This window comes from Stenotrophomonas sp. MYb57 (genome assembly GCF_002966815.1).
Lineage (GTDB): Bacteria > Pseudomonadota > Gammaproteobacteria > Xanthomonadales > Xanthomonadaceae > Stenotrophomonas > Stenotrophomonas indicatrix.
In genome coordinates, this window is record NZ_CP023271.1 from 57672 (window position 1) to 114864 (window position 57193).

Genomic DNA, 57193 nt, shown 5'->3' on the forward strand with positions numbered 1-57193 from the left:
GCCGGTGGCCGCGCCCAGCACTTCATTGAGCTGGTCGAAGCGCGGGATCATGTGCGCGCTCATGCCCATCTCGTCCTGCGCATCCAGGAATTCCTGGCAGGCGCGGCCGACCAGCAGTTCGCGCTGGCGCTGGTACAGCGTGCTCCAGGTGGCGTGGTCGTCGGCGGTATAGGTGTCCCACGGCTGCTCGACGAGCGCGGTGGTGTACACCGGCACGTAGCCCTTGTCGGTCTGCTGGTGTTCGACGCGGCGGGGCTGGGCGAGGTCCATGGAAGACTCCTTGACGGGATACCCACGATGCTAGGGCAGGGGGCGCGCAACAGGGTTGCAAAAGTTGCGCGGATTGACCTTGTTGGCGCAATATCCTTGCGTACTCACCATGTTGCGGGGCAACAATGGCCGGAGAAGTCCAGTTCGATCGCACGGATATACGTCTGCTGGCTGAAATCCAGCGTGATGGTCGCGCCACCAACGCGGAGCTGGCGACGCGGGTGAACCTGTCGCCGTCGGCCTGCCTGCGCCGCCTGCAGCGGCTGGAAAGCGAAGGGGTGATCGTCGGCTATGGCGCGCGCCTGGAGCCCCGCCGGCTCGGTCTGGGGCTGCAGGCGTTCGTGCGCGTCCAGCTGGAAAAGCATGACCAGTCCGCGATCGGGCACTTCGTCGACAGCGTGCAGGCCTGGGATGAAGTGGTGGCCTGCCACGCCCTGACCGGCGACATGGACTATCTGCTGCATGTGTATGTGCGCGATCTGGAGCACTTTTCACGTTTCCTGCTGGACAGGCTGCTCAACGCCGGTGGCGTGGCCGATGCCAATTCCAGCTTCGTGCTGCGCACGGTGAAGGGTTTCCAGGCGTTGCCGTTGTCGCAGCTGGAATGAACCGGCGGCCGCGGTGATGTTTGACGGCGCGCGCGGGCTGGCCGAGCATCGTGGCCCGCGGCGGCCGTGCACACGCAGGCCGCGCAGTGATTCCCTCTGGCTCCGGCATGTCTGATACCCCATCCCCGACGTCTTCCCCGTTGTTCCTTCCGCTGCGCGAGCAGAGCCTGCTGCGGCACCTGAGCGACGGCACGCCGCCGGACACACCGCTGGAGCAGGCCGGCCTGCTGGTGGCCATGCTGTGCCGCCGGCAGAGGCCACCGGCCACCCAGCTGCAGCGGTTGCTGCACGACGCCTGTGCGCTGTTCGCCGCCGATGATGGCCCTGCTGCGCAGGCGCAGCTGGCGGCCAGCGCTGGACAGGACGCGCGGGCGCTGGAGGCGTGGCTGGGCGTGCTGGCCGCGCAGGACGTGCTGCTGGCACCGGACGAGGTGATGGAGGCGGTGCTGGCTGCATCGCCGGATGCGTATCCCGGCGCGGACTTCCAGACGGCGTGCAGGATCACCCTGGAAGAGCACACGATCCACTTTCCGGCGACATCGCTGGCCGAAGGCGATGACGAAGACGCCGGCGATGACGAACAGACAACGCATGCAACCCAGCACAACGGCCTGTTCACTTCCGAACAGGCACGCGTGCTGCGTGCGATCGCGGCCAATCCCGATGAATTGATCGACCTGCAGGCCTATGCCGGCACCGGCAAGGGCCATCTGGTGCTGGCGCTGCTGCAGGCTCGCCCGGGCCGTTATACCTACGTGGCGCCCACGCGTGGCCAGGTCGAGGCATTCCGCGCGCGGCTGCCGGCCGACGCCGGCACGCGCCTGCTGACCCAGATCGAGTTCGCCAACGCGATCGCCCGCCATGCCGCCGCCAACGGCCTGACTGGCGGTTTCGTACCGACCTACCGGCAGAGCACGCTGACCCTGCGCGAGGCGGCCACCCGCCTCGGCCTGCCGGCCATCGGTGCGCGCCGGCCGGACCAGATCCTGATGATCGCCCTGGACGCCATCAACCGGTGGTGCGCGTCGTCAGCGCCGAGCCTGCAGGCCTGGCATTTCCAGCGCTCGCTGGGCGCAGCGCAGCTGGAAGCCACGCCGTTCATCGCGGCCGCGGAGTTCGTCTGGCGTTGCATGTTCGATCCGGTGGTGCAGAAGGGCGGCTGCCTGCGCCTGGATGCCGGACACATCGGCAAATGGCTGGCCCTGCGTGCTGTGCCGCTGCCGGTGTCGCTGGGCATGGTGCTGGTCGATGAGGCGCACGATCTCAGCCCTGCATGGAAACAGCTGCTGGCCACCCACGCGCCCGGCGTGGTCAGCCTGGGCGATCCGCATCAGCGGCTGAGCGGACGCGTACAGCGCTGGTCATCGGCGAAAACGCTGGAGATGCACCAGTCGGTGCGGCAGGGGCGGCAGGTCGATGCGCTGGTCAACCAGTCACTGGCGTTGGACGATCTCGGTGAGCCGGCGCCTTTCGTGGGGGCCAGCGACCGCGCCACCGGCCTGCGCCGCTATGACGACTGGTCGGCGGTGCCCAGCACCGGCGCCCGCTTGTACGGCAGCCTGTGGCGGATGCTGCTGGAAGCCAACGAGCTGGTCGCGCGCGGCGCGCGCGTGCATCTGCATCCTGCGTCGCGGCAGGCGCTGTTGAAAGAGGTGGACGGTCCGATCGACGCCTGGCGCAGCGCCGCCGCTGGCGGCCCCGGACAACGCTGGGAAAGCTTCGTGCAGGTCTGTGCCAAGCGTGGACAGGCGGACATCCCTGCGCTGTTTGCCGGTGGCTTCGATGCTGCGGCGTTGCAGCGCCTGCTCGGGCAACTGGTCGATGCGGACGAGGCCAGCGTCGTGCTGTGCCTGGCCCAGCACGCCAAGAACCTGCAGTTCGCCACGGTGTCCATGGCGCCGTGCTGCTTCGACAGCGGCCATGATGCGCGCGCGCTGCACAGCCCGGTGCGCGCGGCCTACGTGGCGATCACCCGTGCCCAGCAACAGCTGTGGCTGCCGGGGGATGCGATGGAGCAGTTGCAGCTGAGCGCACAGCGGCATGACCGGGCGGTGGATGAGCGGCGCCGGCAGCGACGCCTGGCCAGTGGTTACCCACCACCGCGGCGCTGAGCGCGGCGGCCGTTCAAGCGCCGCGCGTCAGCACTTTTCCTTGCGGCCCATCAGCTTGCCCAGGCGCGAAGGCTCGTCGCACTTGGGCGCAGCCACCGGTGCCGGTGCCAATGCGGCGGCGCGGGCCTTCTGCAGCTGCTGGATCTTGGCGCGGATCTGCGGCATCGCCGCCATCGCGGCCTTCTCGCCTTCCAGGATGGCCGTGCCACGCTGGCTGAAATCGGCAGCACCGATGTCCAGCACCTTCGGCCGGATCACGATGTCGGCGCGCGCCAGTTCCTGCTCGCCCAGGCGCTGGCCCATGATCGAGATGGACTGGTTGACGATGCCGAGCATGCCGGTCGGTGCCTTGCCGCTGGCCTTGCTGGAGATGTCCACGGCGATCACGAACTCGGCACCGAGCTGTCGTGCGGCATCCACCGGCACCGGGCTGACCACGCCGCCGTCGATGTAGTTGCGGCCACCGATCTTCACCGGCTCGAACACGCCGGGGATGCTGCTGGAAGCACGCACCGCCTGGCCGACGTTGCCGCGCACGAAGATCGAACGCTCGCCGGTTTCCAGCTGGGTGGCGACGGCGGCGAACGGCTTCTTCAGGCGCTCGGCCGGGCGGTTGGCCACCTGTTCGTTGACGTAGTCCTGCAGCTTCTGGCCCTGCACCAGGCCACCGGAGAACAGGCGTACGTCGCGGATGCTGGCTTCATCCAGCGCCACCGCCTTGCTCTGCATCTGGAAGGCGTCCATGCCGCTGGCATACAGCGCGCCGACCACGCTGCCGGCACTGGTGCCGGACACCACCACCGGTTCGAAGCCGTTGGCCTCGAGCATCTTGATCACGCCGATGTGCGCAAAGCCCTTGGCCGCGCCGCCGCCGAGCGCGATGCCGATCTTCACCGGCTTGGCCTGCGGAACCACGGTGGGCTGCGCGGGCGGGGTGGGGCGGACCTCTTCACCACCGCAACCGGCCAGCAGGCCGAGCAGGGCGACGGACAGCAGCACGCGGGGGCGGAACAGGCTCATCGGCAGTGCGCTCGCGGCGCCGGATTCAGGAAAGGGCGCCAGCATACCGAAGGCGTGGCAGGCCGGGCAGGGTGGGCCGGCTCCCCATTCATGAAATCGCCTGCCGCCGACTGGGTAGTGCCGGCCGCTGGCCGGCAATCGCTGGGACGCATGGGTTGCCGGGGTTGCCGGCCAGCGGCCGGCACTACCAGCCGTACTGCCGGCCCGATCAGCCCAGCAGCGAACTCTCGCCGCGGCTCTTGCCGCCGCCCTGCGGCGCGGCCATCCACATGCGGCCGGCCAGGCGCGAGAACGGCAGCGACTGCAGCCAGACCTTGCCTGGCCCGGTCAGGGTGGCCAGGAACACGCCCTCGCCACCGAACAGCACGCTTCGGATGCCTTTGACCCGGCGCACGTCCATGTCCACGGTCGGGTGGTAGGCGACGATGCAGCCGGTATCGACGTCCAGGCGTTCGCCGGCGGCCAGCTCACGCTCGACCACGCAGCCGCCGGCATGGATGAACACCCAGCCATCGCCTTCAAGCTTCTGCATGATGAAGCCCTCGCCGCCGAACAGGCCGGTCATGATCTTGCGCTGGAACTGCACGCCGATCTGCACGCCGCGCGCGCCGGCCAGGAAGCTGTCCTTCTGGCAGATCAGGCGCCCGCCGTGCTGGTCCAGCTTCATCGCCAGCACGGTGCCGGGATAGGGCGCGGCGAAAGCGACCTTGCCGCGGCCCTGGCCGGTCTGCGTGTAGACGGTGGCAAACAGGCTTTCACCGGTCAGCACGCGCTTGCCGGCCGCCATCACCTTGTCCATGAAACCGCCACTCTGGCCACTGCGCGCGCCGCCGCCGAAGACGGTGTCCATCTGCACCGAGGCATCCTTGAACATCAGCGCGCCGGCCTCGGCCACCGCACCTTCGCCGGGATCCAGCTCGATTTCCACGAACTGCATTTCATGGCCGACGATGCGGAAGTCGATGCGGTCGGCGCGGCCACCGGTTGACGCTGCTGCGGCTGCAGGGGTGACTGCAGGCATCGGCGGCGGAGGCGCGGTGCCGGTGCCGGCCTGCTGCATCGCGGCGATTTCGGACACCGGTGTCCACCCTGTCATGCCCTGGCACCAGGCCAGCGCGCGCGGATTGGCCTGGGCGAAGCGGCGCGCGGCCTCCTCGTCGAACGGACCGACACGGTCGGCCTGGCCGGGAGCATGGAAGTACCACTGGGTCATCGCAGCAGGTCCGTTGCGGGGGAAAACCCCGAGTCTAGCGGCAGCGTCCGGCGGCGCGCGAGGCGGCCATGAACGATCGGCATTTGCGAGGGAGGTGCTGTATTGCAACAATTATCTGGTAGCGCCGTTTTACCACCCCTCCAAACACAGCCTACCGCCATGTCTCCGACCCGTACTTCCCGTGGCCGCTCTCCGGTCGCGCGCCCGCTCGTTGTCGCTCTTTCCGCCCTGCTGCCGCTGGTAGCAGCCGCCCAGGAAACCCCCGCCGCCAAGGATCCGGTCGCCCTCGATGCGCTGCAGGTGACTGCACAGCGTCGTGTCGAGAACGCCAAGGACGTGCCGGTTGCGATCAGCGCGATCCAGGGCGAAAAGCTCGATGTGCTCGGTTCGGCGGGCGATGACATCCGCTTCCTTGCTGCGCGCGTGCCGAGCCTCAACATCGAGTCGTCCTACGGCCGTGCCTTCCCGCGCTTCTACATCCGCGGCCTGGGCAATACCGATTTCGACCTCAATGCATCGCAGCCGGTCTCGCTGGTGTACGACGATGTGGTGCAGGAAAGCCCGCTGCTGAAGGGCTTCCCGCTGTTCGACCTGGCCGGCGTGGAAGTGCTGCGCGGCCCGCAGGGCACCCTGTTCGGGCGCAACACCCCGGCTGGCGTGGTCAAGTTCGATTCGGCGCGGCCGTCGCAGGATGCCGATGGCTACGTGCGCGTGGGCTATGGCAGCTACAACAGCTGGAACGTGCAGGGCGCCTACGGCGGCCCGCTGACCGACCGCTGGTCCGCACGCGTGTCGGCCATCTACCAGCGTCGTGACGACTGGGTCGACAACACCCGTGCCGGTGCGCCCAACAGTGGTTTTGAAGGCTATGACGAAGCCGCCGGCCGCGTGCAGTTCCTGTACGAAGGCGATGACTTCGAAGCGCTGTTCAACCTGCACAAGCGCAAGCTCAACGGCACCGCGCGCCTGTTCCGCGCCAACATCATCGAGAAGGGCGGCAACGCGCTGGTCGAGAACTTCGACCGCGACAAGGTCGCCAACGACGGCGTCAATTTCTCCGACCTGGAAACCTGGGGCGGCAGCGCGCGCCTGCAGTGGAACCTCGGTTCGGTGACCCTGCATTCGATCACCGGCTATGAGACCGCCGAATCGCTCAACCGCGGCGACATCGACGGTGGCTACGGCGCCGCGTTCCTCGGCGCAGGCAACTCCGGCCCGGGCCTGATTCCGTTCTCGTCCGAGTCGGCCGACGGCCTGCCGCACCACCGCCAGTGGACCCAGGAATTCCGCGTGGAATCCAACGAATGGGGCCGCTTCGATTGGCAGGCCGGCGTCTTCTACTTCGATGAAGACGTCACCATCAACAACTTCAACTACGACTCGCTGACCCCGGGCAACCCGCAGACCGGCCACGTCGTGCAGCAGCAGCGCAACAAGGCGTGGGCGGTGTTCGCCTCGGGCGACTTCGATGTTACCGACCGCTTCAAGCTGCGTGCCGGCGTGCGCTATACGCAGGACAAGAAGGACTTCAGCGCCAGTGTGCTGCAGGCCGTGCCGTTCGGCACCCCGGTCAGCGGTCCGTACCTGGCCAACACCGACGTCAACGACGTCAGCTGGGATGTCAGCGGCGTGTACAAGCTGACCGACAACGTCAATGCCTATGCACGCGTGGCCAAGGGCTTCCGCGCACCGTCGATCCAGGGTCGCCTGGCGTTCGCACCGGGCCTGTCGCAGGCCGATTCGGAGAAGGTGATTTCGTACGAAGCCGGCATCAAGGCCGACCTGTTCGAACGTCGTGCGCGCCTGGGCTTCAGCGTGTTCCGCTATGACGTGGACGGCCAGCAGCTGATTGCCGTCGGTGGCACCAACAACACCGCCACCCTGCTCAACGCCGACAAGACCATCGGCCAGGGCGTGGAGCTGGACCTGGAAGCCTACCTGGCCGACAACGTGCTGCTGACCTTCGGCAGCAGCTACAACGACACCGAGATCAAGGACAAGAACCTGGCGGTGGCGGTCTGTGGCGGCGGCTGCACCATCACCGACCCGACCACGGTCATCAATGGCGGCACCTATGCGCTGGTCAACGGCAATCCGCTGCCGCAGGCACCGAAGTGGATCCACAACGCGACCCTGCGCGTGGGCTTCCCGCTCAGCGATGGCAGCGAGCTGTATGCCTACACCGACTGGGCCTACCGCAGTGCGGTCAACTTCTTCATCTACGAGTCGCCGGAATTCCGCGGCCGCAGTTCGCTGGAAGGTGGCCTGCGCCTGGGCTACAACTGGGATTACGGCCAGTACGACGTGGCCGTGTTCGGCCGCAACCTGACCAACCAGACCCGCGTGGTCGGCGCGATCGACTTCAACAACCTGACCGGCTTCCTCAACGAGCCGCGTACCTGGGGTGTGGAGTTCACCGCGAAGTTCTGATGCGGTTGCAGCAGTAATGCAATGACGAAGGGCCGGCGCAATGCCGGCCGTTCTGTTTTTCGCGTCCGCCGGGCCCGGCGCTACCCATGCGTCGCGCCCGGTAGCGCCGGGCCATGCCCGGCGAGCGCAGCGGCGATGGATTACAAGGCGCTCTGCGGGCGCACCTTCAGCACGGCGTTCTCGGTGGCGCAGTCGCGGCTGGAATGCAGGCCGGCCTTGCGCGCAGCAGCGATCTCCCTGCGCGCGGCAAGCAGGTCGCTGTTGAACGCCGCGTTGTCATGCAGGCGGGCCACGGCGGCGGCGCCCATGAAGCGGCCTTCGAGGATGTCGCTCTGCCAGTGCACGTTGCACACCAGGCGGCTCTCGCCGTAGTTGCGGCCGCGCGCCTGGATGGCATCGGCGCGGTCCGGTGCGATCTCCGACAGGATCAATGCCCATGCCCAGCCGATCGAGGTATGGCCGGACGGGTAGGAGCCGTTGCTGCGCAGCCCCTCCTCATCCTTCGGCGAGCAGGTCGGCTCGCCGTTGACCATGAACGGACGGGGGCGCTGGTACGTGTTCTTGGCGGCCTTGGTGGCAGCACTGGCGTCGATGCGGCTGCGCTCCAGCAGGCGGTACAGGGCCGGGGTCTTCACTGCATCCACGTCGATGTCGGCGGCACAGGAAAAATGGTTGGCACCTTCCGGAAAGCCGAGTTCGGCATCGACGCCGGCCTGGGCGAAACGCGGGCTGCCGCGCAGCGCACGTGCTTCACGGCTGACCTGCTCGTCCAGCGCAAAGGCCGCCGAGCCGGCGGCCGGTGGTGCCGGCACCAGATCGATGCTGGCCGGCACTGCGGTCTTGTCCAGGTAGCCCACGGCCTTGGTGGTGACATTGGCTTCGACGGCGGTCGGTTTGCTGGTGGTGGTGGCGGCACAGCCGGCCAGCGACAACGCGATGGCCAGGCCCAGCAGCGGCCGGGCAGGGGGGAGGATCGACGACATGGGCAGACTCGGGCAGGGAACTCGCCGGCCATGATCGCAGCCTCGATTGCCGGCCGCAGCGTCCATCGGTCATACGGCCAGACCCGGCATGGTCCCGCTGCACTGGATGAAAACGGTCATCAATTGTCGGCAATCTGCTGAATCCGGGCGCAGCGCACGGACTTTCACGCGCTGCCGCCATGAGCATCAGGTCACAGCCGGGCCGGGGGGATCCGCTGAAAGGGAGAGACGCGATGCGCAGCACCGCAACAGGAAGTACCGTTCTGGCCCTGCTCCTTGGGGTGTCGACCGTACCGGCGCAGGCCGCCGATGTGTACGGCGTCGCCTTCGTGCACGGCACCGGCGCGCAGACCAATGCCACGCAGGACTACTGGCAGCCGGCGATCATCGACACCGTCCGCCAGGGCCTGCCGAACAGCAGCAACTACGTGGTCATCAACTGCGACTTCACCCAGTACATGTGGAAGCCGGAAGCGGCCGGCTGCCTGGCCAACCAGCTCACCGGCTTCATCGACAGCCGGGGCATCACCCAGCTGGTGGTGATCACCCATTCCAACGGCGGCAACGTGATGCGCTGGATCCTGTCCAACCCCACCTACGACAGCCGCTACCCGAAGATCATCAACCGGCTGCGCAAGGTCACTGCGCTGGCGCCCTCCTCGGCAGGTACGCCGCTGGCCGACGCCGTGCTCAACGGCAACACCTTCGAGACCTCGCTGGGCTGGCTGCTGGGCTACAAGAACGATGCCGTGCGCATGCAGCAGGTGGGACACATGGCCACCTACAACGCGCAGAACCTGTACGGCACCGCCGGCCGTCCGGCCCTGCCCAAGCCGTTCCGCGCAGTGGTCGGCAGCGATGTCGAATCGGCGGTGTGGGACAGCAACAGCTACTGCGGCGGCTACTCCGCCAATGTCGGCCTGGAGTTCACCCAGAACTGGCTGTCGTCGTGCTCGGACGGTTTCCTGGAGTGCAGCAGCCAGAAGGCGGCCGGCACGCTGTGGTTCACCGACAAGGCGCGCACCCAGGGCGCCGAGCCGCTCAGCCACAACCAGAGCCGCCGTGAGTGCTTCGGCCTCGGCGGCATCCTGCGCAACGACCTGACCCAGTGAGGGAGATGACCATGACGATCCATTCCACCTTGCTGGCTGCCGCCGTGCTGGCGGTCCTTTCCACTGCATCGGCGCAGGCCGCGCAGCCGCTGCGTGTTGCCGCTGGCGACCAGATTCCCGCCGGCCTGGTTGCCGCGCCGCTGCCGGCCGATGAAAGCGAGCACGCGCCGCTGGCCTTCGCCTGGGCGCTGGACCCGGCGCAACCCCTGCAGGCTCCCGGTCCCCAGGCCGCCATCAGCCGCAGCTACTGGCAGCAGGTCGACGCTGCCGAACTGCAGCGCGGCCTGGAGCTGCCCCTGAGCGCACCGGATGCGGTGATCCAGCTCAGCCCGGCGCCGGGCGCCCGCGCGCTGCCGGCCAGCTCGCTGCAGGTACGTGATCCGGCGGGGCGCAGCAGCATCGCGCGCAGTGTGGACACACGCCAGCTGCAGGATGCGGGCATGCCGGTCGGTGATGGCAGCAGCATGCTGCGCACCGGTACCACCAGCGCGGCCGGTGTTTACCGCCTGCAGAGTGCGCAGGCGCAGGGCCGCTATGTGGTGCAGGTGCTGGAGCCCAACAGCCCGCTGCGGTTGGAAGTGCAGGCCAGCCAGACGCAGGTGCTGGCCGGAGGCAACGTGCAGCTGCAGGCGCGTCTGCTGGAAGATGGTGCCAGCGCGGCGGCGTTGCGCACACGGCGTGACAGCCTCGGCGGTGAAGCGCTGCTGGTCGCACCCGATGGCCGCAGCTGGCCGCAGCGGTTGCTGCGCACCACCGATGGCAGCCTGCGTGCCCAGGTGAGGATTCCGGCCGAGGCCAGCAACACGCAGGGCCTGTGGGAACTGCAGGTGTTCGCCCAGGCCGACGGCGTGCTGCGCGATGGCAAGGTCGCCTTCGCGGTGGCCAGGCCGACTGCCCGCTTCGTCGGCCAGGCCATGCCCGATCCCTCCAGCCGCCAGGTCAGTCTGCCGTTGCAGGTGGCCGCCGCTGGCCGCTACGAGGCGCGCGGCACCCTGTATGCCACCGCAGCCAACGGCCAGTTGCAGCCGGTGGCGCAGGCGCATGCCGCAGCGTGGTTCGATGGCCCGGGCCGCGGCGCGCTGGTACTGCCCTTCGACCAGGCCGCGTTGCCTGCCGGCTTCGGTGCGCCCTATGAACTGCGCGACCTGCAGCTGCAGGACCAGAGCCGGATGGCACCGATCGAGTCGCGCGCGCTGGCGTTGCGGTTCTGAAGCAGGGCGTGGCGGGCCGGACGTCCGGCCCGCCACAGACGCGGTGTCACCCCGCGTACGCGGTCAGCCGTCCTTCCTGTTCCACCACCGTGATCGCGCCGCCGAACACGGCCGACAGCGGTTCGTCGCGCAGCAGCTCGGCGCGCGCTCCATCGGCCACCACGCGGCCGTCGCGCAGCAGCACCACGCGCTCGATCTCGGGAATCACTTCCTCGATGTGGTGGGTGACCAGCACCAGGGTGATGCCCTGCTGCGCAAGCACGCGCATGGTGGCGATCAACTGCTGGCGGGCTACCAGGTCCAGCCCGGTGGAGGGTTCATCCAGCAGCAGCGCCTGCGGCCGGTTGACCAGCGCGCGGGCGATCAGCACGCGGCGGGTCTCGCCGGCCGACAGTTCGGCGTAGGCACGCTCACGCAGGCCCGACGCACCGGTCATCGCCAGGGTCTCGCCCACCCGCGAGCGCATATCGGCGGTGACCTCGCGGAAGGCCGGCACCATGTAGCTGGCGAAGAACCCCGACAGCACCGCCTGCTCCACCGTCAGCCCCGGCATGTCAGCCAGGTTGCTGCTGAGATCGCCAGTGACGATGCCAAGTTGGGAACGCAGCCGGTCGACCTGCCAGCGGTTCTGCCCCAGCACCTTCACCGCCACCGTGCCGTCGGCCTGCGCCAGCGGGTACAGCTCGCGGGTGATCAGCTTGATGAAGGTGGACTTGCCACAGCCATTGGGGCCGAGCAGGGCGGTGTGCTGGCCCTGCGCGATGCGCAGGCTCAGCCCGTGCAGGACCTTCACCTGGCCGCGCATCACGCTGGCGCGGTCCAGTTCGATCAAGGGCGGCAGGTCCCCGGCGGATGGGGCGGGGTCTACGGCGCGGATGCGCGGATCAAGGGTCGACAACACGGGTCCCCAACTGTGAACGAAGCCACGGAATGGCGCTGCCAATCCAGCGGTGCAAGGTGCAGTTTGCAACGCAAACGCCCATGATGTCTTCCATACCTGTGTCGCTCTGGAGAGTCGCCATGCCTGATGCCCTGATGTCCCTGCTGACCGGTGGCGTACTGGGCCTGGGCTGGTGGCAGCTGGCCCTGGTGCTGCTGGTCTTCACCCAGCTCACGATCTTCTCGGTCACGCTCTACCTGCACCGCAGCCAGGCGCACCGGGGCGTGGACTTCCACCCGGTGGTCGCGCACTTCTTCCGCTTCTGGACCTGGCTGACCACCTCGATGATCACCAAGGAGTGGGTGGCGATCCATCGCAAGCACCACGCCAAGGTGGAAACCGAGGACGACCCGCACAGCCCCGTTACCCGTGGCATCGGCCAGGTGTTCTGGCGCGGCGTGGAGCTGTACCGCGAAGCACGCGGCATGCGTGAGGACATCGAACAGTACGGTCGCGGCACTCCGGACGACGCGATCGAGCGCCGCCTGTACACCCCGTATGCAACCCTCGGCCCGGTGCTGCTGTTTGCCATCAACACGGTGCTGTTCGGCCTGCCGGGCGTCGCCCTGTGGGCGATCCAGATGGCGTGGATCCCGTTCTGGGCCGCCGGGGTGGTCAATGGCCTGGGCCACTGGTGGGGCTATCGCAACTACGAGTCGGCCGACACCTCCACCAACCTGACGCCGTGGGCGTTCTGGATTGGTGGCGAGGAACTGCACAACAACCACCATGCGTTCCCCAGCTCGGCGCGATTTGCGATGCGGCGCTGGGAATTCGACATCGGCTGGAGTGCGATCCGCCTGCTGCAGGCATTGCGCCTGGCCAAGGTCCTGCGTGTCGCGCCGGCCATGGACGTGCGCCCGAACATCGCCGTGCCCGACGCCGATACCCTGAAGGCACTGCTGTCGCATCGCTTCCAGGCGATGACCGACTACCAGCGCAACGTGTTCATGCCGGCATTGCGCGAAGAAGCGCGATACGCGGGTGCAAAGCTGCGCCGGTTGCTGCCGCGCCGGCTGCGCCGTGGCCTGGTCAACGACGGCCGCTGGTTGAAGCCGGACAGCCGCGCCCAGCTCAGCGAATGGGTCGCCCAGCGCCCGCGCATCCGCACCCTGGTGGAATATCGCGCGCGCCTGGCAACGCTGCTGGAAGCACGCGGCCACGATGCCGCCGAGCGCCTGCGTCAACTGCAGGCCTGGTGCCGCGAGGCCGAGGAAAGCGGCATCGCCGCGCTGCAGGCCTATGCCGCGCGACTGAAGGGCTACACCCTGGTGGGCGGATGAGGGCTGCGCTGACGGCATTGCTGCTGGCCGCCGTGTGCGCACCTGCCGTGCAGGCCCAGGTCAGCGACACTGCCAGCTACCTGCAGCGCATGGACAGCGATGGCGACGGCAAGGTCAGTGAAGGCGAGTACCTGCAGTGGATGCTGTATGCCTTCGATCGCATGGACCGCAACGGCGATGGCGTGCTGACCGCCGACGAACTGCCCGGCGGCAAGGGCAGGGTCATCACCCGCGAACAGCAGCGGCAGGTGATCGTGCAGCGCTTCCACAAGCAGGACGCCAACGGTGACGGATTCCTGGATGCACGGGAACTGGCTGCACCGCCGCGCTGAGCGGGCATAGAATCGTCCCATGCCCGAACTACCCGAAGTAGAAACCACCCGCCGTGGCCTGGCGCCACACCTGCAGGGCCGCCGCGTGCACGGGGTGATCCTGCGCCGTGCCGACCTGCGTTGGCCGATTCCACCGGAAGTGGCCGAGCTGCTGCCCGGCCAGCGCATCGAAGAGGTGCGCCGCCGCGCCAAGTACCTGCTGCTGGATACCGCCATCGGCAGCGCCGTGCTGCACCTGGGCATGTCCGGCAGCCTGCGCGTGCTGCCCGGCGACACCCCGTTGCGCGCGCACGACCATGTGGACATCAGCCTGGACAACGGATGCCTGCTGCGCTTCAACGACCCGCGCCGCTTCGGCAGCCTGCTCTGGCAGCCGGCCGGCGAGATCCATCCGCTGCTGCAGGGGCTGGGCCCGGAGCCGCTGGACGACGCCTTCGACGGCGACTACCTGTTTGCCCGCAGCCGCGGCCGCAGCGCGCCGGTGAAGACCTTCCTGATGGACCAGGCGGTGGTGGTCGGGGTGGGCAACATCTACGCCGCCGAGAGCCTGTACAAGGCGGGGATAAGCCCGCTGCGCGAGGCCGGCAAGGTCACCCGCGAGCGCTATCGGCGGCTGGCCACGGCAGTGAAGGAAACGCTGGACTACGCCATCACCCGCGGTGGCACCACCCTGCGCGATTTCATCAGCCCCGACGGCGCGCCGGGCTACTTCGAGCAGGAGCTGCTGGTCTATGGCCGCGATGGCCTGCCGTGCCCCGGCTGCGGCCGCCCGCTCAAGCACGCCATGATCGGCCAGCGGGCAAGCGTGTGGTGCAGCCGCTGCCAGCGCTGAACGTCTTCATGCGCTGCACACGTGCAGCGCTATAGTCCAGCCGACATCCGCTGCGGGGGAGCGTTGGCGATGGACGAAGGCCCGGATATCACCGTATGGCTGGATGCTGCGCGCGGTGGCGACCGCGCCGCGCTCGACCGTGTGCTGACCACCCTGTACCAGGAACTGCACAGCATGGCCCGGCGGCAGCTGGCCGGGCAGCAGGGACGCACCCTGGATGCGACCTCGCTGGTCCACGAGTCCTACCTGAAACTGCTGGGCAGCCGCGGTGCGGCGCGCTTCGAGGACCGTGCGCACTTCTTCGCCTATGCGGCGTCGGCGATGCGCAGCGTGGTCGTCGATTACGCGCGCAACCGGCTGGCGCGCAAGCGCGGTGGCGACCTCAAGCGGGTGGCCGAGATTCCCGAGAACAGCAGCAGCGGCGTGCGCCTGGACGAGGATCTGCTGGCCCTCGATGTTGCATTGGAACGCCTGCAGGCCGTCGATGCGCACCTGGCCAAGGTGGTGGAGCTGCGCTACTTCGCCGGCTTGTCCGAACTGGAGATCGCCGAACTGAGCCAGCGATCGGAGCGCAGCATCCGCCGCGACTGGCAGAAAGCGCGGCTGTTCCTGCTGGCCGCGATGCGCAGCGACTGAGTCGCCGCCACCCACACCATGGATACCGCCCGCTGGCAGCAATTGTCGTCCTGGCTGGACCAGCTGCTGGAGCTGGCACCCGCCGCCCGCCAGCTGCGCCTGCAGCGCGTGAGCGCGCAGGACCCGACGCTGGGCCGCGAACTGGAACGCCTGCTGCAGCAGGAAGCCGACAGCCACGAGTTCATGGCCCAGCCCTTGTGGACCGCTACACCGCCAGGCCGCGCCGGAAGCGAGGTCGGGCCGTATCGGCTGCTGCATCCGCTCGGCGAAGGCGGCATGGGCGAGGTCTGGCTGGCCGAGCGCTGCGATGGCCTGTACCAGCGCCAGGTCGCGCTGAAGCTGCTGCGCAGTGGCGTCGCCGATCCGGGCCTGCGCCAGCGCTTCGGCCGCGAGCGGCAGATCCTGGCCCGCCTGCAGCACCCGCACCTGGCACAACTGCTGGACGCCGGGGTGGACCAGCACGGGCAGCCCTATCTGGCGCTGGATTACGTGGAAGGCGAGCCGATCAGCGACTACTGCCGGCGCCTGCAACCGCCGCTGGAAACGCGGCTGCAGCTGATGCTGCAGGTCTGCGCGGTGGTCAGCCATGCGCATGCGAACCTGGTGGTGCACCGCGACCTGAAGCCCTCCAACATCCTGGTACGCGCCGATGGCACGGTGAAACTGCTCGACTTCGGCATCGCCAAGCTGCTCGACCACGACGATCCGAACGCGGCCCATCCGGCTACCGAAATCCGCGCGTTCACCCTGCACTACGCCGCGCCGGAGCAGGTGCGTGGCGAGGCGGTGACGACCCTGACCGATGTCTATTCGCTGGGCGTGGTGCTGTTCGAGGTGGTCACCGGGCACAAGCCCTATCGCCTGCGCCGGCACAGCGATGCGGAATGGGAGCGCTCGATCCTGGATGTGCAGGCACCGCGTGCCTCGGCGCTGCTGCAACGGCTGGCCGCCGAGCCGGGAGCACCGAGACGGGCGCTGCTGCGGCAGGCCAAGCGACTGCGTGGCGATCTGGACGTGCTGCTGGAAAAGGCCCTGCAGAAAGACCCGCAGCAGCGCTACAGCTCGGCCGAAGCACTGGCCGGCGACCTGCGCCGCTACCTGCAGGGGCAGCCGATCCAGGCGCGTCCGCCGGGCGTGGGTTACCGGGTGCGAAAGTACGTGGGCCGCCATCGCTGGGGCGTGGCGCTGGCCGGGCTGGCCGCGCTGGCCCTGCTGGGGACCACGTCCTTCGCCCTGTGGCAGTTGCGCCAGGCGCGGGCGGAAATGGCGCGTGCGCAGGCCATGCAGGATTTCACTGTTGGCCTGTTCGACAAGGCGGCCAGCCAGCGCCACGGCCATTTCGACGTGCCGCAGTTGCTGGCCACCGGCCAGCAACGGGGCGAAGCCGAACTGGCTGATCAGCCGCTGGCGCTGGCCGAGCTGCAAGGGGTAATCGGCCGCCTGCGCATCGGCCTGGGCGACTACCAGCTGGCGCTGCAGACCCTGGACCAGCAGCGCCGGCTGCTGCAGGAGGTGGGCGAGGTGCCGCCGGCGCTGCAGATCGAGGCGGTTACCCAGCGCGGGCGTGCACTGCGCATGCTCGGGCGCGGACGCGAGTGCCTGGCGCACCTGCAGCCACTGCAACCGCTGGCGGCCAGCCAGGCGGCGGCATTGCCGGCGGCGGTGGCCGAGTTCCACAGCCAGCTTGGGCGTTGCCAGGCCCAACTGGGTGACGCCGATGCGGCGCGACGTTCGTTCCAGCAGGCGCTGGCGCTGCGCCACCAGGGGATGGTCGAGCGCTTCGGGCGTGCTGAATCACTGGCCGATCTGGCCGCCCTGGACGCCACCGCCGGACGCCTGCCGGCCGCGCTGGCGGGGTACCGGCAGGCGCTGGCCCTGCTCGGCCAACGCGCCGACGCCAGCAGCCCGCAGGTGATCAGCCTGCATCGCCAGCTGGGCGATGTGCTGGCCCGGCAGGGCGACACGCAGGCGGCAGCGGCCGAGCTGGAGCTGGCCTGGCAGGCGGCACAGGAGGCATGGGGACCGCGCCACCCGGAGGCACTGGTGGTCCGCCGCGCACGCGCGCTGCTGGCCCTGCAGCGTGGCCAGCACGCGCTGGCCGGCCAGGAACTGCGGCAGGTGCAGGCACAGCTGCTCGGCGCCCTGGGCCCGGACCATCGCGAGATCGGCTACGGCGAGTTCGCCCTGGGGAAATGGGCCAGCGCCAGCGGCGACCCCTCGGCGGCGGCAGCGCACTATGCCCGCGCGGTGGCGATCTGGCGCCAACCGGATCACGTCGCCCTGCTGCCGCAGGCGCTGCTGGCACAGGGGCAGGTCCTGCAGCAGGCCGGCCAGATCGCGCAGGCCCGCACCGTGCTGGCCGAGGCACGACAGCTGCTGCTGGCCCAGCGCGGTCCGCAGGCACCGGCCCTGCACGAGCTTGATGCCCGCCTTGCGGCATTGGCGCAGGCTGAACAGGGTATCGAGTCCACCGCTGCCCGTTAACGTTTGTCTGCCTATGATGGCCGACCTTCCCTTTGCTCCCGCGCCTGCATGCAACGACGCGACTTCATCCGCAATGCCTCCCTGGCCCTGGCCGCCTTCGGCCTGCCGTCACTGCCGGCCTGTGCGGCCAGCAAGAGTGGCCAGCTTGGGCTGCGCCGGCTTGGCCAGCCGCAGCCGTTCGATTTCGCCACCCTGAAGGGCCAGGCGCGCGCGCTGGCACAGGCGCCCTACCAGAGCCACAAGCGGGTGCTGCCGGGCAAGCTGGAGGCGCTGGACTGGGATCAGTACCAGTCGATCGGCTATCGCCAGGACCACGCCCTGTGGGCCGACCAGCCGGGTAAGTTCCAGGCCAAGTTCTTCCACCTGGGTCTGTACTTCCATTCGCCCGTGCGCATGTACGACGTGGTCGACGGCAAGGCGCAGGAACTGGCCTATGACGGCGCCGCGTTCAACTACGGCAAGAGCGGGTTGAAGAATGGTGAGCTGCCGGCCGACCTCGGCTTTGCCGGGTTCCGGCTGAACACGCGCAAGGACACCGACCGCGATTTCGCCGCGTTCCTGGGTGCCAGCTACTTCCGCGCAGTGGGCAAGGAAGGCCAGTACGGCCAGTCCGCGCGTGGCCTGGCCATCGACACCGGCATGGGCAAGCCGGAGGAATTCCCCGACTTCATCGCCTATTACCTGGAACAGCCTGCGGCCGACTCGGACACCATCATCGTCTATGCGCTGCTGGATTCGCCCAGCGTGGCCGGTGCCTACCGCTTCGCCGTCACCAACGGCGACGTGCTGCTGATGGACATCGACAGCGCGTTGTACCCGCGCAAGACCATCGAGCGGCTGGGCATCGCCCCGTGCACCAGCATGTACCAGGTAGGCGAGAACGACCGCCGCATGGGATGGGACTGGCGCCCGGAAATCCACGATACCGACGGCCTGTCGCTGTGGACCGGCGCTGGTGAATGGATCTGGCGGCCGCTGGTCAACCCGCGCAACCTGCGCTTCAACATGTTCGTCGACCGCAACCCGCGTGGCTTTGGCCTGCTGCAGCGTGACCGCAACTTCGACCATTACCAGGACGACGGCGTGTTCTACGAGAAGCGTCCGTGCCTGTGGGTGGAGCCGAAGGGCGACTGGGGCGAGGGCTCGGTGCAGCTGGTGGAGATTCCCACCGTCGATGAAACCTTCGACAACATCGTGGCCTTCTGGAACCCGAAGGAAAAGCCGCAGCCGGGCCAGGAACTGCTGGTCGGCTACCGGCTGTACTGGGGCGCACAACCGCCGGCGCATACGCCGCTGGCCCATTGCGTTGCCAGCCGCACCGGCCTGGGCGGGGTGATCGGCAAGAAGCGCGAGTACTTCTCGTGGCGCTTTGCGGTCGACTTCGAAGGCGGCGAACTGGCCAGCCTGATCGACAAGGCCGACGTCGAAGCCGTTGTCGAAACCAGCCGTGGCCGGGTGGAGATCGTCTCGGCGCGGCCGCTGCGCGAGATCAAGGGTTACCGCGCGATGTTCGACCTGGTGCCGCCGGAGGGCAGCAGCGAGCAGATCGACATCCGCCTGTACCTGCGCAGTGGCGGCAAGACCCTCACCGAAACCTGGCTGTACCAGTACACCCCGCCGCCGGCTGGTGCGCCGGAGCGCACGTTGTACTGAGTGATGCAGGGTGCCGGCTTGCTGCCGGCACCTTGGGTTATGGCTTGCCCTCGGTTGCCGCTGGAGGTGGCGTCTGGGTCGGCAGGCCGACTTCCACGGTGCCGCGACGTATTTTCATCCAGTTCTCGTCCTGCCAGCGCTGATAGCGGTCTGGATCCCAGTACGTGGGATCGTAGAGGCGGTCGGCTTTGATGGTTCGGCTCACGCCTCCATCCATGTAGACGATGTCGACGTTGTTGGACAGTGAGCCGGTCCGGCTCCCGGTCATCGCACGCTTGCCTCGCTGCAGCTCCGCGGCCAGGCGTGGGCGAGCCGCTGCATCGCCGTACTCATCGCGCAGCCGCAGCGCCTGCGCTCGTGCGATATCGTGCTGTTCCAACGGCAGTGCTGCCCAGTACTTGTCGCGCAGCTCGAGCATCAACGGGTATCCGCGCTCGGCCGCGACATCCATCCACGCAAAGGCCATGACCGGGTCCGCAGCACGTTTGACACCGTACCAGTACATCTCGCCCAGCAGCCCCTGCGCAGGCTTGTCGGCGTAGCGGGCAGCCTTGCGGAAGTTGTCCATCGCCGCTTCGGCGTCGCCGCGTTGCAGCGCATCCATGCCCCACTGCCGGAACTTCATGTCTGGATGCCCGTCCAGGAATCCGGCGCCAAGCAGTGCCGCATCATCCAGCGGAGCGGCGGGCCCCTGGCCGGAGGCGACGGCAAGTACAGGCAGGAACAACAGGGGAATCAACAGCAGGGCGGAACGCATGGCGGACTTCCAGTTCGGCAGCAGACGTTGCCGCAGCCTAGGCAGGTAGCCGTCCACTTGTAAACGGCTGGATGCCATGCCCTACAGCGGCAGCGGTGCCTGCGCCGGATCGATCCGCCCCTCGCCACGGGTGATCTTCTTGAACTCGGCGCGGCTGACCGACACGTAGCGCTCGTTGCCGCCGATCTCCACCTGCGGGCCGTCCTGCACGGCATGGCCATGTTCGTCCACGCGCACGGTCATGGTCGCCTTCTTGCCGCTGTGGCAGATCGTCTTGATCTCCTGCATCTCGTCGGCCCAGGCCAGCAGGTACTGGCTGCCCTCGAACAGCTCGCCGCGGAAATCGGTGCGCAGGCCGTAGCACAGCACCGGGATGCGCAGCTGGTCGACCACTTCGCTGAGCTGCCAGACCTGGCTGCGGCTGAGGAACTGCGCCTCGTCCACCAGCACGCAGCCCAGCGGCCCGTTGGCCTGCAGATCCTGGCTGACCCACTGCTGCAGGTCGGTGTCGCGTTCGAAGGCCATGCCGTCGGCGCGCAGGCCGATCCGCGAGGCGACCACGCCCGCGCCGGCACGGTCGTCCAGGCGCGGGGTCAGGATCGCCACGCGCATGCCGCGCTCGCGGTAGTTGTGCGCGCTCTGCAGCAGGGTGGTGGTCTTGCCGGCGTTCATCGCCGAATAGTAGAAATAGAGCTTGGCCATCGGCCGATTGTACGACGCCACCCGGCGCCGGCCGAAGCCGTTCAGCAAGCCCACCGGCCGGCGGCTGTGGCCGCCACCAACGCCCGCTACAATCGCACCCCAATGCACGGTCTCAATCCCCCCCAAGCTGCCGCCGTCCTCCACATCGAAGGACCGCTGCTGGTGCTCGCCGGCGCCGGCAGCGGCAAGACGCGCGTGATCGTGGAAAAGATCGCCCACCTGATCGGCTGTGGCCGCTACCCGGCCAAGCGCATCGCCGCGATCACCTTCACCAACAAGTCGGCCAAGGAAATGCGCGAGCGCGTGGCCAAGCGCCTGCGCGAGCAGGATGCCGATGAAGTGACCATCTGCACCTTCCATGCGCTGGGCCTGAAGTTCCTGCAGATCGAGCATGCCGCCGTCGGGCTCAAGCGCGGTTTCTCTATTTTCGATGCCGATGACGCGGCCGCGCAGATCAAGGACCTGATGTACGGCGCCAAGCCGGACGACATCGAGGACATGAAGAACCTGGTGTCGCGCGCCAAGAACGCCGGCCTGTCGCCGGAGCAGGCGATGGCCGCTGCGCGCAGCAACCGCGAGAAGGAAGCGGCTGGCATCTACGAGCGCTACCAGTTGCGCCTGAGCGCGTTCAACGCAGTGGACTTCGACGACCTGATCCGGTTGCCGGTGCAGATCCTGGAAGAGAACCCGGAGATCGCGCTGGCCTGGCGCGAGCGCATCGGCTACCTGCTGGTCGACGAATGCCAGGACACCAACGATGCGCAGTACCGCCTGCTCAAGCAGCTGGCCGGTGACAAGGGCAACTTCACCTGCGTGGGCGATGACGACCAGTCGATCTACGCCTGGCGCGGTGCCAACCCGGAAAACCTGCAGCAGATGGGGCGCGATTACCCGGCGCTGGAAATCATCAAGCTGGAGCAGAACTACCGGTGTTCCAACCGCGTGCTGCGCGCGGCCAACGCGCTGATCGCCAACAATCCGCACGAACACCTGAAGAAGCTGTGGAGCGACCAGGCCGACGGCGAGCGCATCCGTGTGTGGGAGTGCCGCAACAGCGAACACGAGGCCGAGAAGGTCGCCGCCGAGATCGCGTTCGTAGCGCAGACGCGCAACGTGCCGTGGAGCGATTTCTGCATCCTGTTCCGCGGCAACTTCCAGTCGCGTCCGCTGGAAAAGGCCATGCAGCTCCTGCGCATCCCCTACCACCTGACCGGCGGCACCATGTTCCTGGAGCGCCAGGAAGTGAAGGACACGCTGGCCTGGCTGCGGCTGCTGGTGAACCCGGACGACGACACCGCGTTCCTGCGTGCCGTGCAGTCGCCCAAGCGCGAGGTCGGCGCCGGCACCCTGGCCAAGCTGGCCGAACTGGCCTCGGAAAAGGACATGCCGATGGCGCAGGCCGCCGAGGCGATCGGCGCGCTGCAGCAGCTGCCACCGCGCGCGGCCAACAGCCTGGCGCGCTTCACCGACATCCTGCGTGACCTGCGCGCGCAGACGCGGCAGATCAGCTCCGGCGACATGATCCGCAAGGTCGCCAAGGAATCGGGCCTGCTCAGCGAGCTGCGGCAGCAGGCCAAGGAAGAAGCCAGTTACCAGCGTCGCGCCAACAACATCGAAGAACTGGCGCAGTGGTTCGAGGGTGGCCCGCGTGGTGCCACCGCGGCCGATCTGGCCGGCCAGCTGGCGCTGTTGTCGCGCAGTGACAAGGACGAGGGCGGCAACCAGGTGCGGATGATGACCATGCACGCATCCAAGGGCCTGGAATTCCCCTACGTGTTCATCGTCGGCTGCGAGGATGGCGTGCTGCCGCACCAGGTCAGTCTGGACGAGGGCAATCTGCAGGAAGAGCGGCGCCTGCTGTATGTGGGCATCACCCGCGCCAAGATCCAGCTGTGGATGAGCTACAGCAAGCTGACCCGCAAGTTCGGCGAGCATGTGCGGCTGAAGCCGAGCCGCTTCTTCGAGGAGATCCCGGCCGAGGAGATCCAGCGCGATGGCGCTGATCCGGTTGCGGATGCGGCGCGCAAGAAGGAGCGGGCGACGGCGGGGTTGGCGGCGATCGAGGCGTTGTTCGACTGATCGACGAACGGCGCAGCCCCTCCGTGGTCGAGCGCGCGTTGGCTACGCGGTGTGGCCGGTCGGGGTGGGTTCGCGGGGGACGCCGTGAACCCGTCCCTGGGGGCTTAGCCGCGCCATCCATGGCGCGGATACCCCCGCGAACCCACCCCGACCGGCCACTGACAGATTCCGGGCGCGTCCTGCCACGGCAATGCAAAGAAAATCAAAATCAACAACCGGGGGCTGAGGCACAATCGGGGTCTCTGGCTGGAGACCTGTCCGTGCACCCGATTGAAACCGAACGCCTGCGCCTGCGGGCCATTGAACCGGACCGCGATGCGGCACCGATGCTGGCCCTGCTCAACGATCCGGGCTTCGTGCGATTCATTGGTGACCGCAACGTGCGCGACGAAGCGCAGGCGCGCGAGTACATCGCCCTGCGTGTGCTGCAGAGTTATGCGTTGAATGGCTTCGGCATGTATGCGATCGAGCGGCTGTCCGATGGTGCGTGGCTGGGCAACGCTGGGCTGGTGCGCCGCGAGGGGTTGCCGGCACCGGATATCGGCTACGCGGTGCTGTCCGCATACGTGGGACAGGGCTATGCCAGCGAGGCGGCACGGGCGGTGTTCAATCACGCGCGCACGGCGCTGGGCCTGCTGGATCTCTACGGCATCACCGATCTGGACAACGTCGCCTCGGCGAAGGTGCTGCTGGGCCTGGGCATGCACGAGCGCGGGGTCATCCAGCTGCCGGGCATCGAAACACCCAGCCGGCTGTTCGCTACCTTGGGTGCGGCCGACGTCGGGTAGTGCCGGCCGCTGGCCGGCAACCTGGCCATGCCTGGATGCCGGCCAGCGGCCGGCACTACCGGGTGCAGCTGCGATGGCGCCGGGCCATGCCCGGCGGGCTGTTTCAGCCGCGCAGCCCGGCCAGTTGGGCCTGCAGCTCGGCCACCGCCGCTTCCAGTTGCGCCACGCGCTCGGCCAGGCCGGGGTCGGCCGGCTCGGCGCCGCCGCCACTGCTGGCGTACTTCGCTGCCAATGCCGCGCCGTCCACTTCACCGCACAGCAGGTGCATGTAGCGGTCTTCGCGCTGGCCGCTGGCGCGCGGCAGCACCACCAGCAGGGCACGCTGCTGCAGGCGCTCGATGGCGTGGCGGGCTTCGTCGGCATCGGCGAAGCGGTGCAGGCGCTCGGCGCGGGTGACCAGTTCGCCCAGGGTCTGCGGCCCGCGCAGCAGCAGCAGGGCCAGCAGCACGGTCTGCTGCCGGGTCAGGTCCAGCGCGCTCTGCAGGCGGTGCTCGTAACGGTCGGCGCGCGAGGAGAAGTGCTGGCGCGCCAGGCCCAGTGTCTCCAGCTGGCGCAGCGCATGCTCCACGCTGCCGGCGCTCACGTTCATCACCGGCTCGCGGGCGGTCTTCTGGTTGGCTGCCGATTGCGCGGCGTTGACGGTCAGCGGGTAGGTGTCCGGGGTGGTGGCTTCCTTCTCCACCAGGCAGCCCAGCAGGCGCGCCTGTACGGCATCCAGCAGCGGAACGTCGGGGGTCTGGGCAGGGTCGGTCATGGCGGCTTCCGGAAGACAACGTGTCAACCGCCAAGCATAGCCGTCCCGGCGGCGCCTTTGCCGGTAAAATGGGCCGGTATATCTGATTGCCGGTGAATCCATGCGTCGTCCCGTTTCCTTGTCCCTGACCCTGCTCGCCACTGCGGTGCTGGGCCTGTCCGCCTGCAAGCGCGTGGAAGCGCCTGCCGAAGCCGCCACCCCGCAAGCCCCGGCCGCCGCCGCCAAGGCCGACGGCGCGCTGGACGCGACCGCCAACGACAACCTCAATGCCGTGCTGTGGATGCAGCGCGCGCAGGAATACAGGGCGATCACCGAGCAGACCTACCGTGCCGCCGCTGACCATCTGGACGTTGCGCTGAAGGAAGCCCACTGGGACGCGCTGGTGCCGGAAGAGCGCGGCAACGAGGCCAAGGGCCTGAAGCCGGCCGTGGTGCTGGACGTGGACGAGACCGTGCTGGACAACTCGCCTTACCAGGCGCGCCTGGTGCGTGACGGCAAGGAATACGACGAACTCAGCTGGGACCAGTGGGTGGCCGAAAAGAAGGCCAAGGCCATTCCCGGCGTGGTCGATTTCGCCAAGGCTGCCAATGCCAAGGGCGTGACCCTGCTGTACATCTCCAACCGCGCCGTGCACCTGAAGGACGCGACCCTGGCCAACCTGCGCGAGCAGGGCCTGCCGGTCGCCGATGACAGCGTGTTCCTCGGCCTGGGCACCGTGGTTGAAGGGTGCGAGCAGGCCGGCAGCGAGAAGAACTGCCGCCGCCGCCTGGCCGGGCAGAAGTACCGCGTGCTGATGCAGTTCGGCGACCAGCTGGGTGACTTCGTGGAAGTGACCGCCAACACCAACGATGGCCGCGACGCGCTGCTGCAGCAGTATCACGACTGGTTCGGCGAGCGCTGGTGGATGCTGCCGAACCCGACTTACGGCGGCTTCGAGCCGGCGCAGTTCAACAACGATTACGCGCAGTCGCGGCAGGCCCGTCATGACGCCAAGCGTGCCGCGCTGGACTACGCGCCGTGAGCCGCGCCCCGCTGCCGCTGCGTGACGACGAGCGCCTGATCTTCGCGCTGGACGTGCCCGACCGTGTGCAGGCGCTGGCGTGGGTCGACCGCCTTGGCGACAGCGTGGCGTTCTACAAGATCGGCATGGAACTGCTCGCCTCCGGTGAGTACTTCCAGGTGCTGGACGAACTGGCACGCCGCGACAAGCGCGTGTTCGTCGACCTGAAGTTCTTCGACATCCCGGCCACCGCTGCGGCGGTGATCAAGCGCCTGGCGCAGTGGCCGGTCAGCTACGCCACCATCCACGGCTGGCACCCGGCGATGATGGAGGCCTGCGCGGCCGCCAACAGCGGCGACATGCGCCTGCTGGCGGTGACGGTGCTGACCTCGATGGGCCGCCCGGACCTGGCGCAGATGGGCATCGACCGCGAGCCGGTGGAGGTCGTGGTCGAACGCGCGCTGGCCGCACAGGCCGCTGGCATCGACGGCGTGATCGCCTCCGGCCAGGAAGCCGGCCCGATCCGCGCCGCGACCGGCGCCGGTTTCTCGATCGTCTGCCCGGGCATCCGCCCCGGTGGCCCGGTCGGCGATGACCAGAAGCGCACGGTGGGTGTGGCGCAGGCGTTTGCCGATGGTGCCGATGCCATCGTGGTCGGTCGTCCGATCCGCCATGCGTCCGATCCGCAGGCTGCAGCACGGGCGATCCAGCAGGAAATCGCGACGGCTTTGGCCGCGCGCTGAGCCCCGCCCCCACGGCGGTCACGCCGGCACCACGAACGCCATCCCGTCGCATGCGGGATGGCGTTCGCATTTGTGCCTGTTGCCCTGACGCACCCGACCCCAGCCGGGAAAACTGTGCGCCGCATCGCGCTGTAAGCGTGGAGCGCCCTCTATCAATCGATGCACCAGCACGGACCGCGGCCGTGCCGGTACCAACCATCGACAGAGGAATACACGGATATGTATCGCAGCACCTCTTTGTTGTTCGGCGGCCTGTTGGCGGCGGCCATCGTCTTTCCCGCCACGGCTGCACCCCAACCCCGCGAAGCACCGCGCATCATCGGCGGCGAGGATGCCAAGCCGGGCGACTACCCGTTCATGGTCAGCCTGCAGGGCATCTCCTACGGCGACACCGATCACACCCGGCACTTCTGCGGCGGCACGCTCATCTCACCGTCCTGGGTGCTGACCGCCGCGCACTGCGTGCAGGGCAGTTCGCCCGCCTCGATCGCGGTACTCGGCAATGTCACCAGGCTGTCCACCGAACCGTCCGCGCATGCATCCAACGTCAAGGCCATCCACGTGCACCCGGCGTTCAACAGCGGCAACACGCTGGAACATGATGTTGCCCTGATCCAGCTCAGCGCACCGTTGGCCGATGCGCAGCCGGTCGCGCTGCGGTTGCGGCCCGATGCCAGCTATCTCAAGCCAGGCCGGGAGTTCACGGTGATCGGCTGGGGCGACACCGACATCAGTGAAGAACGGCTCTATCCCACCCAGCTGCAGACGGTGCAGACCCCGTTCGTGCCCTTCGCCGAATGCCAGCAGGCCTACGGAGGCGAGCTCGCACGCGGCAAGGTCATCTGCGCCGGCCGCGAAGGGATCGACAGCTGCCAGGGGGATTCCGGTGGTCCGCTGCTGCTGCGCCTGCGCGAGGGCTGGACCCAGTTCGGTGTTGTCAGCTGGGGCGAAGGCTGCGCGTTGGCCGGCCACCCCGGCGTTTATGCCCGAATCGCCGAAAAACATGCCGTAGATTTCATTGAAGCAGTCTGGCAACGCGATTGATTCAATAAAATCAATTAGTTGAATGACATTTCATCATGTGTTGCGTTAACTTTGCGGGCAGCGTAGGATCGCCGCCATCCGGTCTTCGGGCCGGACATGCGCCACAACACTGTCCACCGGCCTTGCGCCGGTTTGAAGAGCCTGCGATCCCTGTGGTCCGGGCTCTTTTTTTATCCGCCGGGTGCGGCAAGGGCCCATCGGCGCGGGGCGTGGATCCACCGCGCAGTGCGCGCCATGGCAGAAACCGTGACGCCCCGGCTTGCCGCTGTCACGTCGCAGGCCGCAAGATGCGGACCGGTCCGGGGAGTCCGATTGCATGAGCGTGGTAATGCGAGGAAGGTCTGCGCGGGGATGGGGGCTGGCGGCCATGCTGCTGCTGGCCATCGCCGCGTGCCGTGAATCCGGCAGTGATCCGGCCGCCGCGCCGGCTGAACCTGTCGCTGCGGTACAGGCGATGGCGCAACGACTGGCCGAGGACGACCTGGTCGGCTATGCAAAGCTGTCGGTGCCCCCCAGCCAGTACCAGCGCCTGCAGCAGGCCTGGGCCGACGGCCACAGCCAGTGGCCGCTGACCGGACTGCCGCTGGGCGACCAGCTGCTGCCGATGCTGGCGGCGCTGCGTGAGCCCGGTGCCAGCGTGCAGCTGCAGCGCAGTTTCGATCGCCAGCTGGCCGGCCAGGCCCGCGCCGTGCGCCAGGCCGCGCAGTCGATGGGCAACTTCGGTGTGCAGTACCTGCGGCACCAGAAGGGCTATACGCCCGGCCAGCAGGCGCACTACATCCAGCTGGTGCAGACCCTGGCCGCCTGGGCGCAGGATGCCCCGATCAGCGACCGCGCCAGAGCCCGCAGCAGCATCGCCGCCCTCGTCGGCGCCGCCGCCCAGGTGGGTTTCCAGGACGATGCCGGTCTGCAGGCCGCAGGCATGGAGGGCAGCCTGCAGCAGCTGGCGCCGTTCATCCACACGCTGAAGGCGGTGCTGGCCAGCTATGGCCTGGGGGTGGACGAGGCGCTGCGCAGCGTGCGCGGTGAGCTGCTGTCGGTGGAGGGCGACAATGCCCTGGTGCGCCTGCAGTACGAGCTCGCCGGCCGCGCGATGACCGTGCAGGTGCCGCTGAGCCGGCGCGAGGGCCACTGGTACCTGACCCGCACCCTGGCCGATACCGATGCCCTGTTGCGGCAGGCCGATGCGGCGCGCGCCGCCGCCGCTCCGGACCCTGTGCCCGCCCCGACAACCGATGGGGAAGCGGCAACGCCATCGGCTAAGCCATAATGACGTCGATGTCGAAACAGAACCCGCTGCCGTTCCCCGGCGAAGAATCCCAGCCGACGCCCGCCGACACGGCGCCGGCGTCCCCCTCGACCGACGCCGGCACGCCGCCGGCGGCGACGCCTGTGCACGCGCGTCCTGCCGGCCGCCGCCCGCTGTGGGCGCGCCTGCTCGGGCGCCTGGTGGAACCCTGGCTGTCGCTGAAGATCGAGCCGGAAGACCCGGGCCAGTACAACGATGGCCGCCCGGTCATGTACGTGCTGGAAGACTACGGCCTGTCCAACGCGCTGATCCTGGACAAGGCCTGCCGCCAGGCCGGCCTGCCCTCGCCGCTGGTACCGCTGGCCGGTGACCCCACCGGCCGCAAGCGCGCCTACCTGGCCCTGTCGCGGCGCAGCTCGAGCAACTCGCTGATTCCCGAGCAGCGCGGCGCCAAGACCCATTCCGATTCGCTGGCCAAGGTCCTGCAGGCCCATCGCGTGCGTGACGACCTGGATGTGCACCTGGTGCCGGTGTCGATCTTCGTCGGCCGCGCCCCGGACAAGCAGAGCGGCTGGTTCGCCGTGCTGTTCTCGGAAAACTGGGCGCTGGTCGGCCGCTTCCGCCGCCTGCTCGGCCTGCTGCTGAACGGCCGCAACACCATCGTCCGCTTCGCACCGCCGATCTCGCTGCGCAGCACGGTCGACGAGGGCCTGGAGCCCGAGCGTACGGTGCGCAAGCTGCAGCGCGTGCTGCGTACCCATTTCCGCCGCATCCGCGAGTCGGTGATCGGTCCTGACCTGTCGACCCGGCGCCTGCTGGTGGACCAGGTGCTGGCCGCCGAGACGGTGCGCGAGGCGATCGCCTCGCAGGCCAAGCGCGACAACAGCAAAACCAGCGATGCCTGGAAGAAGGCGCACGCCTACGCCTGGGAAATCGCCGCGGACTATTCCAGCCCGGTGGTGCGCTCGGCCAGCTTCATGCTCAGCCATGTGTGGAACCGCATCTACGCCGGCGTGCTGGTGCACCACCTGGACAAGTTCAAGGCCGCAGCGCCGGGCCACGAAGTGGTCTACGTGCCCAGCCACCGCAGCCACATGGACTACCTGCTGCTGTCCTACCTGCTGTACGACCGCGGCATCGTGCCGCCGCACATCGTGGCCGGCATCAACCTGAACCTGCCGGTGGTGGGCACCCTGCTGCGCAAGGGCGGTGCGTTCTTCATCCGTCGCTCGATCCGCGGCAACGCGCTGTATTCGGCGGTGCTGAGCGAGTACGTGGCGCAGCTGGTCGCCGGTGGCTATTCCATCGAGTACTTCGTCGAGGGCGGGCGCTCGCGTACCGGCCGGTTGCTGCAGCCCAAGGGCGGCATGATCTCGATGACCCTGCGCGCGTTCCTGCGCCAGCCGCGCAAGCCGGTGCTGTTCCAGCCCATCTACATCGGCTACGAGAAGCTGATGGAAGGCGGCAGCTACCTGGATGAACTGTCCGGGCGGCCCAAGGAGAAGGAATCGATCTGGCAGCTGCTGTGGGGCATCCCCAAGGTGCTCAAGCAGAACTACGGCCAGGTGGTGGTGAACTTCGGCGAACCCATCGCGCTGAACGATGTGCTGGCCGAGAAGGCTCCGGAGTGGGGTGGCGAGGCGGTGTCCGAGGACGAGAAGCCCTCGTGGCTGTCGACCACCGTCGACACCCTGGCCGAGCGCATCCAGGTGCGCATCAACGGCGCGGCCGACGTCAATCCGATCAACCTGCTGGCGCTGGCGCTGCTGTCCACGCCCAAGCATGCGATGGGCGAGGCCGACCTGATCGCGCAGATCGAGCTGTGCAAGACCCTGCTGGTGGAGATGCCGTATTCGGGCCGGGTGACGGTGACTCCGCATTCGCCGGAGCGGATCATCGCCCACGCCGAAGAGATCAACGTCCTCACCCGCATCAAGCACCCGCTGGGCGACGTGCTCAGCGTCAGCGGCGATACCGCGGTGTTGCTGAGCTACTTCCGCAACAACGTGGTGCACCTGTTCACCGCATCGTCGTGGGTGGCCTGCTGCTTCCAGAACAACCGCCGCATGAGCCGCACCGGCCTGGTGCAGCTGGGCCGCACGGTGTACCCGTTCCTGCAGGCCGAACTGTTCCTGCCGTGGACCGAGGACGAGTTCGCCCAGCGCATCGACCAGACCATCGACGTGTTCGTGCGTGAGGGCCTGCTGCAGAACGTCAACGAAGACGACGGCGGCATCCTTGCCCGCAACACCGGGCAGACCGACGAAGTGTTCCGCCTGCGCGCGATCGGCCACTCGCTGCAGCAGGCATTCGAGCGCTACTACATCGCCATTTCGGTGCTGGTGAAGAACGGTCCGGGCACGCTCGGCGCCGCCGAGCTGGAAAGCCTGTGCCAGCAGGCCGCACAGCGCCTGAGCCTGCTCTATGCACCGGCCGCGCCGGAGTTCTTCGACAAGTCGCTGTTCCGCGGCTTCATCCAGAAGCTGCGCGAGCTGCGCTTGGTGTGGCCGGACGAGAACAGCAAGCTGCTGTTCGACGAGCGCCTGGACGCTTGGGCCAAGGATGCCAAGTTCATCCTCGGCCGCGAACTGCGCCACACCATCGAACGGGTCAGCCCGGAAGCGGCGCGCCCGGACGAACCGGCACCGCAGGATTGAACCTGCGGCGACTGTCGGGCCTGGCCGCGTTGATCGCGGCCGGAGGCCTTGCGGCTACTTCGGCGCAGGCTGCAGAAGCCTGCGTGGACGACAACCTGCCCGGGCGCCTGGCCGATGCGCCGGTGCGCCTGTGTATCGAGGCCGGGCAACCGGTGCGCTACCGCCTGTGGTTGGCCGGCGAGGTGCGCATCAGCGGTGATGAATCCGCCGCTCGCCAGGGTCTTGCCGGTGACTGGTACGGGCACCCGCTGGGTCTGCGCTGTTCCGGTGCCGACAACGTGCGCCGCTGCGACCTGACCGTGGACGGTGAGGCGGCCTGGAGTGCGGAGCTGGCCCTGCCGCGTTGATGCAGAGCCCCATCCACGCATGGCGTGGATCCATAGGCTGCCGCTGTGCCATCGGTGTTCGGGGGCGGCGTAGGCCAGTAGATCCACGCCATGCGTGGATGGGCCACCGGTTACGCCGGTTCGTCCGGAATCTGCAGGCTTTCCAGCTTGGTGATGCAGTCCTTCAGCTGCAGCTTGCGCCGCTTCAGGCGCTTGAACTCCAGCTCATCTTCGCCGTTGGCGGCCATGCGCGCGATCTGTTCATCCAGCGACCGGTGCTCGGCGCGGAGGGCGACGAGGTGTTCGACGATTTCGGCGGGGTTGTAGGTGTCCACGGTCTCCGAGCATACACAGCGACGATGACTGCCGGGAGAGGGGAATCCCGACCCCGGGTCCGGGCTGCCACAAGCCGGTAGAATGGCGCCATGTCCGCCGTGATCTCCCTGCCCGATCCCCCGCAGCGCGTTCCGCGCGATCCGCGCGTGGACGGGCTCGGGGCGGACAAGCTGGGCAAGCGCCTGCGCCGCCAGGTCGGCCAGGCCATCGCCGACTTCGGCATGATCGAAGCGGGCGACAAGGTCATGGTCTGCCTGTCCGGCGGCAAGGACAGCTACACCCTGCTGGACCTGCTGCTGCAGCTGCAGAAAAAGGCGCCGGTGCCGTTCGAACTGGTGGCGGTGAACCTGGACCAGAAACAGCCGGGTTTCCCCGCGCACGTCCTGCCGGAGTACCTGGCCGGGCTGGGCGTGCCGTACCAGATCATCGAGCAGGACACGTATTCAGTGGTCAGCCGGGTCATCCCGGAAGGCCGCACGATGTGTTCGCTGTGCTCGCGCCTGCGCCGTGGCGCGCTGTACAACCATGCCAAGGCGCACGGCTTCAGCAAGATCGCACTGGGCCACCATTGCGATGATGTGGTGGCCACGTTCTTCCTGAACCTGTTCCACCACGCCAAGCTGGCCGCCATGCCACCGAAGCTGCTCAGCGACGATGGCCAGCACGTGGTGATCCGCCCGTTGGCGTACGTGCGCGAGCACGACATCGCCCAGTACGCGCAGGCGCGCCGTTTCCCGATCATTCCCTGCACCCTGTGTGGCAGCCAGGAAAACCTGCAGCGTCGGCAGGTCGGCCTGATGCTCAAGCAGTGGGACCAGGACCATCCGGGGCGCATTGAACAGATCGCACGTGCAATGGCCGACGTGCGACCTGCGCAGCTGGCCGATGCCGCCCTGTTCGATTTCATGGCCCTGGGCCGCCGTGGCGATGCGGCGCATGCCGATGCCTGGCCGGCCGACGCAGTTCCCGAGACGCCTGCCGTTTAAGGTCGGGCGCCCTTCTTCTTCAGACACCGGAATTCCATGTTCTTTCGCAACCTGACGTTCTTCCGCTTCCCGACTGCCACTGATTTTTCCGAAGTCGACACCCTGCTGCCGCACGCCCTGCTCAAGCCGGTGGGCGCACTGGAAATGAACTCGCGTGGTTTCATCTCGCCATTCGGCCGCGAAGAGAAGGAAGTGCTCTCGCACCGCATTGCCGAACACCTGTGGCTGACCGTCGGTGGCGAGGACAAGATCCTGCCCGGCGCGGTGGTCAACGACCTGCTCGAGCGCAAGCTGGAGGAGATCGAAGAGAAGGAAGGCCGCCGCCCCGGTGGCCGCGAGCGCAAGCGCATGAAGGACGACCTGCTGCATGAACTGCTGCCGCGCGCCTTCGTGAAGTCCTCGCGCAACGATGCCTTCATCGACCAGCTGCACGGCTATGTGGCGGTGGACACCTCCAGCCGCAAGACCGGCGAATACTTCATGTCCGATATCCGCGGCCTGCTTGGCAGCTTCCCGGCGATGCCGCTGAACGCCGAAGTCGCGCCGCGTTCGATCCTGACCGGCTGGATCGCCGGCGAGCCCCTGCCCACCGGCTTCAGCCTGGGCGAGGAGTGCGAGATGAAGGACCCGGTGGAAGGCGGCGCGGTGGTCAAGTGCCAGCACCAGGAACTGCGCTGCGACGAGATCGACAAGCACCTGGATGCCGGCAAGCAGGTCACCAAGCTGGCCCTGGTGTTCGAGGACAACCTGTCCTTCGTGCTGGGCGACGACCTGATCGTGCGCAAGCTGAAGTTCCTGGACGGCGCGCTGGACCAGCTGGAACATGCGGACGAAGACGGCCGCCGTGCCGAGTTCGACGCCCGCTTCGCCCTGCAGAGCGCGGAGATCCGTCGCCTGTTCCTGCTGCTTGAAGAAGCCTTCAAGCTCAGCAAGGCTGACTGAACAGGCAGACCGTCGGCCGCCGGTCATCCGGCGGCCTCGCACGGCGCTATGCTGGGACCATGAGCCGTCTGCTGCGCCGCCTGATCTCGCCGGTCCCACCCGCCACCGTGCAGCGCGACACCGTTCGCCTGCGCCTGGAGGATGTCGAGATCGAGATACTGCGCGTGCGTGATCCACGCGCGCGCCGGATCAAGCTCAGCGTCGATGAGCGCGGCGCACGACTGACGTTGCCGCCGCGTGCCAGCCTGGTGATGGGCGAGCGCTTCCTCGAACTGCATCGCGAATGGCTGGGGCTGCAGCTGCGCCACTACCAGGGGCATGGTCTGCCCGCCGCGTTGCAGCCCGGCGTTGAAGGGGTGCTGCCGCTGCGCGGCGAGTTGTTGCCACTGCGTTGGCAGGCAGGCCGCTACGCGCGGCTGGAAATCGACGGGCACGGTGCCTGTGTGCAATGGCCGAGCCGTGGCGGCGATGCGACCCTGCGCCGCCTGCTGCGCGAATTCTACGAAGCACAGACCCGCGCCGATGTCGGCCGCTGGTTGCCGAAGTACCTGCCCGGCCTGCCGCGCGCGCCCAGCCGCCTGCGGTTGAAGGTGATGTCCTCGCAATGGGGCTCGTTGGCCCCCGACGGCAGCATGGCGCTGGATCTGGCACTGGTACTGGGCCGTCCCGCCGCCTTCGAGTACGTGCTGGTGCACGAACTCTGCCACCTGATCCAGGCCAACCACTCGCCCGCGTTCTGGCACGAAGTGGAACAACGCTTCCCCGACTGGCGCGAGCAGCGCGACTACTTCCAGCTGGAAGGGCGACGCCTGAAAGCAATGCTTCGGCAGCTGCTGTAGCGCTGTGATTTTGTAGAGCCGAGCCATGCTCGGCTATCGCGCACGGCGTGGATATTCAGCCATCGCGACCAAGAGCAGTCGAGCAAAATCGGCTCTACTGAAGCGCGCACAGCGCGCGACCCGCTTCTGCTCCTGCTCTTCTTTTTCTCTTCCGTGGTGGCACGGAAACTGTCTGAGGTCGGGCGGGTGGGCCATGCAGGGGCGTTGGCGCCATGGATGGCGCCATCGAGCTTACATGGATGTACTTGCAGCGTCCCCTGCATGGCCCACCCGCCCGGCCAAGCGCGGCTTTTGATTGTGCCCCTGCGCCACGAGGGGCTCAGCCGTTGGCCGCAGACCTCATCGACCCGCGCGCAGGGCCGCCGCCTCCGCCCACCGCGCCGCCACGCGCGGCGCAGTGATGCACACCGCCTGATCGGTCACCGTGGTCACCGCCCGCTCCAGCAGCTGGATGTCCGCTTCGTGCTGGCGCGCCACGTGCGGATCCTCGAAGAAGATCGCGCGCTGGCAACGGCCTTCCAGCACGCGGTCGGCAATCTGCGCATCGCCGCCCATCGGGCCGCTCTGGTAGCGCGTCACCCACGCCGCATCCGCTGGCCAGCCACGGCTCCAGGCCAGCTCGTTCAAGCGCTGGCCGGTGGTGCCGGTGGCGACGCGTTCGCCGAAGCGCGCCAGTACGTCGAAGTGTTCATCGGCGAACGCCAGCATCGCCGGCTTCATCGCATCGTGCGCGATCAACGCCAGCGTCTGCCCTTCGAATGCATGCAGGTCGTTGGCGCCTGTATCGGCAGCCAGGCCTGCATGGATGCGCTCCACCTCGATCCAGTCGCGGGCGGTGGCCACGGTGGAAATGAAAGGCTTGCCGTGGATCACGCACTGGCGCTTGAGCGCGGTCGCCTCGGGGAAAACCGAGGAAGGGTCCACCGGATCCATCAGATAGACCGCACCGTCCAGCGTACGCTCGGCGCCCATGCCCACCACTTCGGCCACCAGTTTCATCAAGCCGCCTTCGCGACCGTACGGATAGCGCTGCAGGCCGTCGTAACCGGCAAGGAAGCCGTTGCGCTGGATCGCGTCGTGGGTACGGCCGACCGCACACAGTGTCACGCCCAGTTCGCGCAGCCCGGGTTCGCTGGCGCGCAGCCAGCGGAACAGTGCCGCGCGCGCGTCGTGGTGATGGAGACGGTTGGCGGCCAGGCCGATGCGCATCGAAAGCTCCGGGATCGGTAGAAGCGGCAGTGTATGTCGCTATTGGCGGTATCGGAGGGTTTTACAAATTTCCTCATTGTTGCTGGCAGGGGCGTCGCTAGCGTGGCAGGAGGCCGCACCGCGATGCGGCCATGCCCCTGCCTGCGACATGAGGATGTCCACCGTGAATGTCGCTGGCCCTTTGGCCCGCATCGCCGCCCTGTCGCTGTTGTCGGCGCAGGCCTGGGCCGGACAGTGTGAAGGCCCCATCCTGCTTGCCTATCCCGCTGACCGTGCGCCGTTGTCGTCCAGTCAGGACGACACGCCACAGGGGCTGGTGGCCGCCTACCTGGCGCTGCTGCAGGAGCAGGTGCCCACGCTGCGCGCCACACCGGTCGCGGCGACGGCGCTGGCCGCTGCCGCGCTGCCTGCAGGGACCCACGCCGTGCTCGGCTGGCCGCGCGCGCAGACGCCGAAAGGCTGGGTGGCCAGCGTGCCCTACCTGCAGGTGCCGCAGGTGATCGTGCGACGCCCCGACGCGCTGCCGATCCACGGCCTGGACGGACTGCACGGTCGCGGCGTGGCCAGCCTCGACACCGTGCCGCTTGCCAGGGTGCTGGAGGAGTCGGGCGCGCATGTGCCGCTACTGCAGGTGGCGGCATTGGACAAGGCGCTGCAGCTGCTGATCAGCGGCCAGATCGATGCAGTGGTGGGCAACCTGGTGGAAGTGGAAGCGGCGCTGCGCGATCAGCCTGGCGGCGCGCTGGACGTGGCGGCGCCGGCCGGCTTCAGCGACGCACTGGTATTGGCGGCGCTGCCGGCGTGCGCGCACCTGGTGGATCGCTTCAACCAACTGCAGGCAGCTATGACGGAGGAGCAGCGCGAGGCATTGCGGGCCCATTGGGTCTCGACATCCCCTCGCCGCGGCCAGGTGCCGCCGGTGTCGCCCCTGCGCGGCTTGATCGCGGTGCTGCTGATGCTGCTGACAATGGGCCTGGTGCACGCATTCGGTTACTGGCGACTGCACCGCGAAGGCCTGCGCAGGCAGGCGCTGGAGCAGCGGCTGCAGGAGGTCACCGCCAACCTGCCGGCGGTGGTGTACCAGGCGCGGCGCAGCAGCACCGGCGAGTACAGCGTTCCCCACATTGCCGGCGATGTGCATGCCCTGTTCGGGATCAGCGTAGATACCGCGCGGGTCGACCATGGAAGCCTGCTGGCAGCAGTCCATCCGCAGGACCGCCGCTCGGTGCTGGCCTGCGTTGATGCCGCCGCGCTGGTGCGCGGCCCCATCGACATCACCTTCCGCACGCGCGGCCCCAACGGCTGGCGCTGGGTACGTTCGCACGGGCGACCGATTGCCTGCAGCGACAGCGGCGTGGAATGGAGCGGATACTGGATGGATGTCACCGAGGCGCGGGCACGTACGCAGGCACTGAACGATGCCCGGCGTGATGCTGAGCAGGATGCTGCCGCCAAGAGCCATTTCCTGGCCACCATGAGCCACGAGATCCGCACGCCGATGAGCACCATGCTGGGAATGCTGGAGCGCTTCGGCAGCGGCGCGCTGGATGCGCGCCAGCGCCAGGTACTGGCGACCATCGATGATGCCGCGCAGATGCTGCGGCAGATCCTTGATGACGTCCTGCACAGCCAACGCCTGCAGTCCGGCCCACAGCCACCGCAGTGCCTGCCCACCGACCTGGCCGGGCTGCTGCGTGCGGTGCAGCGCCTGCTGGTGCCGGTGGCAGCAAGCAAAGGGCTGCATCTGCGCTGCGAGGTGGATCCTGCGCTGCAGCGTGGATCGTTGGCCGATGCGCTGCGCCTGCGCCAGATCCTGTTCAACCTGGCGGGCAATGCGCTGAAATTCACCCTGCACGGTGGGGTGGACCTGCAGGTGCGGGTGCTGCAGCAGCGCGAGCGTGGCCAGCAGCTGCGGCTGCAGGTGAGCGATACCGGCGTGGGCATCAGCCGTGAGCGCCAGCGGGCGGTATTTGCAGCATTTACCCAGGCCGACGCCTCCACCACCCGTCGCTTCGGTGGCAGCGGCCTGGGCCTGGCGATCTGCCGGGACCTGGCGGCATCGATGGGCGGGCGACTGCACCTGTGCAGTACGCCGGGCGTGGGCACCACGGTGTGGCTGGACCTGTACCTGCCGGCCTGCGAGGCGCCATCGGTGGAGCATCGTGATGATGCGGCTGGCCTGCACGAATTGCCGCCGGTACGGGTACTGGTTGCCGAAGACCATCCCACCAACCTGCAGCTGCTGGTGCGACAGCTGCGGGATCTGGGCCTGCAGGTGCATGCCGCAGCCAATGGCGAGCAGGCCTGGCAGGCGTGGCAGACGCAACGGTTCGCGCTGGTCATCACCGACTGCCACATGCCGGGCATGGACGGCTTTGCCCTGGCCCGCGCGATCCGCGCCGATTCCCGTGCCGACGCGGCAAGGGTGCCGATCATCGCGTTGACCGCCAGCGTGCTCGACAGTACCCGCCAGGCCTGCCTCGACGCTGGCATCGATCATTTCATCGCCAAGCCGGTCGACCGCCAGGCACTGCATGCCACCCTGGCCGCAGTGCTGATGCCGCTCGATCTGTCAGTGCGCCAGTAGCCGGGCGATGCTGGCGGCGGCGTCGCGACCTTCGGCCACGGCGGTCACCACCAGGTCGGCACCGCGCACTGCGTCACCACCTGCGAACAGCCGGGGATGTGCGGTCTGGAAGGGCAGCTTGCCCTTGCCTCCGGCGAGGATGCGGCCGTTTGCCTGGCCCTCCACGCCATGCTCGGCCAGCCACGACGGCACGCTGGGCGAGAAACCGAACGCGATGATCACCACGTCCGCTTCCAGCAGCGACTCGCTGCCCTCGATCTGCACCGCGTTCTGGCGGCCGTTGGCATCGGGTTCGCCCAGGCGCGTCTCGATCACCGTCACCCCGATCACTTCGTCATCGGCGCCGGCTTCGATCGACAGCGGCTGGCGGTTGAACAGGAAGCGCACGCCTTCCTCGCGCGCGTTGGCCACTTCGCGCGCGCTGCCCGGCATGTTGGCTTCGTCGCGGCGGTAGGCACAGGTGACCTTGGCCGCGCCCAGTCGCACCGCGCTGCGCACGCAGTCCATGCCAGTGTCGCCACCGCCGAGGACCACCACGCGCTTGCCGTTGAGGTCGGGCAGGGCGATCTGGTCTTCCCAGCCGGCGATCGGGCGGCCCTGCGGATCATCGCCGCCGACGATGCGGCTGTTCTGCACCAGGAACGGCAATGCCGGCAGCACGCCCTTCAGGTCCTGGCCGTCGAGGCCACCATCGGTGTAGCGATACGCGCCGGTACCGACGAACACCGCATCATGCGTGTCCAGCAGCTGCTGCAGGCTGATGTCGCGGCCGATCTCCACGCCGAGGCGGAACTGCACGCCCATGCCTTCAAGCACGTCGCGACGACGACGGATCACGTCCTTGTCCAGCTTGAAACTGGGGATGCCGAACTGCAGCAGGCCACCGACCTGTTCGTAACGGTCGTAGACCACCGCGGTGATGCCGGCATGCGCCAGGCGGTCGGCACAGGCCAGCCCCGCGGGGCCGGCACCGATCACCGCCACCGTGTGGCCGGTGGGCTGCACCGCCGTCATGTCCGGCCGCCAGCCGGTAGCCAGCGCGGTATCGACGATGTACTTCTCCACCGCACCGATGGTGACCGCACCAAACTCTTCCAGCGTGCAGCTGCCCTCGCACAGGCGATCCTGCGGGCATACCCGGCCGCACACTTCCGGCAACGGGTTGGTGCTGTGGCACAGCGTGGCTGCTTCGTGGATGCGGTTTTCCTGCACCAGCTGCAGCCATTGCGGAATGGCGTTGTGCACCGGGCACTTCCAGCTGCAGTACGGGTTGCCGCAGTCCAGGCAGCGGCCGGCCTGGTACTGCGCATCTTCCTTGCCGAACTTTCCGTACAGCTCACCCCAGTCGCCGGAGGTGCGCAGTTCAACCGGGATGCGCTGCGGCATGGTCCGGGGCAGGTCGAGGAACTGGAAGGCGTGCTTGCGGCTCATGGCGGACTCTGTGGATTTCCGGATGCCGGCCAGCGGCCGGCACTACAGCGGTGGGGAAGCCGGTGCGCCCAGTGCATGCGGCGCATCCGTCACGTGCGGTGTGTCACGCCGCGCGGCGCAGGGTTTCGGTCAGCGACTCGATGCTGGCGGCCTTGGGTTTGACCAGCCAGAACTTGCCGATGTAATCGCGGAACTCGTCCATGATCTGCTGCGCCCAGATGCTGCCGGTCAGTTCGCGATGACGGCCGATCAGGCGGTGCAGGTGCTGGCGGTAGTTCTCGAACCCTTCGGCGGAGACGCGATGGATGTCGATCAGCTCGTGGTTGTAGCGGTCGACGAAATCGCGGTCCACGTCCAGCACGTAGGCCAGGCCACCGGTAAAGCCGGCACCGAAGTTGAGGCCGACCTTGCCCAGCACCAGCACCACGCCGTCGGTCATGTACTCGCAGCAGTGATCGCCTGCACCTTCCACTACTGCCAGTGCGCCGGAGTTGCGCACGGCGAATCGTTCACCGGCACGGCCAGCGGCGAACAGCTCGCCACCGGTTGCGCCATACAGGCAGGTGTTGCCGATGATGGCGGTGCTGCGTGCCTCGAAGCGTGCGCCACGCGGCGGACGCACCACCAGGCGGCCACCGGCCATGCCCTTGCCGACGTAGTCGTTGGCTTCACCCTCCACTTCCAGGTGCAGGCCGCCGACGTTGAAGGCGCCGAAGCTCTGCCCGGCGCTGCCGCGGAAGCGCAGTTCCAGCGGCGATTCGGCCATGCCCTGGTTGCCGTGCGCGCGCGCCACGGCGCCGGCCAGGCGGGTGCCGATGCTGCGGTCGGTGTTGTGGATCAGGAAGCGATGCTCGCCACCGCGCTTGTGTTCGATGGCCTCGGCCAGCAGGCCGTCCATCTGCGTGGCCAGGCTGTCAGGTGATTCATACAGGCGCTGTGCGGCGCAGTGGCTGCCCGGGTAACTGGCGTCGGCCAGCAGCCGCGACAGGTCCACGCGCACGTCCTCGCGCGGCGAGACCTCAAGCTGGCGCAGCAGGTCGGTGCGGCCGACGATTTCCTGCAGCGAACGTGCGCCCAGCACCGACAGCCAGCCGCGTACTTCCTCGGCCAGCAGGCGGAAGAAGTTCTCCACGCGCTCGGGCTGGCCGGTGAAGTGGTTCTCGCGCAGGCGCTCGTCCTGGGTGGCGACGCCGGTGGCGCAGTTGTTGAGGTGGCAGATGCGCAGGTACTTGCAGCCCAGCACGATCATCGGCGCGGTGCCGAAGCCGAAGCTGTCCGCGCCCAGCAGCGCTGCCTTGACCACGTCCAGGCCGGTCTTCAGGCCGCCATCGGTCTGCAGCAGGGTGCGCCCACGCAGGTCGTTGGCCACCAGCGCCTGGTGCGCCTCGGCGATGCCCAGTTCCCACGGCACGCCGGCGTAGCGGATCGAGCTGACCGGCGAAGCACCGGTACCGCCGTCATGGCCGGAAATGGTGATCAGGTCAGCACCGGCCTTGACCACGCCCGCCGCGATCGTGCCGACGCCGGCATGGCTGACCAGCTTCACCGACACCAGCGCGGTCGGGTTGACCTGCTTGAGGTCGTAGATCAGCTGCGCCAGGTCTTCGATGGAGTAGATGTCGTGGTGCGGCGGCGGCGAGATCAGGCCGATGCCCGGCCTGGCATAGCGCAGGCGTGCGATCAGTTCATTGACCTTGTGCCCGGGCAGCTGGCCGCCTTCGCCGGGCTTGGCGCCCTGCGCAACCTTGATCTGCAGCACTTCAGCATTGACCAGGTATTCGGCGGTGACGCCGAAGCGGCCCGAGGCCACCTGCTTGATCTTGCTGCGCTTGTCGGTGCCATAGCGCGCCGGGTCTTCGCCACCTTCGCCGGAATTGCTGCGGCCGCCGAGGCGGTTCATCGCAATGGCCAGCGCTTCATGCGCCTCGGGAGAGAGCGCACCGAGGCTGATCGCGGCGGTATCGAAACGCGGGAACAGATCGCTGGCGGGTGCCACTTCGTCCAGTGGTGTCGGCGTTGCCGCCGGCACCAGCTGCAGCAGATCGCGCAGCGCCGACGGCGGGCGCGCATGCACGGCATCGCAGTACTGCTGCCACGCACGCGGGTCACCGCTGCGCGCTGCGCGCTGCAGGGTGGTCACCACGTCCGGGTTGTACATGTGGTACTCGCCGCCGTGCACGTACTTCAGCAGGCCGCCGACATCCACGCCCTGCTGGGCGTCCCAGGCCTGCGCGCACAGTTCGCGCGCGTCGGCATCCAGGCGCGCGAAGCCGGCGCCACCGATGCGCGACGCGGTATCGGGGAAGCACAGGTCCACGACCTCCGGCTCCAGGCCGATGATCTCGAACAGCTGCGCACCGCGGTAGCTGGCCACGGTACAGATGCCCATCTTCGAGATGATCTTGGACAGGCCCTTGTAGATGCCCTTGCGGTAGCGGCGGCCGATCTGCGACTGCTCACCGCCCTTGCTGAGCTTGAGGATGCCGCGTCGGCCGAGGTCGAACAGGGTCTGGTAGGCCAGGTACGGATACACCGCCGTGGCACCGAAGCCGAGCAGGCAGGCCATGTGGTGCGCGTCGCGCGCGGTGCCGGTTTCCACGATCAGGTTGACGTCGCAGCGCAGGCCCAGCCGTGACAGGTGGTGGTGGATGGCGCTGGTGGCCAGCAGCGCATGCACCATCGGCCGCCCGGCCACCGGGTAGCGGTCGGACAGCAGCAGCATCACCATGCCGTCGCGCGCAGCCTGTTCGGCCTCGACGCAGATGCGTTCGATGCCCGCACGCAGGCCTTCCTCTTCGCTGTAGGACAGGTCGAGCAGGCGGTTGGCCTGCACGTACTGGTCCATCTTCAGCAGCTGGCGCAGCTTGCGCTGGCTCAGCACCGGCGAGTTGAGGATGACGTGGTTCACCGTCTCCGGGCCGGCATGGAAGATGTTGGTCTCCTTGCCGAGCTGGGTGGACAGGGACATTGCGCAGTCTTCGCGCAGCGGGTCGATCGGCGGGTTGGTGACCTGCGCGAAGGCCTGGCGGAAGTAGTCGTACAGCGGACGGCTGCGCTGGCTGAGCACGGCCATCGGCGTGTCATCGCCCATCGAGCCGGTGGCTTCCTGCTCGGTCTCGGCCAGCGGCCGCAGCACCTGTTCCACTTCCTCGCTGCTGAGCTGGTACAGCTTGTGGTAGCTGCGCAGGGTGCTTTCGTCGAACGGCTCTTCCACCAGCGACGGGTCGATCAGTTCGGTCTGCAGGTAGGTGACGCCCTGCTGCAGCCACTGCTTGTACGGTGCACGGCCGCGGTTGATGCGGTCGATGGCCTCCGAATCGAGCAGGTCACCGCGCTTGAGGTCGATGGCGATCATCTCGCCCGGGCCGAGCTTGCCCTTGCGCACCACGCGCTCGGTCGGTACTTCCCAGACGCCTGCTTCGGAGGCGACCAGGAAGTGACGATCGGCGGTCAGCATCCAGCGCGCCGGGCGCAGGCCGTTGCGGTCGAGGGTGCACACCGCGTAGCGGCTGTCGCAGGCGACGATGCCGGCCGGGCCGTCCCACGGTTCGCTGTTGAGGCCGTGGAACTCGTAGAACGCAGCCAGGTCCGGGTCCTTGAATTCCAGCGACTGCGTTGCCGGCGGCACCAGGATGCGCAGGGCCTGGATCAGCTCCATGCCGGCGGACACCATCAGTTCCAGCATGTTGTCCAGGCTCTGCGAATCGGAGCCGTGCATGGAGATGACCGGGTCGAACTCGCCGATGTCGAAACGGGGCGTCTTCCACACCTTGCTGCGCGCCTGTGCCCAGCGCCGGTTGCCTTCGATGGTGTTGATCTCGCCGTTGTGGGCGAGCATCCGGAACGGGTGCGCCAGCGGCCAGCGCGGCAGCGTATTGGTGGAGAAGCGCTGGTGGAACACGATGGCGCTGGAGGCCAGTTCGCGCCGCTGCAGGTCCGGGAAGAAGCGGCTGAGCTTGTCCGGCAGCACCATACCCTTGTAGCTGATGGCGTTGGGGCTGAGCGTGGTGACGTAGTAGTCGGCGTGCGCGCGCAGCTGCTGTTCGCTGCGGCGGCGGGCCAGGAACAGGGCCAGGCCGAAGCCGGCGTCATCCTGGCCGACGCCGGCATCGACGAACACCTGCTCGATGCGCGGCAGGGTGTCGCGTGCCAGTTGTCCGCAGACGCTGTCGTCGGTCGGTACCTCGCGCCAGCCGGCCACCTTGCAGCCCACCGCTTCGATCTGCTGCTGCAGCTGCGTGCGGCAGGCCTGCGCGGCATCGGCATCGTGCGGCAGGAACACCAGGCCCGCAGTGAAGCGCGCGCCGACGGCTATGCCGGCTTCACTGGCCAGCAGTTTCAGGAAGGCATCGGGGCGGCGCAGCAGCAGGCCACAGCCATCGCCGGTGAGCCCATCGGCGGCGACACCACCACGGTGGGTCATGCGCGAGAGCGCAGCGATGGCGGTATCCACCAGCAGGCGCGAAGGCTGGTCGTCGAGCTGGGCGACCATGCCAAATCCACAGGCATCGCGCTCGGAGCGCGGGTCGTAAAGCCCTTGGCGGTTGCGGGGGGCCATCTCTACCTCGATGCAGATTGAAATGAACGGGGACACTCCTGCCCGCTCTGTAGAGCACGCCCTGTACGTCATGGTGGAGTGTGCCGCGCATGGCGCGGCCCGTCGGGAAGCCGCTTGGCGCATGCCCATACGGCGTTGCTCACCTTGCGCAGGCACTCGCCTGCGCGGCGGCGCGCGCCTTGTCTGGCCGCACGCCAAGTGCCTTCACACTCACCCTGACGCACACGCCGTGCTCTTCCTGGAGCGCATCATGAGGCCACCGGATGCCTCGACTAGATCACAGGTTGCTGCAACGCCGCAATACACGGTTGCAGGCGCAACCAAAGCGCCGGCAAACGCTTGCCGGCGCGGGGTTCCTCAGCCGCAGCGGACGCCGCTTACCACGTCCTTTGCGTCCACTTCGATGTTCAGGCGGTCGCCCAGGAACTCCATCGTGGTGACGTCATTGGGGTGCAGCACGCGCAGCTGCTTGGCCGCGGCATCTTCCTGGGCCTGCTTGCCGAGCGCTTCGGTGTAGGGCTGGCCGACCAGGCTCTGCACCTGGCTGGCATCGCAGTTGCCGACCGGCGGTGCTTCGGTGGCCTTGCCGGCTTCGTCGGCCGGCGCCTTGGCGGCCTCGGCGGCCTGCTGTGCGTGGGCGGTGGCCGAATCCTGCTCATCCAGCGACGGCGCCTGGCAGGCGGTCAGGGCCAGCACGGCCGGCAGCAGCAGGGCGGAGAGGGAACGGGCGCGGATCGGGAACGACATCATGACTCCGGAATGGAAGGGACGGTGAAAGGCCGAGCATAGCGGCGAACCCGCCCTCACGTGTTTGTCTTGCGTTATTGACGTGGCCACGCCGCGCCGATCGGCAGACTGCAGGCATGCCAGCGACCCCCACACCCGAACGCCAGGCCGCGCGCGCCGCCGGCCTGCGCTACGTCGATGACACCCAGCCCGGCTTCAGCCGCGTCCGCGCCGGCAAGGGTTTTTCCTATCGCGATGCCGATGGTCATGTCGTGCGCGATGCCGCCACCCTGCAGCGCATCCGCGCGCTGGCCATTCCACCGGCCTATACCGCCGTGTGGATCTGTGCCCGCGCCGATGGCCACCTGCAGGCCACCGGCCGCGACGCGCGCGGGCGCAAGCAGTACCGCTACCACGCCGACTGGGCGGCCGTTCGCGACGCCGGCAAGTTCGACCGCACCATCGCCTTCGGCCAGGCGTTACCAGCGCTGCGGCGGCGCCTGGGCCGCGACCTCAAGCGCAGCGGTTTCCCGCGCGAGAAGGTGCTGGCGGTGGTGGTCGCGCTGCTGGCCGACACGCTGGTGCGGGTGGGCAATGAAACCTATGCGCAGGAGAACAAGTCATACGGCCTGACAACGTTGCGCAACCGTCACTTGGACCTGCTTCGGGGTGGCCGGGTGCGCATGCGCTTCCGGGGCAAGTCCGGGCAGTTGCAGGAGGTGGTGGTCGGTGACCGTCGGCTGGGCGCGCTGGTGCGCAGCGTGCAGCAGCTGCCGGGTCAGGCCCTGTTCCAGTACCGCGACGACGCGGGCGAGGTGCAGCCGGTGGATTCGGGCGCGGTGAACGACTACCTGCGCGAGGTGATGGGCGAGGACTTCACCGCCAAGGACTTCCGCACCTGGGGCGGCACGATGGCGGCGGTGCAGGCCTTCGCCGCCACCGAGCTGCCCGAGCCGGCCAGCCAACGCGCGCTGGCCAAGGCGCAACGCGAGGTGGTGTGCCAGGTGGCTGCGCGCTTGGGCAATACGCCAGCGGTATGCCGCAAGGCCTACATCGATCCCTGCGTGTTCGCCGGTTGGGAACGCGGCGAACTGACCGCACTGGCGGGCCTGCGCGGCCCGCGGCAGTGGGAACAGGCGACACTGAAGGTGCTGCGCCGGGCCCGGCGGCTCAGCCGCAAGGCAGGTCAGCCGCAGTAGATGGCGGTGATGTTGTTGGTGCGGCCGGTTTCGATGGTCAGGCGATCCCCACCTTCCGTGGCTGCGCCGGCGGCCGGATCGGCAGCGCCGCTGGCGGTGTTGCCGCTGCGCTCGCGGCTGCCGCGGGTTACCTGCACGTGCAGGCTGTCGCTGTCCACGCGCGCACGTTCGATGGTCATGCCCGAAGCGGCCAGGCCGACTGCGCCGCGCACCTTGTCGGTGTGGCACTGGCCTGAAATCACCCCATCGATCGGCTGGACCTGGGTGACCGGGCTGCTGCTGCAGGCGGCGAGAGCGAAGCAGACGGCGGCGGTGGCAATGGCATGTTTCATGGGGGACGTTCCTCGTGTTGTGGCCTGCAGGGTGCGACGACACGCGTGGTGGCGGAATGAATGCCGTGCACGCGATGGACACAGTTCGCTCACTGCCGCCAACAGCCTGCGTGGAGACACTGCACGAGCGGCGCACGCCGCCCCCGGTACTGCGGCGCACGCGCCCCGGTAGTGCCGGCCGCTGGCCGGCAACCCCCATCCTCCCGAGGAGACCTGCATGGCCACCACCAAGAAGACCCCCGCCCGCCGCAAGGCATCGCCAAAGGTACGCAAAGGCACCCAGGCAGCGCCCGCCGCCGCCGAAGCCACCACGTCCGATCGCCCGCGCGTGGTGAAGACCGCCACCCGCAAGGCCGCCGCTTCCGATCCGCGCGCGGCGCGTGTCGCAGCACGGCAGCGGCGCCTGCAGGACCAGGAAAAGGCGAAGGATGTACGCGTAGCGAAGAAGGCGGCAAAAAAGGCGACCAGGAAGACCACCACCCAGGCTGGCCCGCGCCGTCAGCCGGAGACAATGCCGGCGCAGCAGCTGGCCAAGCCCGGCCACGAGCATGCACTGGAGCTGGCGCCGCGCTTCCTGGCCCCGGACTATGTTGGCAGCGGCAAGCTGCAAGGGATGCGAGCCATCGTCACCGGTGGTGATTCCGGCATCGGCCGGGCGGTGGCGGTACTGTTCGCCCGCGAAGGCGCCGACGTTGCCGTGCTGCATCTGGATGAAGCCAAGGACGCCGAGTTGACGCGTCAGCACGTGGAAAAAGAGGGCGGCCGCTGCGTGGTGATCGCCGGCGACGTGCGCGACCCGCGCTTCTGCAACAAGGCAGTCAAACAGGTGGCCAAGGCGTTTGGTGGCATCGACATCCTGGTCAACAACGCGGCGTTCCAGCTGCACTGCGAGCGCCTGGAAGACCTGGAAGATGCGCACCTGCAGGAAACCCTGCAGACCAACATCGGCGGTTACATCCAGATGGCACGCGCAGTGCTGCCACACCTGGGCGAGGGCGCCAGCATCATCAACACCGGCTCGGAAACCGGCCTGTTCGGCAGCAAGGCACTGATCGATTACTCGGCTACCAAGGGCGCGATCCATGCGTTCACCAAGGCGCTGGCCAGCCAGTTGCTGCCGCGCGGCATCCGGGTCAACTGCGTGGCGCCGGGGCCGGTGTGGACGCCGTTGAATCCGGCCGACAAGCAGGCCAAGGATGTGGCCGAGTTCGGCAAGGACAGTGACATGGGGCGGCCGGCACAGCCCGAAGAGCTGTCCCCGGCCTATGTGTTCCTGGCCTCACCGGCCTGCGCCAGCTACATCAGCGGGGTGATCCTGCCGGTGATGGGCGGGCCGCGCGGTTAGCGCGCGGTGGCAACGCCCTTGGGCGCGGCAGTGTAGAAACCGGCGATGCGCGGTATGAACTGCTGCGGATTGGCGCCGACCAGATTGGTCAGCACGACAACGGCGAGTTCGCGCTCGGGATAGACGATGAAGGCCGAGCGCGCACCGCCCATGCCACCCACCTGCAGGTCGGGTGCGGTGTTGAACACCGGCCAGCCTGCGGCCCAGTCGCCGGCACTGCCATCATTGAGGTGTTCGGCCGACCACATCTGCTGCACCGCGCGCAGCTCCAGCAGGCGTCCCTCCTGCAGTGCAACCAACCAGCGCGCGGTGTCATCGGCCGTGGTGAGGATGCCGCCGCCGGCCCACAGGCTGGGCGGCATGTCGTAGAACCAGTGCGACAGGCGCGGCGTTGCATCCTTTGCATCGGTGGCGCGTGGCAGGTAGCTGTACATCGTCGCCGCATCCGGGATCAGGTCGTAGCTGTCGCCGAACGTGGTGCGTGCCATGCGCGCGGTGGAGAACTGGCCGGTGGCCAGGAAGCGTTCGTAGGGCATGCCGGATTGCCGCGCGATGATCCGCGCCAGCAGCAGGTAGTTGGTCTGGTTGTACTGGAAACGCTCGCCGGCCCTGGCCTCTGCCGGCAGCGCGCGGACCGCCTGCCATGCGTCCTGTTCCGAGCCCCCACCCAGCAATCCCTCTGCATCGAGGATGTCGGGCAGGCCGGAAGTGTGGGCGAGCAGCTGGCGCACCCGCACCGCCCGCCAGCTTTCGGGCAGGTCGTCGAGATAGCGCGCGATGGGCGCGTCCAGATCCACCCGCCCGTCCTGTGCCAGCTGCGCCAGAGCGACGCCGGTGAAGGATTTGGTGGCCGAGTTGAGCGGGAACCGGGTGCTGCGGGTGGCGACCACGCCGTTCTCGACGTTGGCCAGCCCATAGGTTTCCGACAGCACCACCTGGCCATCCTTGACCACCGCGATCTGCAGGCCCGGGATGCGCTGTTCCTGCATGGTCTGGCGGATGAAACGACGGGTCTGGTCGTTGGCCTGGTCCTGGTTGGCGGAGACGGCGGCGAAGGGCAGCAGGCTGATGATCATGAGCAGGGTTCGTAGCGTCTGGCGAGGCATGCGGGTTCCCGGAGGGCGGAAAGATCGGCGGCGGTGACGGCCGCCGCAGGCGACAGGCCATGGGTCGGATGCGCGCCCGGCGTAAAAGGTTTAAGCCGGCTGCGCGCCCTACCGTTCGTCGGCCCATGACTTCCGGGGGGTTGACTACAGGTGTCGTCATGGCAACAGTAGCGACACGTGTAGTCAAGGGAGTGTTGTCATGCGTGGCAAGACCATCGGGGACCAGGAACTGGCCCTGCTGCAGTATGTGGATGAGCAGGCACCGGCCAGCGTCGGCGAGGTCGCCAGCGGCTATGGCGAACCGCGCGGACTGGCCCGGTCCACGGTGTTGACGATGATGGAGCGCCTGCGCGCCAAGGGTTACCTGCAGCGCAGGCAGCAGCAGGGTGTCTACCGTTACCAGCCCACCCGTGGCCCGGAGAGCGTGCTGCAGGGCGCCGTTGCCCAGTTCGTCGACAACACGCTGCAGGGCTCGGTGTCGCCATTCGTGGCGTACCTGTCGCAGCGGCAGAAGGTCAGCGACAACGAACTGGCCGAACTGGAAGCGCTGGTGGCCGAACTGCAATCGCGTCGCCAGGAGGACTGAGCCATGGATACCTCGATGTTGATTCCGATGCTGGAACGGCTGGGCTGGACGAGCCTGCAGACTGTGCTGCTGGTGGCGCTGGTGTACCTGCTGTGCCGCGCGCTGCCGGCACTGTCGGCGGCCACCCGTTGCCGGTTGTGGTGGCTGGTGTCGCTGCAGGCGGTGGTCGGTCTGTTGTGGAGCCAACCGCTGCAGCTGGCCTGGTTGCCCGCACCCGATGCGGTGGCAATGACGACCGTGGATCTTGCGGCGGACGCGATATATACGATGGCACCGGAGGCATCGGCGCACCTGCTGGCGAACACGCCGATGGGTGATGTCGGCAGCACCCCGGTGGCCTGGTGGGCGTTGGCCCTGGCCGCGCTGTGGATGTCCGGTGTACTGCTGATGGCGTTGCGGACCTTCGGCGAATGGCGCCGTTGCCGTGCGCTGCTGGCGGCGTCGTATCCGTGCGAGGACCAGGCGCTGGTGCAGGCGCTGCAGCTGGCCTCGGATGCGCACGGCCTGCGCCGCGCGCCGCGCCTGTGGATGAGCGACCAGGTGGACGCGCCGCAGCTGGTCGGGCCGTTCCGTCCGGTGCTGCTGCTGCCGGCGGGAATGAACGCGCTGCAGGGCGATGCGCTGGACCTGGCGCTGACCCACGAGCTGCAACACCTGCAGCGTCGTGACCTGCAGTGGGGGCTGCTGCCTGCCTTGGCCCAGCACCTGTTCTTCTTCCATCCGCTGCTGCGCCTGGCCGTGCGCGAATACGCCCAAGCCCGCGAGGAAGCCGTGGATGCGGCGGTGGTCGGCCAGCACGGTGCCAGCCGCCATGCCTATGGCCGGTTGCTGCTGCAGCTGGGTGTGGCGCCGCAGCCACACCTCGGCGTGGCCAGCGCAGCGCCCAGCACCACCAGCCTCAAGCGCCGCCTGCTGTCACTGCAGTCGCATCGGGCGTGCCCACGCCTGCTGGCCGTCGGCTTGACGCTGGTTGTATTGGCCGTGGGTGTGGCGCCGATGCGGCTGGTGGCCGCGCCGGTCCCGCCTGCACCGCCGGCACCGCCGCGCGCTGTGCCAGCGCCGCCGCCGCCGCCCGCAGCACCCCCGGCACCGGCAGCGCCGCCTGCCGCAGCGGTACCGGCAGAGCCGGCCGACTGGGCCGAGCCGGCAGAACCGGCCGAGCCTGAGGAACCTGCCGACGTCAATGAAGACGAGGAGCAGGACGCAGGCACCCATGCGCACTCGCAGACCACCATCGTCACCCATGGCCAGCTGGATCTGGGTACGCCGCCACAGCAGGCCTTCGTCCTCGTCGATCACGGCCAGGCGTTCGCCAATGCCGGCATGGACGATGTGATGCAGGCGCGCAGCCGGCTTGGTGACGGCCCCGCCCTGTGGTTCCGCCAGGGCGACAAGCGCTACGTCGTGCGCGATCCGATGCTGATCCAGTCGTTGCAGCGTGCCTATGCCGGCGCCGTCGACCTGAGCCGCCAGCAGAGTGAACTGGGGCGCCAGCAGAGTGTGCTGGGTCGTCAGCAGGGCCAGCTCGGCCGCGAGCAGGGCGAGCTGGGCAGGCTGCAGGGCGAAGAGGCGCGTGAGATCGCCCTCGCCGCCGCACGGGCTGCACGCAGTGCGATCAACAATCGCGACATCAATCGCGAAGCGGCAGCCGAAGCGGCGCGGGCTACACGCGGCGCGGTGGATGATGCGGCGATTGCACGCAAGGCTGCGGCCGAAGCACAGCGCGCATCACAGGTTGCCCGCAACCAGGCGCTGCAGTCCGAGCGTAGCCGCGAGATGAGCCGACTCGCCAGCCAGCAGGCCGCGTTGGGAAGCCAGCAGGCGGCACTGGGCAGTCAACAGGCCGCGTTGGGTGAGCGTCAGGCACGGCTGCAGGCACAGGCAGCGAAGCAGGCAGAACAGGTCATCGCGCGTGCGCTGGCCAGCGGCAAGGCCGAGCGGCTCTGACAGAGCGGAGCGCCGGGCCATGCCCGGCGCCCGCAGCTGCGCGTATGCGAATGGAATCCGCCGGGCAGGGCCCGGCGCTACCCCATCAACCGCAGCTGGCGCGCTCGATACGGTTCTGCGCGTCCACCTGCACGGTCACCCGGTCCTGGCGGAAGTCCATGGTCACCGCCATCCCCGGTTTGACCACGCGTGCGTTGCGCGCGCCACTGTCGGCCACCAGCTTCTTGATCGTCGCTTCGTCGGCGGTCTTGCCGGTGAATGCGTCCAGCGCCTCGGGGCGGCACTCCTGCGGACCATCGGACACCTTGGCCGGCAGGCTGCCGGCATCGGCGGAGGCGTTGCCACCGGCATGGCTGCAGGCGGCCAGCGGCAGGATGGCCGCAAGCAGCAACAGGGGGGATCGACGCATGGCAGTACTCCTGGGTGGTGTTCAGTAGCGGCAGTGTCGCCGAGCGCTGTGTCAGTGATGTCAACGCGGCCTGGATCCACCCTCTCCGTTCATCCGCTTACCAGCGCCAGAGTCTCCCGTTCGCGCTGCTCTTCCCGCACCAGCCGCTGCAGCAGCAGCGCCAGGGTCACCACGTCCTGGTGGTTGTGGTCGGCCACCCGGCGCAGATTCAGCGCATCGCCGCCGCGCAGGAAGCGCAGCCATGCGGCGGGGGCTTCCGAGCCGGGCAGGTCATCTTCGCGCACAACGCGCAGCAGTTGCCGCTCGATGGTGGACAGCTTGCAGTTCTCCCACGTACCGCGGTAACGGCGGCGAGTGGGATACAGCAGGTCGACATGGTCCAGCGCGGTGATGGGATCGGCCTGGCGGGCCAGCCGATAGCGCGTCTTCAGCAGAGGGGCGTCGTAGCTGCGGCCGTTGTAGCTGCAGAACACGGTATGCGGCTGCAGCCAGCTGGCGAAAGCGGCCAGCATCTCCTCCTCGGCAGCCATCGTCGACATCAGCAGCTGCCGGATGCGCAGGCCTTCGCCACGCTGCGGGCACACATGCCAGTCGGCGGCACCGATCATGAAGGCGCGGGTGCCGGTGCCGCCGGCCAGGCCGGTGGTCTCGGTATCGAAGAACAGCAGGTCGCGCGCAGCCACGTGCTCACCCTCGCGCTTGGCGAAGGCCAGCGACAGCGGCATGGCGGGAATCGGCTGCGGCAGCAGTGACTCGATCAGGAACAGGCCGGGCGCAATCTCGTTGCCGGGCAGTTGGCGATCCTGCGCGCTGGCGCGTGCCGGCGCAGGGCCACCCCGCGAGCGCATGCCGAGCAGGCGATGCAGGCTGCCGACCTCGGGCCGTCGCAGTGCTGCTGGCGCAGGCGTGGTGGTGGCGGTGCCGGTCGGCTTGTGGCGGATCTCCTGTTCCACCCAGGCAAACACCGAACGCTCGGCCGGTGGCTGCCGCGCATCGTTGGCGGCCATCAGTGCCGGCGGCGTCTGCTGCGTCGGCGCGGCAGGCGTGGCTGCTTTCGGGTCACCGGCCTGCTTGCGAAGCAGCCGCAGCTTGTCCAGGCTCAGGCTCACGGGGCGATCAGCTCCATCGGGTCGCGTGTGCTCACCACCACATCGGCCACCTGCTGGCAGGCCTGCGCATCGAACAGGTCGAGCACGCGCAGCGCCAGCGCACGCGGCGAGGTTTCATCCTGTTCCTGCGCGGCCAGCACCGGACCGACGCAGGCCGGGCAACCCGCCTTGCAGTCGCAGCGCTGTACCAGTTCGCGCGCGCGCTGCACCAGCTCGGCCTGGCGCTGCCACAGCGGCTCGCTCAGGCCGACGCCACCGGGGAAGTTGTCGTACAGGTATACGGTCGGCACGAATTCCTGCAGCAGTTCCACCGCGCCAGGCTCGCCATCGCTGCCCCGCAGCTGGCCGCGCCCGCTCTGGTCGGCAATCGCGATCCAGGTGCCATCGCCGTTGCCCACCGACTTCTGCAGGTCGCGCGCATCGGCCATCACCGCCACCGTGGCTACGATGTGCAGTGCATAGGCGGCGCCGAGGAACCCGTCCAGCGCATCCTGCTTGCTGGCGAAGGCGCGCAGCAGCAGCGCTTGCGGCAGCTGCCACCACACCGCGGTGGTGTGCAGTTCCTGGTCGGGCAGGCTGACCGGGCCGTAGCCGATGTTCTCGTGGGTGTAGTAGCGGATCTTCTTGTAACCGGCCACGCGGCGCACCACGTGCACTTCGCCGTGGTGCGAATCACCACGGCCGGCCAGGCCGCCATCGAAACGGTCCAGCACCTTGAGCTTGGTGAAGTCGATGCTGTCGGTGTAGTAGTCCACGTGGGTGCGGGTGACGTAGGCCTTGCGGCCTTCCCAGTCCAGCGTTTCCACCTGGTAGGGCGTGGACTGCACCATGTGGATGGCGCCTTCGTACAGGGTCAGCGCTGCAGCGGAGTAGTCCACTTCGGCGATGATCTGCTGGCGGCCATCGCTGCGGTCGACCACCACGAAGTTGCCATCGGCCACCGCGCGCAGGCTGACCGCGTTGGCCGGATAGCTGTCGGCGATCCACTCCCAGCGTTCGCCTTCGCGGTGGATGACCTCGGTTTCGGCCAGTGCTTCCAGGAACACCTCAGGATCGATCGGGCCGAAGCCATCGCCGACCCGGAACGGCAGTTCGAACGCCGCGCAGCGGATGTGATCGAACAGGATCAATGGCTGGTCGGGCGCGATGCGTGCGTGTTCCGGCGACGCCTCGGCGAAGAAGTCCGGATGGCGCACCACGTACTGGTCCAGCGGCTGCGAACTGGCCACCATCACTCCGAGTGCGGGCTGCTGGCGGCGTCCGGCGCGGCCGAAGCGCTGCCAGGTGGCAGCCACGCTGCCGGGGTAACCGTTGAGGATCACCACGTCCAGGCTGCCGATATCCACGCCCAGTTCCAGCGCCGAGGTGCTGACGATGCCGTCGATGTTGCCGGCACGCATCGCACGCTCGGTCTCGCGGCGCTCGGTGGGCAGGTAGCCGCCGCGGTAGGCGCGGATGCGTGGTGGCTTGCGCGGATCGTGATCGAAGATGTCCTTCAGGTACTTGGTCAGCACCTCCACCATCAGCCGGGTCTGCGCGAACACCAGCGTCTTCAGCCCGGATTTGATCGCGATGCGGGCGATGCGGTTGCTCTGCGAGCGCGCCGAGGCACGCAGGCCCAGGTCGGGGTTGATCACCGGCGGATTCCACAGCAGCACCTGCTTCGGCCCGCTGGGTGCACCGGATTCGGTGATGGCGGTGACCGGTGCTTCGATCAGCGCCTCGGCATGCGCCTGCGGGTTGCCGATGGTGGCCGAGCACAGGATGAACTGCGGTTGCACCCCGTAGAACGCGCAGATGCGCTTGAGCCGGCGCAGCACGTTGGTGACATGGCTGCCGAACACGCCGCGATAGGTGTGTACTTCGTCGATGACGATGTAGCGCAGGTTCTCGAAGAACTGCGCCCACTTGGTGTGATGCGGCAGGATCGCCTGGTGCAGCATGTCCGGGTTGGAGACCACGATGTCGCCATGCAGGCGGATCGCCTGCCGCGCGTCGCCGGGGGTGTCGCCGTCGAAGGTGAAGGCCTTCACTCCGAGGTCGCCGGCGCGGTTGAGCTCCAGCAGTTCGGCCACCTGGTCCTGTGCCAGTGCCTTGGTGGGGAACAGGTACAGCGCCTTGGCCTTGTCCTGCATGGCAGCGCTGACCACCGGCAGGGTGTAGCACAGCGACTTGCCGCTGGCGGTGGGGGTAACGATGGCGACGTGGTCGCCACGCTGGCTGGCCTCCCATGCCTCGGCCTGGTGGCTGTAGAGCTGTTCGATGCCACGTGCCTTCAGTGCCGCAGTCAGGGCCGGTGGCACTGAATCGGGAATCGGCGCGTAGCGGCCTTCGCGGCCGGGAATGGCGAAGCTGCCGGTGATGCGGTCCTGGTAGCGGCGCTGCAGGCGTGCACTGAGCAGTGCGCCATCGCGTGCGGGCAGGCCATCACGGGTGGCGAGCTGCTGCTCCGCATCGGCGGTGCGCTTGGCGAGTTCGTAGGCCATGGAGGATGGAGCCGGGACATTCTTCGAGGGGTCACATGGCACCACATTCACGTCTCAGGATGTGAGACACAGCGATGGGATGGAGTGAATCATTCAGTGCCGTGCGCTGTGCGCTGTGCGCTGAACGCCTTTGCCACCTCCAACGAAATCTGAAGCCCGCACCCGTATCCTCGACACCTGGACGCAACAGGCAAGGGTGATGGCTGTGGCAAAACGGGCAACACAGGTAGCACTTCTGGCCGGCATGCTGCTGGCGGGCATCGCGCACGCGCAGCAGACGACGCCGGCGGCCGTACCCGTGCCCACGCCTGATCCCGTACCGGCGCCTGCCGTGCCGCCCGCTGCTGATGACGCGCCCGTGGTCCTGCCGCCTGCGCAGGGGAACGTGACCACGCTGGGCGAAGTGCGTGCGCTCAAGCCCGAAGACGACCAGCCGCTGGACCTGTACCGCTTCAAGAACCCGATGCGCGCGGAGAACAACCGCTTCAGCCGCGACTGGAGTGAGCCGCCCTCGCCCGAGCAGGTCAGCATGGGCGGCGGTTACATCATGATGGGCGTGGTCAAGGGCGTGATGGCTGCGGCCAAGGGCCTGAACAAGATCACCGGCGGCCCGGACCAGATCCAGTCGGCCATCGCCCGGCCGCCACCGGAACTGAGCGCCGAGCAGCAACGGCGCGCGCTGCAGTTCTGCGCCCAGCAGGACGGTTGCGGCGCGCCTCCGGAGAAGTAGGCGTTATCCTGCGGGCCTTCCCTTCGAGGCTGCCTGGATGCTGCTGCGTACCCTGTTCCTGCTTGCAACGCTGAGCCCGCTTGCCGCGTCCGCCAGCGACCTGACCGATGGCGGTTCGTGCCGCAATGGCGCGTTCCCTTCGGAACAATCGGGCTTTGCCCTGGCCAAGGTGGTGGGCACGCCGCGCCTGTACCTGCTGGGCGACATGGACGGCTGCCCGGCCAAGGGTGAACCCGCCTGCCGCCAGCGCAGCTACGTGGTGAGTGGCGATACGGTGGTGACCGGGCGTGATCTTGGTCGCTACCGCTGCGCGTTCTTCCCGAACAAGGTGGGTGGCAGCGCAGGCTGGGTGGATCGCAGCAAGCTGCAGGCGTTGCCGGTACCCGCGCCGACGCTGCACGCCTGGTCGGGAGACTGGAAGGACAGTGACAACGGCCTGCGCATCCGCGTGCGTGACGGCCAGCTGCATGTGGAAGGCGATGCCTACTGGCCCTCGGCCAACCCGACGCCGGCAGAACGCCCAGGCGGCCCGAACATCGGCGCGGTAAGCGCGCAGGCAGTACCGCGTGGTGCCCAGGTCGACTTCGTGGAGGACACCTGCACGGTGCACGCGCAGCTGCTGGGCGATGTGCTGATCGTGGCCGACAACAGCGAGTGCGGCGGCATGAACGTGCGCTTCAACGGTGTGTATCGGCGCAAGTAGATCCACGCCATCCGTGGATGAAACGCGCGGACGGCCCGGCGCCAACCAAGGCGGCATCTACCCTGCACGGCATCAGTAGATCCACGCCATGCGTGGATGGTGTTCGCGATCCAATCGGTGGGGTCAGGGCCCTTTCGCAGGCGAAAGGGATCCGACCCCGGGATCAACCCCTGGATCAGCGTCGGCGCTCAAGCCACCAGAGCAGCGATGCGCACAGCACGAACGCCAGCCACCACGGCCAGCGCGGCCCTGGTACACGCTGGCTCGCCTGCGCGGTTGCTGGCGCCGCAGTGGCCAGCCGCTGCGCGGTGGCATCAGTCATCGCCTGCCGGTGCAGGGCAGGGGCCTGCTTCGGATCGAACACGTAGCGCCACTGCGTGCGGTCGCCGTGCTGCAGGCGCTGCCAACCG

48 protein-coding genes (2 of these 48 only partly in view) are annotated in these 57193 nt (G+C 68.2%); 29 read left to right on the plus strand and 19 right to left on the minus strand.

All coding sequences use genetic code 11. From position 1 onward, the window contains the following. A protein-coding gene (gene phhA, locus CLM74_RS00240; RefSeq protein ID WP_025875475.1) for a phenylalanine 4-monooxygenase crosses the window boundary here: on the minus strand, positions 1-270 show its 5' end (the start). It extends 624 nt beyond the left edge of the window; only the first 270 of its 894 coding nucleotides appear in the window; the start codon lies at positions 268-270; its stop codon lies off the left edge, out of view. Positions 271-395: 125 nt separating this feature from the next. Here phhA and CLM74_RS00245 point away from each other — a divergent pair, with 125 nt between their 5' ends. Continuing rightward, positions 396-878, plus strand: coding sequence for an Lrp/AsnC family transcriptional regulator (locus tag CLM74_RS00245; RefSeq protein ID WP_105163199.1), 483 nt, complete (start codon positions 396-398; stop codon positions 876-878). Positions 879-985: 107 nt separating this feature from the next. Continuing rightward, a complete protein-coding gene (locus CLM74_RS00250; RefSeq protein ID WP_105164908.1) occupies positions 986-2989 on the plus strand; it encodes a hypothetical protein in 2004 nt (667 codons plus the stop codon). A 27-nt stretch (positions 2990-3016) separates the two neighbouring features. Here the strand turns inward: CLM74_RS00250 and CLM74_RS00255 are convergent, their stop codons facing one another. Together CLM74_RS00255 and CLM74_RS00260 are read right to left on the minus strand one after the other, a co-directional pair. After that, a complete protein-coding gene (locus tag CLM74_RS00255; RefSeq protein WP_025875469.1) occupies positions 3017-4009 on the minus strand; it encodes a patatin-like phospholipase family protein in 993 nt (330 codons plus the stop codon). A gap of 208 nt (positions 4010-4217) precedes the next feature. Next, positions 4218-5222 (minus strand): TIGR00266 family protein, encoded by a 1005-nt coding sequence (locus CLM74_RS00260; RefSeq protein ID WP_105163200.1) that lies wholly within the window; start codon positions 5220-5222, stop codon positions 4218-4220. Between the two features lie 159 nt (positions 5223-5381). On the opposite strand from CLM74_RS00260, the gene CLM74_RS00265 reads away from it, so the two are divergent. Continuing rightward, the gene (locus tag CLM74_RS00265; protein WP_032978438.1) at positions 5382-7652 is read left to right on the plus strand and encodes a TonB-dependent receptor; all 2271 of its coding nucleotides are present in this window, start codon (positions 5382-5384) and stop codon (positions 7650-7652) included. A gap of 140 nt (positions 7653-7792) precedes the next feature. Here CLM74_RS00265 and CLM74_RS00270 read toward each other — a convergent pair whose 3' ends face one another. Further along, positions 7793-8635, minus strand: coding sequence for a phosphatase PAP2 family protein (locus CLM74_RS00270; protein WP_025875465.1), 843 nt, complete (start codon positions 8633-8635; stop codon positions 7793-7795). A 233-nt stretch (positions 8636-8868) separates the two neighbouring features. Between CLM74_RS00270 and CLM74_RS00275 the strand changes: the two genes are divergently transcribed. Then, positions 8869-9747, plus strand: coding sequence for a hypothetical protein (locus CLM74_RS00275; protein WP_025875463.1), 879 nt, complete (start codon positions 8869-8871; stop codon positions 9745-9747). 11 nt (positions 9748-9758) lie between these two features. Beyond that, entirely contained in the window at positions 9759-10958 is a 1200-nt protein-coding gene (locus CLM74_RS00280) for a DUF4785 domain-containing protein (protein ID WP_105164909.1), read from the plus strand. 46 nt (positions 10959-11004) lie between these two features. On the opposite strand, the gene CLM74_RS00285 is transcribed toward CLM74_RS00280, so the two are convergent. Then, the gene (locus CLM74_RS00285; protein WP_234003488.1) at positions 11005-11763 is read right to left on the minus strand and encodes an ATP-binding cassette domain-containing protein; all 759 of its coding nucleotides are present in this window, start codon (positions 11761-11763) and stop codon (positions 11005-11007) included. A 215-nt stretch (positions 11764-11978) separates the two neighbouring features. Here CLM74_RS00285 and CLM74_RS00290 point away from each other — a divergent pair, with 215 nt between their 5' ends. The 6 genes from CLM74_RS00290 to CLM74_RS00315 all read left to right on the plus strand — a co-directional run bounded on the left by CLM74_RS00290 (position 11979) and on the right by CLM74_RS00315 (position 19118). After that, entirely contained in the window at positions 11979-13181 is a 1203-nt protein-coding gene (locus tag CLM74_RS00290; RefSeq protein ID WP_025875457.1) for a fatty acid desaturase, read from the plus strand. After that, positions 13178-13513 (plus strand): hypothetical protein, encoded by a 336-nt coding sequence (locus CLM74_RS00295; RefSeq protein ID WP_105163201.1) that lies wholly within the window; start codon positions 13178-13180, stop codon positions 13511-13513. The genes CLM74_RS00290 and CLM74_RS00295 overlap by 4 nt, the downstream gene beginning before the upstream one ends. A gap of 19 nt (positions 13514-13532) precedes the next feature. Then, on the plus strand, positions 13533-14345 hold the full coding sequence (gene mutM / locus CLM74_RS00300; protein WP_105163202.1) for a bifunctional DNA-formamidopyrimidine glycosylase/DNA-(apurinic or apyrimidinic site) lyase: 813 nt from the start codon (positions 13533-13535) through the stop codon (positions 14343-14345). Between the two features lie 69 nt (positions 14346-14414). Next, a complete protein-coding gene (locus CLM74_RS00305) occupies positions 14415-14981 on the plus strand; it encodes an ECF-type sigma factor (RefSeq protein ID WP_025875449.1) in 567 nt (188 codons plus the stop codon). Between the two features lie 18 nt (positions 14982-14999). Beyond that, positions 15000-17465, plus strand: coding sequence for a serine/threonine-protein kinase (locus CLM74_RS00310; protein ID WP_105163203.1), 2466 nt, complete (start codon positions 15000-15002; stop codon positions 17463-17465). Between the two features lie 48 nt (positions 17466-17513). Continuing rightward, positions 17514-19118, plus strand: coding sequence for a glucan biosynthesis protein D (locus tag CLM74_RS00315; protein WP_025875446.1), 1605 nt, complete (start codon positions 17514-17516; stop codon positions 19116-19118). A 37-nt stretch (positions 19119-19155) separates the two neighbouring features. Here the strand turns inward: CLM74_RS00315 and CLM74_RS00320 are convergent, their stop codons facing one another. Together CLM74_RS00320 and CLM74_RS00325 are read right to left on the minus strand one after the other, a co-directional pair. Beyond that, positions 19156-19953: a sel1 repeat family protein gene (locus CLM74_RS00320; RefSeq protein WP_234003405.1), complete on the minus strand. Its 798-nt coding sequence runs from the start codon at positions 19951-19953 to the stop codon at positions 19156-19158. Positions 19954-19956: 3 nt separating this feature from the next. Beyond that, on the minus strand, positions 19957-20577 hold the full coding sequence (locus CLM74_RS00325) for a thymidine kinase (protein WP_025875442.1): 621 nt from the start codon (positions 20575-20577) through the stop codon (positions 19957-19959). Between the two features lie 102 nt (positions 20578-20679). On the opposite strand from CLM74_RS00325, the gene CLM74_RS00330 reads away from it, so the two are divergent. Next, on the plus strand, positions 20680-22656 hold the full coding sequence (locus CLM74_RS00330) for a UvrD-helicase domain-containing protein (protein WP_025875440.1): 1977 nt from the start codon (positions 20680-20682) through the stop codon (positions 22654-22656). Positions 22657-22916: 260 nt separating this feature from the next. After that, positions 22917-23444 (plus strand): GNAT family N-acetyltransferase, encoded by a 528-nt coding sequence (locus CLM74_RS00335; protein WP_105163204.1) that lies wholly within the window; start codon positions 22917-22919, stop codon positions 23442-23444. 103 nt (positions 23445-23547) lie between these two features. On the opposite strand, the gene CLM74_RS00340 is transcribed toward CLM74_RS00335, so the two are convergent. Further along, the gene (locus CLM74_RS00340) at positions 23548-24198 is read right to left on the minus strand and encodes a DUF480 domain-containing protein (RefSeq protein ID WP_025875434.1); all 651 of its coding nucleotides are present in this window, start codon (positions 24196-24198) and stop codon (positions 23548-23550) included. 100 nt (positions 24199-24298) lie between these two features. Between CLM74_RS00340 and CLM74_RS00345 the strand changes: the two genes are divergently transcribed. The 6 genes from CLM74_RS00345 (at position 24299) to CLM74_RS00370 (ending at position 31238) form a co-directional block, all read left to right on the plus strand. Beyond that, the gene (locus tag CLM74_RS00345; RefSeq protein ID WP_025875432.1) at positions 24299-25219 is read left to right on the plus strand and encodes a 5'-nucleotidase, lipoprotein e(P4) family; all 921 of its coding nucleotides are present in this window, start codon (positions 24299-24301) and stop codon (positions 25217-25219) included. Beyond that, a complete protein-coding gene (pyrF, locus tag CLM74_RS00350; protein ID WP_025875430.1) occupies positions 25216-25941 on the plus strand; it encodes an orotidine-5'-phosphate decarboxylase in 726 nt (241 codons plus the stop codon). Before CLM74_RS00345 ends, pyrF begins: the two co-directional genes overlap by 4 nt. 219 nt (positions 25942-26160) lie before the next feature. Next, a complete protein-coding gene (locus CLM74_RS00355; RefSeq protein ID WP_025875428.1) occupies positions 26161-26985 on the plus strand; it encodes a serine protease in 825 nt (274 codons plus the stop codon). A gap of 316 nt (positions 26986-27301) precedes the next feature. Continuing rightward, positions 27302-28255: a hypothetical protein gene (locus tag CLM74_RS00360; protein WP_025875426.1), complete on the plus strand. Its 954-nt coding sequence runs from the start codon at positions 27302-27304 to the stop codon at positions 28253-28255. Further along, positions 28255-30891 (plus strand): glycerol-3-phosphate 1-O-acyltransferase PlsB, encoded by a 2637-nt coding sequence (gene plsB / locus CLM74_RS00365; RefSeq protein WP_025875424.1) that lies wholly within the window; start codon positions 28255-28257, stop codon positions 30889-30891. The genes CLM74_RS00360 and plsB overlap by 1 nt, the downstream gene beginning before the upstream one ends. Then, entirely contained in the window at positions 30888-31238 is a 351-nt protein-coding gene (locus tag CLM74_RS00370) for a hypothetical protein (protein WP_032978415.1), read from the plus strand. The genes plsB and CLM74_RS00370 overlap by 4 nt, the downstream gene beginning before the upstream one ends. Before the next feature lie 110 nt (positions 31239-31348). Here the strand turns inward: CLM74_RS00370 and CLM74_RS00375 are convergent, their stop codons facing one another. Then, a complete protein-coding gene (locus CLM74_RS00375) occupies positions 31349-31552 on the minus strand; it encodes a YdcH family protein (protein ID WP_032978412.1) in 204 nt (67 codons plus the stop codon). A gap of 90 nt (positions 31553-31642) precedes the next feature. Between CLM74_RS00375 and ttcA the strand changes: the two genes are divergently transcribed. Genes ttcA through CLM74_RS00390 form a run of 3 tightly spaced genes read left to right on the plus strand, consistent with a single transcriptional unit; the run spans position 31643 to position 34320 of the window. Then, on the plus strand, positions 31643-32539 hold the full coding sequence (gene ttcA / locus CLM74_RS00380; protein ID WP_088100834.1) for a tRNA 2-thiocytidine(32) synthetase TtcA: 897 nt from the start codon (positions 31643-31645) through the stop codon (positions 32537-32539). Positions 32540-32575: 36 nt separating this feature from the next. Then, positions 32576-33481: a recombination-associated protein RdgC gene (locus tag CLM74_RS00385; RefSeq protein WP_025875418.1), complete on the plus strand. Its 906-nt coding sequence runs from the start codon at positions 32576-32578 to the stop codon at positions 33479-33481. A gap of 59 nt (positions 33482-33540) precedes the next feature. Beyond that, complete coding sequence (locus tag CLM74_RS00390; protein ID WP_105163205.1) at positions 33541-34320, plus strand: SprT family zinc-dependent metalloprotease; 780 nt, start codon at positions 33541-33543, stop codon at positions 34318-34320. A 339-nt stretch (positions 34321-34659) separates the two neighbouring features. Here CLM74_RS00390 and CLM74_RS00395 read toward each other — a convergent pair whose 3' ends face one another. Continuing rightward, positions 34660-35529 carry a methylglyoxal synthase gene (locus CLM74_RS00395; protein WP_105163206.1) on the minus strand — a complete coding sequence of 290 codons (870 nt, stop codon included), beginning with the start codon at positions 35527-35529 and terminating at the stop codon, positions 34660-34662. 154 nt (positions 35530-35683) lie between these two features. Between CLM74_RS00395 and CLM74_RS00400 the strand changes: the two genes are divergently transcribed. Beyond that, positions 35684-38116: a response regulator gene (locus CLM74_RS00400; protein ID WP_105163207.1), complete on the plus strand. Its 2433-nt coding sequence runs from the start codon at positions 35684-35686 to the stop codon at positions 38114-38116. Here the strand turns inward: CLM74_RS00400 and CLM74_RS00405 are convergent. The 3 genes from CLM74_RS00405 to CLM74_RS00415 form a co-directional block, all read right to left on the minus strand. Further along, on the minus strand, positions 38102-39547 hold the full coding sequence (locus tag CLM74_RS00405) for an FAD-dependent oxidoreductase (RefSeq protein WP_025876048.1): 1446 nt from the start codon (positions 39545-39547) through the stop codon (positions 38102-38104). The two genes, CLM74_RS00400 and CLM74_RS00405, sit on opposite strands and share 15 nt — an antisense overlap. Positions 39548-39650: 103 nt before the next feature. Continuing rightward, a complete protein-coding gene (gene gltB, locus CLM74_RS00410; protein WP_025876046.1) occupies positions 39651-44105 on the minus strand; it encodes a glutamate synthase large subunit in 4455 nt (1484 codons plus the stop codon). Positions 44106-44462: 357 nt separating this feature from the next. Continuing rightward, a complete protein-coding gene (locus CLM74_RS00415) occupies positions 44463-44852 on the minus strand; it encodes an I78 family peptidase inhibitor (RefSeq protein ID WP_025876043.1) in 390 nt (129 codons plus the stop codon). Between the two features lie 116 nt (positions 44853-44968). Here CLM74_RS00415 and CLM74_RS00420 point away from each other — a divergent pair, with 116 nt between their 5' ends. Beyond that, positions 44969-46030, plus strand: coding sequence for a DNA topoisomerase IB (locus tag CLM74_RS00420; RefSeq protein ID WP_105163208.1), 1062 nt, complete (start codon positions 44969-44971; stop codon positions 46028-46030). On the opposite strand, the gene CLM74_RS00425 is transcribed toward CLM74_RS00420, so the two are convergent. Then, a complete protein-coding gene (locus CLM74_RS00425; protein ID WP_105163209.1) occupies positions 46018-46362 on the minus strand; it encodes a hypothetical protein in 345 nt (114 codons plus the stop codon). The two genes, CLM74_RS00420 and CLM74_RS00425, sit on opposite strands and share 13 nt — an antisense overlap. Positions 46363-46579: 217 nt before the next feature. On the opposite strand from CLM74_RS00425, the gene CLM74_RS00430 reads away from it, so the two are divergent. After that, entirely contained in the window at positions 46580-47707 is a 1128-nt protein-coding gene (locus tag CLM74_RS00430; protein WP_105163210.1) for an SDR family oxidoreductase, read from the plus strand. Here the strand turns inward: CLM74_RS00430 and CLM74_RS00435 are convergent. After that, positions 47704-48783, minus strand: a complete 1080-nt coding sequence (locus tag CLM74_RS00435; protein ID WP_105163211.1) for a serine hydrolase domain-containing protein — start codon at positions 48781-48783, stop codon at positions 47704-47706. The genes CLM74_RS00430 and CLM74_RS00435 overlap by 4 nt on opposite strands. 229 nt (positions 48784-49012) lie before the next feature. Here CLM74_RS00435 and CLM74_RS00440 point away from each other — a divergent pair, with 229 nt between their 5' ends. Beyond that, on the plus strand, positions 49013-49399 hold the full coding sequence (locus tag CLM74_RS00440; protein WP_025876036.1) for a BlaI/MecI/CopY family transcriptional regulator: 387 nt from the start codon (positions 49013-49015) through the stop codon (positions 49397-49399). 3 nt (positions 49400-49402) lie between these two features. After that, positions 49403-51346: a M56 family metallopeptidase gene (locus CLM74_RS00445; protein ID WP_105163212.1), complete on the plus strand. Its 1944-nt coding sequence runs from the start codon at positions 49403-49405 to the stop codon at positions 51344-51346. 85 nt (positions 51347-51431) lie between these two features. On the opposite strand, the gene CLM74_RS00450 is transcribed toward CLM74_RS00445, so the two are convergent. From CLM74_RS00450 to CLM74_RS00460, 3 genes are all read right to left on the minus strand, one after another. Beyond that, positions 51432-51755, minus strand: coding sequence for an I78 family peptidase inhibitor (locus tag CLM74_RS00450; protein ID WP_025876032.1), 324 nt, complete (start codon positions 51753-51755; stop codon positions 51432-51434). 89 nt (positions 51756-51844) lie between these two features. Further along, positions 51845-52864: a ribonuclease H-like domain-containing protein gene (locus tag CLM74_RS00455; protein WP_080150256.1), complete on the minus strand. Its 1020-nt coding sequence runs from the start codon at positions 52862-52864 to the stop codon at positions 51845-51847. After that, on the minus strand, positions 52861-55350 hold the full coding sequence (locus tag CLM74_RS00460; protein WP_105163213.1) for a DEAD/DEAH box helicase: 2490 nt from the start codon (positions 55348-55350) through the stop codon (positions 52861-52863). Before CLM74_RS00460 ends, CLM74_RS00455 begins: the two co-directional genes overlap by 4 nt. Before the next feature lie 199 nt (positions 55351-55549). Here CLM74_RS00460 and CLM74_RS00465 point away from each other — a divergent pair, with 199 nt between their 5' ends. Then, the gene (locus CLM74_RS00465) at positions 55550-56080 is read left to right on the plus strand and encodes a hypothetical protein (protein WP_105163214.1); all 531 of its coding nucleotides are present in this window, start codon (positions 55550-55552) and stop codon (positions 56078-56080) included. A gap of 37 nt (positions 56081-56117) precedes the next feature. Further along, on the plus strand, positions 56118-56783 hold the full coding sequence (locus CLM74_RS00470; RefSeq protein ID WP_105163215.1) for a hypothetical protein: 666 nt from the start codon (positions 56118-56120) through the stop codon (positions 56781-56783). A gap of 175 nt (positions 56784-56958) precedes the next feature. On the opposite strand, the gene CLM74_RS00475 is transcribed toward CLM74_RS00470, so the two are convergent. Further along, positions 56959-57193, minus strand: partial view of a hypothetical protein gene (locus CLM74_RS00475; RefSeq protein WP_105163216.1) — the 3' portion only. Its footprint extends 1577 nt past the window's final position; 235 of the gene's 1812 nt are visible here — the last part of the coding sequence; its start codon lies off the right edge, out of view; it ends in the stop codon at positions 56959-56961.

Coding starts and splice junctions, on each gene's coding strand:
- CLM74_RS00470 (WP_105163215.1), top strand. CDS start 56,118: ATGCTGCTGCGTACCCTGTTCCTGCTTGCAACGCTGAGCCCGCTTGCC.
- CLM74_RS00265 (WP_032978438.1), top strand. CDS start 5,382: ATGTCTCCGACCCGTACTTCCCGTGGCCGCTCTCCGGTCGCGCGCCCG.
- CLM74_RS00435 (WP_105163211.1), bottom strand. CDS start 48,783: ATGATCATCAGCCTGCTGCCCTTCGCCGCCGTCTCCGCCAACCAGGAC.
- CLM74_RS00405 (WP_025876048.1), bottom strand. CDS start 39,547: ATGAGCCGCAAGCACGCCTTCCAGTTCCTCGACCTGCCCCGGACCATG.
- CLM74_RS00295 (WP_105163201.1), top strand. CDS start 13,178: ATGAGGGCTGCGCTGACGGCATTGCTGCTGGCCGCCGTGTGCGCACCT.
- CLM74_RS00325 (WP_025875442.1), bottom strand. CDS start 20,577: ATGGCCAAGCTCTATTTCTACTATTCGGCGATGAACGCCGGCAAGACC.
- CLM74_RS00255 (WP_025875469.1), bottom strand. CDS start 4,009: ATGAGCCTGTTCCGCCCCCGCGTGCTGCTGTCCGTCGCCCTGCTCGGC.
- CLM74_RS00315 (WP_025875446.1), top strand. CDS start 17,514: ATGCAACGACGCGACTTCATCCGCAATGCCTCCCTGGCCCTGGCCGCC.
- CLM74_RS00355 (WP_025875428.1), top strand. CDS start 26,161: ATGTATCGCAGCACCTCTTTGTTGTTCGGCGGCCTGTTGGCGGCGGCC.
- CLM74_RS00395 (WP_105163206.1), bottom strand. CDS start 35,529: ATGCGCATCGGCCTGGCCGCCAACCGTCTCCATCACCACGACGCGCGC.
- CLM74_RS00280 (WP_105164909.1), top strand. CDS start 9,759: ATGACGATCCATTCCACCTTGCTGGCTGCCGCCGTGCTGGCGGTCCTT.
- CLM74_RS00345 (WP_025875432.1), top strand. CDS start 24,299: ATGCGTCGTCCCGTTTCCTTGTCCCTGACCCTGCTCGCCACTGCGGTG.
- CLM74_RS00305 (WP_025875449.1), top strand. CDS start 14,415: ATGGACGAAGGCCCGGATATCACCGTATGGCTGGATGCTGCGCGCGGT.
- CLM74_RS00260 (WP_105163200.1), bottom strand. CDS start 5,222: ATGACCCAGTGGTACTTCCATGCTCCCGGCCAGGCCGACCGTGTCGGT.
- CLM74_RS00465 (WP_105163214.1), top strand. CDS start 55,550: ATGGCTGTGGCAAAACGGGCAACACAGGTAGCACTTCTGGCCGGCATG.
- CLM74_RS00330 (WP_025875440.1), top strand. CDS start 20,680: ATGCACGGTCTCAATCCCCCCCAAGCTGCCGCCGTCCTCCACATCGAA.
- CLM74_RS00340 (WP_025875434.1), bottom strand. CDS start 24,198: ATGACCGACCCTGCCCAGACCCCCGACGTTCCGCTGCTGGATGCCGTA.
- CLM74_RS00390 (WP_105163205.1), top strand. CDS start 33,541: ATGAGCCGTCTGCTGCGCCGCCTGATCTCGCCGGTCCCACCCGCCACC.
- CLM74_RS00310 (WP_105163203.1), top strand. CDS start 15,000: ATGGATACCGCCCGCTGGCAGCAATTGTCGTCCTGGCTGGACCAGCTG.
- CLM74_RS00385 (WP_025875418.1), top strand. CDS start 32,576: ATGTTCTTTCGCAACCTGACGTTCTTCCGCTTCCCGACTGCCACTGAT.
- CLM74_RS00440 (WP_025876036.1), top strand. CDS start 49,013: ATGCGTGGCAAGACCATCGGGGACCAGGAACTGGCCCTGCTGCAGTAT.
- CLM74_RS00415 (WP_025876043.1), bottom strand. CDS start 44,852: ATGTCGTTCCCGATCCGCGCCCGTTCCCTCTCCGCCCTGCTGCTGCCG.
- CLM74_RS00430 (WP_105163210.1), top strand. CDS start 46,580: ATGGCCACCACCAAGAAGACCCCCGCCCGCCGCAAGGCATCGCCAAAG.
- CLM74_RS00250 (WP_105164908.1), top strand. CDS start 986: ATGTCTGATACCCCATCCCCGACGTCTTCCCCGTTGTTCCTTCCGCTG.
- CLM74_RS00450 (WP_025876032.1), bottom strand. CDS start 51,755: ATGCGTCGATCCCCCCTGTTGCTGCTTGCGGCCATCCTGCCGCTGGCC.
- CLM74_RS00425 (WP_105163209.1), bottom strand. CDS start 46,362: ATGAAACATGCCATTGCCACCGCCGCCGTCTGCTTCGCTCTCGCCGCC.
- CLM74_RS00270 (WP_025875465.1), bottom strand. CDS start 8,635: ATGTCGTCGATCCTCCCCCCTGCCCGGCCGCTGCTGGGCCTGGCCATC.
- CLM74_RS00360 (WP_025875426.1), top strand. CDS start 27,302: ATGAGCGTGGTAATGCGAGGAAGGTCTGCGCGGGGATGGGGGCTGGCG.
- CLM74_RS00400 (WP_105163207.1), top strand. CDS start 35,684: ATGTCCACCGTGAATGTCGCTGGCCCTTTGGCCCGCATCGCCGCCCTG.
- CLM74_RS00460 (WP_105163213.1), bottom strand. CDS start 55,350: ATGGCCTACGAACTCGCCAAGCGCACCGCCGATGCGGAGCAGCAGCTC.
- CLM74_RS00420 (WP_105163208.1), top strand. CDS start 44,969: ATGCCAGCGACCCCCACACCCGAACGCCAGGCCGCGCGCGCCGCCGGC.
- CLM74_RS00445 (WP_105163212.1), top strand. CDS start 49,403: ATGGATACCTCGATGTTGATTCCGATGCTGGAACGGCTGGGCTGGACG.
- plsB (WP_025875424.1), top strand. CDS start 28,255: ATGACGTCGATGTCGAAACAGAACCCGCTGCCGTTCCCCGGCGAAGAA.
- CLM74_RS00290 (WP_025875457.1), top strand. CDS start 11,979: ATGCCTGATGCCCTGATGTCCCTGCTGACCGGTGGCGTACTGGGCCTG.
- gltB (WP_025876046.1), bottom strand. CDS start 44,105: ATGGCCCCCCGCAACCGCCAAGGGCTTTACGACCCGCGCTCCGAGCGC.
- ttcA (WP_088100834.1), top strand. CDS start 31,643: ATGTCCGCCGTGATCTCCCTGCCCGATCCCCCGCAGCGCGTTCCGCGC.
- mutM (WP_105163202.1), top strand. CDS start 13,533: ATGCCCGAACTACCCGAAGTAGAAACCACCCGCCGTGGCCTGGCGCCA.
- CLM74_RS00320 (WP_234003405.1), bottom strand. CDS start 19,953: ATGGCATCCAGCCGTTTACAAGTGGACGGCTACCTGCCTAGGCTGCGG.
- CLM74_RS00275 (WP_025875463.1), top strand. CDS start 8,869: ATGCGCAGCACCGCAACAGGAAGTACCGTTCTGGCCCTGCTCCTTGGG.
- CLM74_RS00285 (WP_234003488.1), bottom strand. CDS start 11,763: ATGCGCGGCCAGGTGAAGGTCCTGCACGGGCTGAGCCTGCGCATCGCG.
- CLM74_RS00245 (WP_105163199.1), top strand. CDS start 396: ATGGCCGGAGAAGTCCAGTTCGATCGCACGGATATACGTCTGCTGGCT.